57 protein-coding genes and 1 pseudogene (2 of these 58 cut by a window edge) are annotated in these 56,874 nt (G+C 59.5%); 54 read left to right on the top strand and 4 right to left on the bottom strand.

The features are described 5' to 3' along the window. The 20 genes from frr to ispD form a co-directional block, all read left to right on the top strand. Positions 1-52: the 3' end of a ribosome recycling factor gene (gene frr / locus JWU58_RS22050; RefSeq protein WP_007954771.1), read on the top strand. 506 nt of this gene lie to the left of the window's left edge; the window shows 52 of its 558 coding nt (coding positions 507-558); its start codon lies beyond the left edge, outside the window; it ends in the stop codon at positions 50-52. Positions 53-66: 14 nt separating this feature from the next. Next, positions 67-822 carry a polyprenyl diphosphate synthase gene (uppS, locus tag JWU58_RS22045; RefSeq protein ID WP_016771475.1) on the top strand — a complete coding sequence of 252 codons (756 nt, stop codon included), beginning with the start codon at positions 67-69 and terminating at the stop codon, positions 820-822. Beyond that, a complete protein-coding gene (locus JWU58_RS22040) occupies positions 822-1,628 on the top strand; it encodes a phosphatidate cytidylyltransferase (protein WP_016771474.1) in 807 nt (268 codons plus the stop codon). The genes uppS and JWU58_RS22040 overlap by 1 nt, the downstream gene beginning before the upstream one ends. Further along, the gene (ispC, locus tag JWU58_RS22035) at positions 1,625-2,815 is read left to right on the top strand and encodes a 1-deoxy-D-xylulose-5-phosphate reductoisomerase (protein ID WP_206420987.1); all 1,191 of its coding nucleotides are present in this window, start codon (positions 1,625-1,627) and stop codon (positions 2,813-2,815) included. Before JWU58_RS22040 ends, ispC begins: the two co-directional genes overlap by 4 nt. A gap of 55 nt (positions 2,816-2,870) precedes the next feature. Next, positions 2,871-4,223, top strand: a complete 1,353-nt coding sequence (gene rseP / locus JWU58_RS22030) for a sigma E protease regulator RseP (protein WP_110600137.1) — start codon at positions 2,871-2,873, stop codon at positions 4,221-4,223. A gap of 74 nt (positions 4,224-4,297) precedes the next feature. Beyond that, positions 4,298-6,673 (top strand): outer membrane protein assembly factor BamA, encoded by a 2,376-nt coding sequence (gene bamA, locus JWU58_RS22025; protein ID WP_206420986.1) that lies wholly within the window; start codon positions 4,298-4,300, stop codon positions 6,671-6,673. 45 nt (positions 6,674-6,718) lie between these two features. Beyond that, positions 6,719-7,222 (top strand): OmpH/Skp family outer membrane protein, encoded by a 504-nt coding sequence (locus JWU58_RS22020; protein WP_003222140.1) that lies wholly within the window; start codon positions 6,719-6,721, stop codon positions 7,220-7,222. A gap of 3 nt (positions 7,223-7,225) precedes the next feature. Further along, positions 7,226-8,281 carry a UDP-3-O-(3-hydroxymyristoyl)glucosamine N-acyltransferase gene (gene lpxD, locus JWU58_RS22015; protein WP_206420985.1) on the top strand — a complete coding sequence of 352 codons (1,056 nt, stop codon included), beginning with the start codon at positions 7,226-7,228 and terminating at the stop codon, positions 8,279-8,281. A 106-nt stretch (positions 8,282-8,387) separates the two neighbouring features. Next, on the top strand, positions 8,388-8,828 hold the full coding sequence (fabZ, locus tag JWU58_RS22010; RefSeq protein WP_016771469.1) for a 3-hydroxyacyl-ACP dehydratase FabZ: 441 nt from the start codon (positions 8,388-8,390) through the stop codon (positions 8,826-8,828). Beyond that, positions 8,825-9,601: an acyl-ACP--UDP-N-acetylglucosamine O-acyltransferase gene (gene lpxA, locus JWU58_RS22005; RefSeq protein ID WP_073476048.1), complete on the top strand. Its 777-nt coding sequence runs from the start codon at positions 8,825-8,827 to the stop codon at positions 9,599-9,601. The genes fabZ and lpxA overlap by 4 nt, the downstream gene beginning before the upstream one ends. A gap of 2 nt (positions 9,602-9,603) precedes the next feature. After that, the gene (gene lpxB, locus JWU58_RS22000; RefSeq protein WP_243432926.1) at positions 9,604-10,734 is read left to right on the top strand and encodes a lipid-A-disaccharide synthase; all 1,131 of its coding nucleotides are present in this window, start codon (positions 9,604-9,606) and stop codon (positions 10,732-10,734) included. 11 nt (positions 10,735-10,745) lie between these two features. After that, positions 10,746-11,372 carry a ribonuclease HII gene (rnhB, locus tag JWU58_RS21995; protein ID WP_016771466.1) on the top strand — a complete coding sequence of 209 codons (627 nt, stop codon included), beginning with the start codon at positions 10,746-10,748 and terminating at the stop codon, positions 11,370-11,372. Positions 11,373-11,448: 76 nt separating this feature from the next. After that, positions 11,449-14,970 (top strand): DNA polymerase III subunit alpha, encoded by a 3,522-nt coding sequence (dnaE, locus tag JWU58_RS21990; RefSeq protein WP_123443049.1) that lies wholly within the window; start codon positions 11,449-11,451, stop codon positions 14,968-14,970. Positions 14,971-15,109: 139 nt separating this feature from the next. Then, entirely contained in the window at positions 15,110-16,057 is a 948-nt protein-coding gene (locus JWU58_RS21985) for an acetyl-CoA carboxylase carboxyltransferase subunit alpha (protein WP_016771465.1), read from the top strand. Between the two features lie 132 nt (positions 16,058-16,189). Then, positions 16,190-17,518: a tRNA lysidine(34) synthetase TilS gene (gene tilS, locus JWU58_RS21980; protein WP_206420984.1), complete on the top strand. Its 1,329-nt coding sequence runs from the start codon at positions 16,190-16,192 to the stop codon at positions 17,516-17,518. 274 nt (positions 17,519-17,792) lie between these two features. Continuing rightward, complete coding sequence (locus JWU58_RS21975) at positions 17,793-19,424, top strand: CTP synthase (protein WP_016771462.1); 1,632 nt, start codon at positions 17,793-17,795, stop codon at positions 19,422-19,424. A 4-nt stretch (positions 19,425-19,428) separates the two neighbouring features. Continuing rightward, on the top strand, positions 19,429-20,274 hold the full coding sequence (kdsA, locus tag JWU58_RS21970; RefSeq protein WP_016985082.1) for a 3-deoxy-8-phosphooctulonate synthase: 846 nt from the start codon (positions 19,429-19,431) through the stop codon (positions 20,272-20,274). A gap of 155 nt (positions 20,275-20,429) precedes the next feature. Further along, positions 20,430-21,719: a phosphopyruvate hydratase gene (eno, locus tag JWU58_RS21965; protein ID WP_041478121.1), complete on the top strand. Its 1,290-nt coding sequence runs from the start codon at positions 20,430-20,432 to the stop codon at positions 21,717-21,719. Positions 21,720-21,888: 169 nt separating this feature from the next. Continuing rightward, complete coding sequence (gene ftsB, locus JWU58_RS21960; protein ID WP_016771460.1) at positions 21,889-22,167, top strand: cell division protein FtsB; 279 nt, start codon at positions 21,889-21,891, stop codon at positions 22,165-22,167. Continuing rightward, positions 22,164-22,871, top strand: a complete 708-nt coding sequence (gene ispD, locus JWU58_RS21955) for a 2-C-methyl-D-erythritol 4-phosphate cytidylyltransferase (protein ID WP_206420983.1) — start codon at positions 22,164-22,166, stop codon at positions 22,869-22,871. The genes ftsB and ispD overlap by 4 nt, the downstream gene beginning before the upstream one ends. A 132-nt stretch (positions 22,872-23,003) precedes the next feature. Here ispD and JWU58_RS21950 read toward each other — a convergent pair whose 3' ends face one another. After that, entirely contained in the window at positions 23,004-23,900 is an 897-nt protein-coding gene (locus tag JWU58_RS21950; RefSeq protein WP_056783227.1) for a LysR family transcriptional regulator, read from the bottom strand. A gap of 116 nt (positions 23,901-24,016) precedes the next feature. Between JWU58_RS21950 and JWU58_RS21945 the strand changes: the two genes are divergently transcribed. From JWU58_RS21945 to rpoS, 8 genes are all read left to right on the top strand, one after another. Continuing rightward, a complete protein-coding gene (locus JWU58_RS21945) occupies positions 24,017-25,129 on the top strand; it encodes an S-(hydroxymethyl)glutathione dehydrogenase/class III alcohol dehydrogenase (RefSeq protein ID WP_206420982.1) in 1,113 nt (370 codons plus the stop codon). Between the two features lie 96 nt (positions 25,130-25,225). Further along, positions 25,226-26,071 (top strand): S-formylglutathione hydrolase, encoded by an 846-nt coding sequence (gene fghA / locus JWU58_RS21940; RefSeq protein ID WP_206420981.1) that lies wholly within the window; start codon positions 25,226-25,228, stop codon positions 26,069-26,071. A gap of 43 nt (positions 26,072-26,114) precedes the next feature. Next, a complete protein-coding gene (gene ispF / locus JWU58_RS21935; protein WP_110600127.1) occupies positions 26,115-26,588 on the top strand; it encodes a 2-C-methyl-D-erythritol 2,4-cyclodiphosphate synthase in 474 nt (157 codons plus the stop codon). Beyond that, entirely contained in the window at positions 26,585-27,643 is a 1,059-nt protein-coding gene (gene truD, locus JWU58_RS21930; protein ID WP_206420980.1) for a tRNA pseudouridine(13) synthase TruD, read from the top strand. Before ispF ends, truD begins: the two co-directional genes overlap by 4 nt. Further along, a complete protein-coding gene (surE, locus tag JWU58_RS21925; RefSeq protein WP_024011837.1) occupies positions 27,631-28,380 on the top strand; it encodes a 5'/3'-nucleotidase SurE in 750 nt (249 codons plus the stop codon). The genes truD and surE overlap by 13 nt, the downstream gene beginning before the upstream one ends. Before the next feature lie 38 nt (positions 28,381-28,418). Then, positions 28,419-29,054: a protein-L-isoaspartate(D-aspartate) O-methyltransferase gene (locus tag JWU58_RS21920; protein WP_160768345.1), complete on the top strand. Its 636-nt coding sequence runs from the start codon at positions 28,419-28,421 to the stop codon at positions 29,052-29,054. A 210-nt stretch (positions 29,055-29,264) separates the two neighbouring features. After that, positions 29,265-30,134 (top strand): peptidoglycan DD-metalloendopeptidase family protein, encoded by an 870-nt coding sequence (locus JWU58_RS21915; RefSeq protein ID WP_123443041.1) that lies wholly within the window; start codon positions 29,265-29,267, stop codon positions 30,132-30,134. 106 nt (positions 30,135-30,240) lie between these two features. Further along, the gene (gene rpoS, locus JWU58_RS21910) at positions 30,241-31,248 is read left to right on the top strand and encodes an RNA polymerase sigma factor RpoS (protein WP_016771451.1); all 1,008 of its coding nucleotides are present in this window, start codon (positions 30,241-30,243) and stop codon (positions 31,246-31,248) included. Between the two features lie 533 nt (positions 31,249-31,781). Here rpoS and fdxA read toward each other — a convergent pair. After that, the gene (fdxA, locus tag JWU58_RS21905) at positions 31,782-32,105 is read right to left on the bottom strand and encodes a ferredoxin FdxA (RefSeq protein WP_016771449.1); all 324 of its coding nucleotides are present in this window, start codon (positions 32,103-32,105) and stop codon (positions 31,782-31,784) included. A 163-nt stretch (positions 32,106-32,268) separates the two neighbouring features. After that, the gene (gene mutS / locus JWU58_RS21900; RefSeq protein WP_123443040.1) at positions 32,269-34,851 is read right to left on the bottom strand and encodes a DNA mismatch repair protein MutS; all 2,583 of its coding nucleotides are present in this window, start codon (positions 34,849-34,851) and stop codon (positions 32,269-32,271) included. Between the two features lie 202 nt (positions 34,852-35,053). Here mutS and JWU58_RS21895 point away from each other — a divergent pair, with 202 nt between their 5' ends. From JWU58_RS21895 to JWU58_RS21810, 18 genes are all read left to right on the top strand, one after another. Then, entirely contained in the window at positions 35,054-35,797 is a 744-nt protein-coding gene (locus JWU58_RS21895) for a LexA family transcriptional regulator (RefSeq protein WP_123443039.1), read from the top strand. 557 nt (positions 35,798-36,354) lie between these two features. Continuing rightward, the gene (locus JWU58_RS21890; protein ID WP_206420979.1) at positions 36,355-36,777 is read left to right on the top strand and encodes a tail fiber assembly protein; all 423 of its coding nucleotides are present in this window, start codon (positions 36,355-36,357) and stop codon (positions 36,775-36,777) included. 140 nt (positions 36,778-36,917) lie between these two features. After that, entirely contained in the window at positions 36,918-37,256 is a 339-nt protein-coding gene (locus tag JWU58_RS21885) for a phage holin family protein (protein ID WP_024011844.1), read from the top strand. A gap of 70 nt (positions 37,257-37,326) precedes the next feature. Then, positions 37,327-37,848: a hypothetical protein gene (locus JWU58_RS21880; protein WP_206420978.1), complete on the top strand. Its 522-nt coding sequence runs from the start codon at positions 37,327-37,329 to the stop codon at positions 37,846-37,848. Positions 37,849-37,851: 3 nt separating this feature from the next. Further along, entirely contained in the window at positions 37,852-38,460 is a 609-nt protein-coding gene (locus tag JWU58_RS21875; protein WP_206420977.1) for a phage baseplate assembly protein V, read from the top strand. A 14-nt stretch (positions 38,461-38,474) separates the two neighbouring features. Further along, positions 38,475-38,807 carry a phage baseplate protein gene (locus JWU58_RS21870; protein ID WP_016771443.1) on the top strand — a complete coding sequence of 111 codons (333 nt, stop codon included), beginning with the start codon at positions 38,475-38,477 and terminating at the stop codon, positions 38,805-38,807. After that, positions 38,804-39,799 (top strand): baseplate J/gp47 family protein, encoded by a 996-nt coding sequence (locus JWU58_RS21865; protein WP_206420976.1) that lies wholly within the window; start codon positions 38,804-38,806, stop codon positions 39,797-39,799. The genes JWU58_RS21870 and JWU58_RS21865 overlap by 4 nt, the downstream gene beginning before the upstream one ends. After that, on the top strand, positions 39,796-40,431 hold the full coding sequence (locus JWU58_RS21860) for a phage tail protein I (RefSeq protein WP_206420975.1): 636 nt from the start codon (positions 39,796-39,798) through the stop codon (positions 40,429-40,431). The genes JWU58_RS21865 and JWU58_RS21860 overlap by 4 nt, the downstream gene beginning before the upstream one ends. Then, positions 40,432-42,333, top strand: a complete 1,902-nt coding sequence (locus tag JWU58_RS21855) for a phage tail-collar fiber domain-containing protein (protein WP_206420974.1) — start codon at positions 40,432-40,434, stop codon at positions 42,331-42,333. Positions 42,334-42,359: 26 nt separating this feature from the next. Beyond that, complete coding sequence (locus JWU58_RS21850; RefSeq protein WP_206420973.1) at positions 42,360-42,908, top strand: DUF4376 domain-containing protein; 549 nt, start codon at positions 42,360-42,362, stop codon at positions 42,906-42,908. A gap of 98 nt (positions 42,909-43,006) precedes the next feature. Then, positions 43,007-43,192, top strand: coding sequence for a hypothetical protein (locus JWU58_RS21845; RefSeq protein WP_039762525.1), 186 nt, complete (start codon positions 43,007-43,009; stop codon positions 43,190-43,192). Positions 43,193-43,194: 2 nt separating this feature from the next. Further along, positions 43,195-44,361, top strand: coding sequence for a phage tail sheath protein (locus JWU58_RS21840; protein ID WP_110645911.1), 1,167 nt, complete (start codon positions 43,195-43,197; stop codon positions 44,359-44,361). Continuing rightward, positions 44,361-44,867: a phage major tail tube protein gene (locus JWU58_RS21835; protein WP_039762530.1), complete on the top strand. Its 507-nt coding sequence runs from the start codon at positions 44,361-44,363 to the stop codon at positions 44,865-44,867. The genes JWU58_RS21840 and JWU58_RS21835 overlap by 1 nt, the downstream gene beginning before the upstream one ends. Positions 44,868-45,019: 152 nt before the next feature. After that, positions 45,020-45,601, top strand: coding sequence for a phage tail assembly protein (locus tag JWU58_RS21830; protein WP_206420972.1), 582 nt, complete (start codon positions 45,020-45,022; stop codon positions 45,599-45,601). Between the two features lie 128 nt (positions 45,602-45,729). Next, positions 45,730-47,991 carry a phage tail tape measure protein gene (locus JWU58_RS21825; protein WP_206420971.1) on the top strand — a complete coding sequence of 754 codons (2,262 nt, stop codon included), beginning with the start codon at positions 45,730-45,732 and terminating at the stop codon, positions 47,989-47,991. Beyond that, entirely contained in the window at positions 47,991-48,374 is a 384-nt protein-coding gene (locus JWU58_RS21820) for a phage tail protein (protein WP_041478101.1), read from the top strand. The genes JWU58_RS21825 and JWU58_RS21820 overlap by 1 nt, the downstream gene beginning before the upstream one ends. Further along, complete coding sequence (locus JWU58_RS21815; RefSeq protein WP_024011853.1) at positions 48,367-48,579, top strand: tail protein X; 213 nt, start codon at positions 48,367-48,369, stop codon at positions 48,577-48,579. Before JWU58_RS21820 ends, JWU58_RS21815 begins: the two co-directional genes overlap by 8 nt. A gap of 9 nt (positions 48,580-48,588) precedes the next feature. Continuing rightward, positions 48,589-49,617 carry a phage late control D family protein gene (locus tag JWU58_RS21810; RefSeq protein WP_206420970.1) on the top strand — a complete coding sequence of 343 codons (1,029 nt, stop codon included), beginning with the start codon at positions 48,589-48,591 and terminating at the stop codon, positions 49,615-49,617. Between the two features lie 18 nt (positions 49,618-49,635). Here JWU58_RS21810 and JWU58_RS27350 read toward each other — a convergent pair. Beyond that, a pseudogene (locus tag JWU58_RS27350) lies at positions 49,636-49,749 on the bottom strand (metal ABC transporter ATP-binding protein); the annotation flags it as partial. A gap of 41 nt (positions 49,750-49,790) precedes the next feature. Between JWU58_RS27350 and JWU58_RS21805 the strand changes: the two are divergent. From JWU58_RS21805 to JWU58_RS21770, 8 genes are all read left to right on the top strand, one after another. Next, the gene (locus JWU58_RS21805) at positions 49,791-50,375 is read left to right on the top strand and encodes a phage tail terminator protein (RefSeq protein WP_206420969.1); all 585 of its coding nucleotides are present in this window, start codon (positions 49,791-49,793) and stop codon (positions 50,373-50,375) included. Next, positions 50,372-50,554: a DUF2635 domain-containing protein gene (locus JWU58_RS21800; RefSeq protein ID WP_024011856.1), complete on the top strand. Its 183-nt coding sequence runs from the start codon at positions 50,372-50,374 to the stop codon at positions 50,552-50,554. Before JWU58_RS21805 ends, JWU58_RS21800 begins: the two co-directional genes overlap by 4 nt. Continuing rightward, positions 50,554-52,050, top strand: coding sequence for a phage tail sheath subtilisin-like domain-containing protein (locus JWU58_RS21795; protein WP_206420968.1), 1,497 nt, complete (start codon positions 50,554-50,556; stop codon positions 52,048-52,050). Before JWU58_RS21800 ends, JWU58_RS21795 begins: the two co-directional genes overlap by 1 nt. 67 nt (positions 52,051-52,117) lie before the next feature. Continuing rightward, positions 52,118-52,465 carry a phage tail tube protein gene (locus JWU58_RS21790; RefSeq protein ID WP_007908779.1) on the top strand — a complete coding sequence of 116 codons (348 nt, stop codon included), beginning with the start codon at positions 52,118-52,120 and terminating at the stop codon, positions 52,463-52,465. Next, on the top strand, positions 52,462-52,758 hold the full coding sequence (locus JWU58_RS21785) for a phage tail assembly protein (protein ID WP_024011858.1): 297 nt from the start codon (positions 52,462-52,464) through the stop codon (positions 52,756-52,758). Before JWU58_RS21790 ends, JWU58_RS21785 begins: the two co-directional genes overlap by 4 nt. 130 nt (positions 52,759-52,888) lie before the next feature. Continuing rightward, positions 52,889-54,655 carry a phage tail family protein gene (locus JWU58_RS21780; RefSeq protein WP_206420967.1) on the top strand — a complete coding sequence of 589 codons (1,767 nt, stop codon included), beginning with the start codon at positions 52,889-52,891 and terminating at the stop codon, positions 54,653-54,655. Continuing rightward, positions 54,652-55,890, top strand: coding sequence for a DNA circularization protein (locus JWU58_RS21775; RefSeq protein ID WP_123443023.1), 1,239 nt, complete (start codon positions 54,652-54,654; stop codon positions 55,888-55,890). The genes JWU58_RS21780 and JWU58_RS21775 overlap by 4 nt, the downstream gene beginning before the upstream one ends. Positions 55,891-55,893: 3 nt before the next feature. Continuing rightward, a protein-coding gene (locus tag JWU58_RS21770; protein ID WP_123443022.1) for a phage baseplate assembly protein crosses the window boundary here: on the top strand, positions 55,894-56,874 show its 5' portion. It continues 63 nt past the right edge of the window; only the first 981 of its 1,044 coding nucleotides appear in the window; its start codon is at positions 55,894-55,896; its stop codon lies off the right edge, out of view.

Here is a 56,874-nt window from a genome sequence, read left to right as displayed (position 1 = left end):
CCAGATCACCAAGGCCACGGACGAGAAAGAAAAAGACCTGATGGCCGTATAAGGGTCGAGCTTTAAATGGACAAGACCAAGCAGACTGCGCCGTCCGCGGTGCCGCGCCATGTCGCGATCATCATGGATGGCAATAATCGCTGGGCGAAAAAACGCTTTATGCCGGGTGTCGCCGGGCATAAAGCGGGCGTGGATGCTGTGCGGGCAGTGATCGAGGTGTGCGCTGAGGCCAAGGTCGAAGTTTTGACCCTGTTCGCCTTCTCCAGTGAAAACTGGCAGCGCCCGGCCGATGAAGTCAGTGCCTTGATGGACCTGTTCTTCAAGGCCTTGCGTCGTGAGGCCAAGCGCCTCAACGACAACAACATCAGTCTGCGCATCATTGGCGATCGCTCGCGCTTCCACCCTGAGCTTCAGGCGGCGATGCGCGAGGCTGAGGCCATGACGGTCGGTGCCAACCGCTTTGTCTTGCAGATCGCAGCCAATTATGGCGGTCAGTGGGATATCGCCCAGGCTGCGCAACGTCTGGCGCGTGAAGTCCAGGCCGGGCATTTGCGACCAGAGGACATCACCCCGGATCTGCTGCAGACCTGTCTGGCCACCGGCGATCTGCCGTTGCCTGACCTGTGCATTCGCACCGGTGGCGAGCATCGCATCAGCAACTTCCTGCTGTGGCAGCTGGCCTACGCCGAGTTGTACTTCTCCGACCTGTTCTGGCCGGACTTCAAACACGACGCCATGCGCACCGCGCTGGCCGATTTCGCTTCCCGCCAGCGTCGCTTCGGTAAAACGAGCGAACAGGTCGAAGCTGGAGCCCGGGTTTAATGCTTAAACAACGAATCATCACTGCACTGATCCTGCTGCCGATTGCCTTGTGCGGGTTTTTCCTGCTCAAAGGTGCCGGCTTCGCGCTGTTCATTGGCCTGGTGGTGAGCCTCGGTGCCTGGGAATGGGCGCGTCTGGCCGGCTTCACCGCACAGTCGTTCCGCGTCGGCTTTGCCGCTGTGGTCGCCTTGATGCTGTTTGTCATGTACGTGTTGCCGGGCCTTGCGCCTTGGGTGCTCGGTGCATCGGTGATCTGGTGGGCGATTGCGACTTATCTGGTGCTGACGTATCCACGCTCCAGCGCGCACTGGTCCACGGCGGCAACCAAGCTGCTGATCGGCCTGCTGATCCTGCTGCCTGCGTGGCAGGGTCTGGTGCAGATCAAGCAATATCCGCTGGGTAACTGGTTGATCATGGCGGTGATGGTGCTGGTCTGGGGTGCGGACATCGGTGCTTACTTTTCCGGGCGCAAGTTCGGCAAGCGCAAGCTGGCGCCGCAGGTCAGTCCGGGCAAGAGCTGGGAAGGCGTTTACGGTGGTCTGGCGCTGAGTCTGGTGATTACCGCGATCGTCGGGCTGGTGCGCGACTGGACCGTGGCCGAGCTGCTCAAAGGCCTGATCGGCGCGGCAGTGATCGTCTTCATTTCTGTGGTCGGTGACCTTACCGAAAGCATGTTCAAGCGCCAGTCCGGCATCAAGGACAGCAGTAATCTGCTGCCCGGCCATGGTGGCGTGCTGGATCGCATCGACAGCCTGACCGCAGCCATTCCGGTGTTCGCCGTATTGCTCTGGATGGCCGCCCCGTGAGTCGTCCCCAGCAGATTACCGTGTTGGGTGCGACCGGTTCGATCGGTCTGAGCACCCTGGATGTGATTGCCCGTCATCCTGAGCGTTATCGGGTTTTTGCATTGAGTGGTTTCACCCGTCTTAGCGAATTGCTCGCGCTGTGCGTTCGTCATGTACCGCAATTTGCTGTGGTGCCTGAAGGTGCTGCGGCGCGTGGGTTGCAGGATGACTTGCGTGCAGCCGGTTTGCCGACTCGTGTGCTGGTAGGTGAGGAGGGCCTGTGTCAGGTTGCCTCCGCGCCTGAAGTCGACGCGGTCATGGCGGCCATTGTCGGTGCGGCGGGTTTGCGTCCGACACTGGCGGCGGTCGAGTCGGGCAAAAAGATTCTGCTGGCCAATAAAGAAGCGCTGGTGATGTCCGGCGCGCTGTTCATGCAGGCGGTGCGCAAAAGCGGCTCGGTGCTGCTGCCGATCGACAGTGAGCACAACGCGATTTTTCAGTGCATGCCAGCGGATTTCGCCCGCGGCTTGAGCTCGGTTGGTGTGCGGCGGATCTTGCTGACGGCCTCTGGCGGGCCTTTCCGGCAGACGCCGATGTCCGAGCTGGCGCATGTTTCGCCGGAACAGGCTTGCGCGCATCCGAACTGGTCCATGGGGCGCAAGATCTCCGTGGATTCGGCAAGCATGATGAACAAGGGTCTGGAACTGATCGAAGCCTGCTGGTTGTTCGATGCCAAACCGACTCAGGTCGAAGTGGTGATTCATCCGCAAAGCGTGATCCATTCTCTGGTCGACTATGTGGATGGCTCGGTGCTGGCGCAATTGGGCAACCCCGACATGCGCACGCCGATCGCCAACGCCCTGGCCTGGCCTGAGCGTATCGATTCCGGCGTACCGCCACTGGATCTGTTCGCCATTGCGCGACTGGATTTCGAAGCGCCCGATGAAAGCCGCTTCCCCTGCCTGCGATTGGCCCGTCAGGCGGCCGAAGCTGGCGACAGCGCGCCGGCGATGCTCAACGCGGCCAATGAAGTGGCCGTGGCAGCGTTTCTCGACGGACGGGTTCGCTACCTGGAAATCGCGAGTATCATCGAGGAAGTCTTGAATCTGGAGCCGGTGGTGGCGCTGCATGACCTCGACGCCGTGTTTACGGCGGACGCGAAAGCGCGAGTGCTGGCTGAGCAGTGGTTGAGTCGGCACGGCCGATAGTTTTTTGTAACGCAACGGCAACACGCGACACTGAACAGGATTGCGGAGAAAGTAGATGAGCGCGCTCTATATGATTGCCGGCACCCTGATCGCCCTGGGTGTGCTGGTCACCTTCCACGAATTCGGCCACTTCTGGGTCGCGCGTCGCTGTGGCGTCAAGGTTCTGCGGTTTTCCGTGGGCTTTGGCATGCCGTTGCTGCGCTGGCATGACAAGCAAGGCACTGAATTCGTGGTCGCCGCGATTCCCTTGGGCGGCTACGTCAAGATGCTCGACGAGCGCGAAGGCGAAGTGCCGGTCGATCAACTCGATCAGTCGTTCAATCGCAAATCGGTACGTCAGCGTATCGCCATTGTTGCCGCTGGCCCGATTGCCAACTTCCTTTTGGCGCTGGTGTTCTTCTGGGTGCTGGCGATGCTCGGCAGCGAGCAGGTGCGTCCGGTCATTGGCGCGGTCGAGTCTGGCAGCATTGCCGCCAAGGCTGGTCTGAACGCCGGTCAGGAGATCGTTTCGATCGATGGCGAGCCAACGTCAGGTTGGGCTGCGGTCAATCTGCAATTGGTGCGCCGTCTCGGTGAGAGCGGCGCCATTCAATTGCTGGTGCGCGAGCAGGGTTCGACGGCAGAATCGCCGCGCACGCTGGCACTGGATAACTGGCTAAAAGGCGCCGACGAGCCGGATCCGATCCGTTCGCTGGGCATTCGTCCATGGCGTCCGGCCTTGCCGCCGGTGCTTGCCGAGCTGGACCCGAAAGGCCCGGCTCAGGCGGCGGGGCTGAAAACCGGCGATCGATTGCTGGCGCTTGATGGCCAGCCGCTCGATGACTGGCAGCAAGTGGTCGATACCGTTCGTACGCGTCCTGATACCAAAATCATGCTGCGCATCGAGCGCGACAATGCTCAAATCGACGTCCCTGTGACCCTGGCGGCGCGCGGTGAAAGCAAAGCGCCAAGCGGTTATCTGGGCGCTGGCGTCAAAGCCATCGACTGGCCGCCGGAAATGATCCGCGAGGTCAGTTATGGCCCGCTGGCCGCGATTGGCGAGGGTGCCCGTCGCACTTGGACCATGAGCATTCTGACGCTGGATTCACTGAAGAAAATGCTGTTCGGCGAGCTCTCGGTAAAAAACTTGAGTGGACCGATAACCATTGCTAAAGTGGCGGGCGCTTCTGCCCAGTCGGGCGTCGCTGATTTCCTGAATTTCCTTGCTTATCTGAGTATTAGCCTGGGCGTTCTGAATTTGCTGCCCATTCCTGTACTGGATGGGGGGCATTTGTTGTTTTATCTGATCGAGTGGGTGCGTGGTCGCCCCTTGTCGGATAGGGTGCAAGGTTGGGGGATACAGATCGGTATCAGTTTGGTGGTCGGGGTGATGTTGCTTGCTCTGGTCAACGATCTGGGTCGACTGTAACGCTTCGCTGAATTGCGAATCTGCCGCATTTTGCGGCAGTTTGTTTATTGCCAGTTGGAATAAGAAAGGACTTCATGAAACGTCTGCTGCTAACTGCGGTTCTCACCGTATTGATGATCGCCGAAGTTCACGCCGAGTCCTTCACTATCTCTGATATTCGCGTCAATGGCCTCCAGCGGGTCTCCGCGGGTAGCGTCTTTGGTGCCTTGCCGTTGAACGTCGGCGAGCAGGCGGATGATCGTCGCCTGGTGGAATCCACTCGTGCGTTGTTCAAAACCGGTTTCTTTCAAGATATCCAGCTGGGCCGCGAAGGCAACGTTCTGGTCATCACCGTGGTCGAGCGTCCCTCGGTCGCCAGTATCGAAATCGAAGGCAACAAGGCGATTTCCACTGAAGACCTGATGAAGGGCCTCAAGCAATCCGGTCTGGCCGAAGGCGAAATCTTCCAGCGCGCCACCCTCGAGGGTGTGCGTAACGAACTGCAGCGTCAGTACGTTGCCCAAGGTCGTTACTCCGCTACCGTCGACACCGAAGTGGTTTCGCAGCCGCGTAACCGCGTGGGTCTGAAGGTGAAGATCAACGAAGGTACCGTTGCCGCCATCCAGCACATCAACGTGGTAGGTAATACGGTTTTCCCTGAGGAAGACCTGACCGACCTGTTTGAACTGAAAACCACCAACTGGCTGTCGTTCTTCAAGAACGATGACAAATATGCCCGCGAAAAACTTTCCGGTGACCTGGAGCGTCTGCGTTCCTACTATCTGGATCGCGGCTATATCAACATGGACATCGCTTCGACCCAGGTATCGATTACCCCGGACAAGAAGCACGTCTATATCACCGTCAACGTCACCGAAGGCGAGAAGTACACCGTTCGTGACGTCAAGCTCAGCGGCGACCTGAAAGTCCCTGAAGACCAGGTAAAGTCGCTGTTGCTGGTGCAGAAGGGCCAGGTGTTCTCGCGCAAGCTGATGACCACCACCTCCGAGCTGATCACCCGTCGTCTGGGTAACGAGGGCTACACCTTCGCCAACGTCAACGGTATTCCTCAGCCGCATGATGACGACCACACCGTGGACGTCCTCTTCGCTGTCGATCCGGGCAAGCGCGCCTACGTCAATCGCATCAACTTCCGTGGCAACACCAAGTCCGAAGACGAAGTGCTGCGTCGTGAAATGCGTCAGATGGAAGGCGGCTGGGCTTCGACCTACCTGATCGACCAGTCCAAGACCCGTCTGGAACGTCTGGGCTTCTTCAAGGAAGTCAACGTTGAAACCCCGGCCGTGCCAGGTGTCGACGACCAGGTTGATGTGAACTACGCCGTTGAAGAACAGGCTTCCGGTTCGATCACCGCCAGCGTCGGTTTCGCCCAGAGCGCCGGTCTGATCCTCGGTGGTTCGATCACCCAGAACAACTTCCTCGGTACCGGTAACCGCGTCAGCATCGGTCTGACCCGCAGCGAATATCAGAGCCGTTACAACTTCGGTTACGTTGACCCGTACTGGACCGCCGATGGCGTGAGCCTTGGTTACAACGCGTTCTATCGCACCACCGACTACGATGAACTCGATGCCGATATTTCCAGCTATGCGGTAGACAGCCTCGGTGCCGGCGTGAACGTCGGTTACCCGATCAGCGAGACTTCGCGTCTGACCTTCGGTGCTTCCGTTCAACAGGACAAGATCAACACCGGTCGCTACACCGTTGACGAGATTTTCGATTTCGTTAACAAGGAAGGCGATAACTACCTGAACTTCAAGGCTTCGGCCGGTTGGTCGGAATCGACCCTGAACAAAGGCGTACTGCCGACCCGTGGCCGGTCCCAGAGCCTGACTCTGGAAACCACCATCCCCGGCAGCGACCTGTCGTTCTTCAAGCTCGACTATCGTGGCCAGTTATTCCAGCCGATCACCGAAAACTACACCATGCGCCTGCACACCGAACTCGGTTATGGCGACGGTTACGGTTCGACCGACGGCTTGCCGTTCTATGAAAACTACTATGCAGGTGGTTTCAACTCGGTACGTGGCTTCAAGGACAGCACCCTTGGCCCGCGCAGTACGCCGAGCCGTGGTACCAACCCGGGCACTATCGCCGACCCTGACCAGGATCCACTGCCGTTCGGTGGTAACGTCCTGATCCAGGGCGGTGTGGAAGTTCTTTTCCCGCTGCCATTCGTGAAAGATCAGCGTTCCCTGCGGACTTCGGTGTTCTGGGATGTGGGTAACGTATTTGACTCGCAGTGCAAGGACACTACGAACGCCAATGGCTCGTCGTCCAACACCAAGTGCAACGACATCAGCCTGAGCAACATGGCCAGCTCCGTAGGTGTGGGCGTGACCTGGGTCACCGCACTGGGACCGTTGAGCTTCGCGCTGGCGATGCCGGTGAAGAAACCGGATGACGCTGAAACTCAAGTGTTCCAATTCTCCCTCGGCCAGACGTTCTAAGCGTCTGACCCAAGATAACGACAATGGATTTTGTAGGAGTGCATCGTGCGTAAGTTGACTCAATTGGTTCTCCTGGCCTCCGTACTGGTGGCAGGCCCGGCGTTCGCCGACATGAAAATTGCCGTGCTGAACTATCAGATGGCACTGCTGGAATCCGACGCGGCGAAGAAGTACGCCGTGGATGCCGAGAAGAAGTTCGGTCCGCAACTGACCAAGCTGAAAACCCTGGAAAGCAGCGCCAAAGGCATTCAGGACCGTCTGATGGCCGGTGGCGACAAAATGCAGCAGGGCGAGCGTGAGCGTCTGGAGCTGGAATTCAAGCAAAAGGCCCGCGACTTCCAGTTCCAGTCCAAGGAGCTGAACGAAGCCAAAGCCGTTGCCGACCGTGAAATGCTCAAGCAACTGAAGCCGAAACTGGACAGCGCTGTGGAAGAAGTCATCAAGAAGGGTGGTTTTGACCTGGTGTTCGAGCGTGGCGCAGTCATCGATGTCAAACCACAGTACGACATCACGCGCCAGGTTATCGAGCGCATGAATCAGCTGAAGTAACCCATGACCGTGACTATCAGGCTCGGCCAGTTGGCCGAGCACCTCGGCGCCACCCTGCGTGGCGACCCCGAGAGGCAAATTACTGGGCTAGCCACTTTGCAAGAGGCTGGCCCAGCTCAGTTGAGCTTTCTGGCAAATCCCCAATACCGCAAATACCTGGCCGGTTCTCAAGCAGCTGCACTGCTGCTCAAGGCAGCCGACGCTGAGGGTTTTGCCGGTAATGCCCTGGTGGTGCCTGATCCTTATCTGGCCTATGCACGTATCTCGCATCTGTTCGATCCAAAGCCAAAAGCGGCTGGCGGGATTCATCCGACAGCGGTGATCGCGGCGGACGCAGTGGTTGATCCAAGTGCCAGCATCGGTCCGTTCGTGGTGATCGAAGCCGGTGCACGCATCGCTGCAGAGGTGACGCTGGGCGCGCATTGCGTAGTCGGCGCGCGCAGTGAAATCGGTGAAGGCGGCTGGCTCGCTCCGCGCGTTACGCTGTATCACGATGTGCGCATCGGCAAGCGTGTGGTTATTCAGTCCGGCGCAGTGATCGGCGGTGAGGGCTTCGGCTTCGCCAACGAAAAAGGCGTCTGGCAGAAAATCGCCCAGATCGGTGGCGTGACCATCGGCGACGATGTCGAGATCGGCGTGAACACCGCCATCGACCGCGGCGCTCTGGCCGATACCGTGATTGGCAATGGCGTGAAGCTCGACAACCAGATTCAGATCGCGCACAACGTCCAGGTCGGTGATCACACCGCCATGGCCGCGTGCGTCGGCATTTCCGGCAGCACCAAAATCGGCAAGCACTGCATGCTCGCCGGCGGTGTTGGTCTGGTCGGCCACATTGATATTTGCGACAACGTTTTCCTGACCGGGATGACCATGGTGACTCACTCGATTACCGAGCCGGGCGCCTATTCTTCCGGCACAGCCATGCAACCGGCGGCCGAATGGCGCAAAAGCGCGGCCCGCATCCGTCAGCTCGATGACATCGCGCGACGGTTGAAACAGCTGGAAAAGCGCGTTGGGGAAGTGACCCCTGACGGCAATGCTTCATCTGATGGCTGATACCATTTCCATATCAAGTGTGCACAGCCTCTGGACTGCCTCCTTGATTTGCTAGAGGAGTGCGCGTCAGTCGCGCTCCCAATCTTTACATAGGCTTTCCCCTGAAATGATGGACATCAACGAGATTCGCGAATACCTGCCTCACCGTTACCCGTTCCTGCTGGTGGACCGGGTGGTGGAACTGGACACTGAAGGCAAGCGAATTCGCGCCTACAAGAATGTCAGCATCAATGAACCGTTCTTCAATGGTCACTTCCCTGCGCATCCAATCATGCCGGGCGTGCTGATCATCGAAGCGATGGCTCAGGCTGCCGGGATCCTCGGTTTCAAGATGCTCGACGTCAAACCGGCCGACGGCACCCTGTATTACTTCGTCGGTTCCGACAAGCTGCGCTTCCGCCAGCCAGTCAAGCCGGGCGATCAGTTGATCCTTGAAGCGACATTCATCAGCTGCAAGCGCAAGATCTGGAAGTTCGAATGCCAGGCTTCGGTGGACGGCAAGCCGGTCTGCTCGGCAGAAATCATCTGCGCGGAACAGAAAGTATGAGTTTGATTGACCCTCGCGCAATCATCGATCCGTCCGCCGTTCTGGCTGACGGCGTCGAGGTCGGCCCGTGGTCGATCATCGGCGCAGGTGTGGAAATCGGCGAGGGTACCGTGATCGGGCCGCACGTGATCCTCAAGGGGCCGACCCGCATTGGTAAGCACAATCGCATCTACCAGTTTTCTTCGGTAGGCGAAGACACCCCGGATCTGAAGTACAAAGGCGAGGAAACCCGCCTGGTGATCGGCGACCACAACGTCATTCGTGAAGGCGTGACCATTCACCGTGGCACCGTGCAGGACCGTTCGGAAACCACCCTGGGTGATCACAACCTGATCATGGCCTATGCCCACATCGGCCATGACAGCGTCATCGGCAACCACTGCATTCTGGTCAACAACACTGCGTTGGCCGGGCATGTACACGTTGACGACTGGGCGATCCTCTCCGGTTTCACCTTGGTGCATCAGTACTGCCACATCGGCGCCCACAGCTTTTCCGGCATGGGCACGGCGATCGGCAAGGATGTTCCGGCGTTCGTCACCGTGTTCGGCAACCCGGCCGAAGCGCGCAGCATGAACTTCGAAGGCATGCGCCGTCGCGGTTTCAGCGAAGACGCGATTCATGCGCTGCGCCGCGCGTACAAGACTGTCTATCGGCAGGGCCTGACGGTCGAACAGGCGTTGGCCGAACTGGCCGAGTCGTCTGCGCAGTTCCCTGAAGTCGCCGTGTTCCGTGATTCGATCCAGGCGTCGACTCGCGGCATCACCCGCTGATCATGGCCAGTCTGCGTATTGCGCTGGTGGCGGGTGAGGCTTCCGGTGACATTCTCGGCGCCGGCCTCATGCGCGCGCTCAAGGCACAGCACCCGGCAGTCGAGTTCATCGGCGTCGGCGGTCCGTTGATGCAGGCCGAAGGCCTGACCTCCTACTTTCCCATGGAGCGCTTGTCGGTCATGGGGCTGGTGGAGGTTCTCGGTCGGCTGCGTGAATTGCTCAAGCGCCGCAAAGAGCTGATTGCCACACTGATTGCCGCAAAGCCGGACGTGTTCATCGGCATCGATGCGCCGGATTTCAACCTCAATATCGAACTCAAGCTGCGTCAGGCCGGGATCAAGACCGTGCATTACGTCAGCCCGTCGGTTTGGGCATGGCGGCAGAAACGGGTGCTGAAGATCCGCGAAGGCTGCGATCTGATGCTGACCCTGTTGCCGTTCGAAGCGAAATTCTACGAAGAGAAAGGCGTGCCGGTGCGTTTCGTCGGTCACACCTTGGCCGATACCATTCCGCTGCAAGCCGACCGCGCCGCTGCACGCGCCGAGCTGGGTTTGCCCGACGGCCCGCTGGTGGCGTTGATGCCGGGCAGCCGTGGCGGTGAAGTCAGTCGCCTCGGCGCGCTGTTCCTCGACACTGCCGAACGTCTGCGCGCCATGCGTCCGGGCGTGCGCTTTGTCATGCCTTGTGCAAACCCGGAACGCCGGGTGCAACTCGAGGCCTTGCTTGCTGGTCGGGATTTGCCGGTGACATTGCTCGACGGTAAATCCCACTTGGCCCTCGCCGCGTGCAACGCCGTGTTGATCGCTTCCGGCACTGCTACCCTTGAAGCACTGCTGTACAAGCGACCGATGGTGGTGGCCTATCGGTTGGCGCCGCTGACGTTCTGGATTCTCAAACGCATGGTCAAGAGCCCGTACGTGTCGCTGCCCAACTTGCTCGCTCAGCGCTTGCTGGTGCCGGAGTTGTTGCAGGATGATGCGACTGTCGAGGCGTTGGCGCAGACACTCTCGCCATTGATCGATGGCGGAGATGAACAGACCCGAGGCTTCGACGAGATCCACCGCACGCTGCGGCGCGATGCTTCCAATCAGGCGGCGCAAGCCGTCCTTGACCTGATCGGCAAACCACAATGAGCAAGACAAGCATGCAAATGGGCCTGGATTTCACTCTGGTAGCCGAAGTCGAAGAACTGGTCGCCGGTGTTGATGAAGTCGGTCGTGGTCCGTTGTGCGGTGCGGTGGTAACGGCAGCGGTGATTCTCGATCCGAACCGGCCGATCCTCGGCCTCGACGATTCGAAAAAGCTCACCGAAGCCAAGCGCGAAAAGCTCTACGACGAGATCTGCGAGAAAGCCCTGAGCTGGTGTATTGCCCGCGCCGAAGTTGAAGAAATCGACGATCTGAATATCCTCCACGCGACCATGCTGGCCATGCAGCGCGCGGTTGCCGGTCTGCATATTCAGCCGAAGCTGGCGATGATCGACGGTAACCGCTGCCCGCATTTGCCGATGCGTGCCGAGGCGGTGATTCAGGGCGACGGCAAGGTGCCGGCGATCGCGGCGGCGTCGATTCTGGCCAAGGTCAGTCGTGATCGCGAAATGGCGGCGTTCGAATTGATCTACCCGGGCTACGGCATCGGCGGCCATAAAGGCTACCCGACGCCCGTTCATCTGGAAGCACTGGCGCGGCTCGGCCCGACGCCGATTCACCGCCGCTCGTTTGCCCCGGTACGCCTGGCTTACGAGGCGCGGGAAAGCCTGACGCAGGTTTAGGCGCAAGGCTGATGTTTTATTCGAGGCCCGGTACAATCCGGGCCTCGTTGTCTCTATGTAACTGGACAGGATCACTATGCCGGCTTCATTCGTTCATCTACGCCTGCACACTGAATACTCCCTGGTCGACGGGCTGGTGCGGATCAAGCCGCTGGTCAAAGCGCTGACCGCCATGAACATGCCGGCGGTCGCGGTCACCGACCAGAACAACATGTGTTCCCTGGTCAAGTTCTATAAAAACGCCATGGGCGCCGGCATCAAGCCGATCTGCGGCGCCGACCTGTGGCTGGCGAACAAGGACCCGGATGCACCGCTGAGCCGCCTCAGCCTGCTGGTGATGAACGCTCAGGGTTATCGCAATCTCACCGAACTGATCTCGCGTGGCTTCATCGAAGGCCAGCGCAACGGCATGGTCATCGTCGAGCGCGAATGGGTGGCCGAGGCCAACGAAGGTTTGATCATGCTGTCCGCCGCCAAAGAAGGCGAGATCGGCATGGCCATGATCGGCGGCAACCCGGCGGAAGCCGAGGCCTTGGCGCGCGAGTGGATGGCGGTGTTCCCGGATCGTTTCTATCTGGAAATCCAGCGCACCAACCGCCCCAACGATGAAGAGCAACTGCACGGCGCCGTGGCGCTGGCCGACAAGCTTGGCGCGCCGCTGGTGGCGACCAACGATGTGCGCTTCATCAAGCAGGAAGACTTCGCCGCCCACGAAACCCGTGTGTGCATCGGTGAAGGCCGCGCCCTCGATGACCCGCGTCGTTCGAAGAATTACAGCGATCAGCAATACCTGAAAAGCGCCGAGGAAATGCTCGAGCTGTTCAGCGATATTCCCGATGCGATCGAAAATACCGTCGAGATCGCCAAGCGCTGCAACATCGAAGTGAAGCTGGGCACGCACTTCCTGCCCAACTTCCCGATCCCCGATGGCATGACCATCGACGAGTATTTCCGCAAGGTCTCCTTCGAAGGGCTCGAAGAACGCCTGGCGGTGCTGCTGCCCAAGGACACCACCGAAGACTACGAAGCCAGGCGCCAGGTCTACGTCGACCGCTTGAATTTCGAGCTGGATATCATCATCCAGATGGGCTTCCCCGGTTACTTCTTGATCGTGATGGACTTTATCCAGTGGGCCAAGAACAACGGCGTACCGGTAGGTCCGGGCCGTGGGTCGGGTGCCGGATCGCTGGTGGCTTACGTACAGAAGATCACCGACCTCGACCCGCTGGAATATGACCTGCTGTTCGAACGTTTCCTCAACCCGGAACGGGTCTCGATGCCCGACTTCGACGTCGACTTCTGCATGGACGGCCGTGACCGCGTGATCGATTACGTGGCCGAGAAATACGGCCGCAACGCGGTGAGCCAGATCATCACCTTCGGTTCCATGGCCGCCAAGGCTGTGGTCCGTGACGTGGCGCGGGTGCAGGGCAAGTCCTATGGCCTGGCGGATCGTCTGTCGAAGATGATTCCGTTCGAAGTCGGCATGACCCTGGAAAAAGCCTACGAGCAGGAAGAGATCCTGCGCGACTTCATCAAGGTCGATGAAGAAGCGGCGGAAATCTGGGAGATGGCGCGCAAGCTCGAGGGCGTGGTGCGTAACGTCGGCAAACACGCCGGTGGTGTGGTGATCGCGCCGACCAAATTGACCGACTTCTCGCCGATCTATTGCGACGAGGCCGGCGACGGTCTGGTAACCCAGTTCGACAAGGACGACGTTGAGGCCGCCGGTCTGGTGAAGTTCGACTTCCTCGGCCTGCGGACCCTGACGATCATCGACTGGGCGCTGAAAACCATCAACCGCGATCGCGCCAAGGTCAACGAGCCGCCGCTGGATATCGCTTTTATTCCGCTGGACGACAAGCCGACCTACCAGTTGCTGCAAAAAGCCGAAACCACGGCGGTGTTCCAGCTTGAATCCCGAGGCATGAAAGAGCTGATCAAAAAGCTCAAGCCCGACTGCCTGGAAGACTTGATCGCACTGGTGGCACTGTTCCGTCCCGGTCCGCTGCAATCGGGCATGGTGGACGACTTCATCAACCGTAAGCACGGTCGCGCCGAACTGGCCTATCCGCACTCCGACTACCAGTACGACGGGCTCAAGCCGGTATTGGCGCCGACTTACGGCATCATCCTGTATCAGGAACAGGTGATGCAGATTGCTCAGGTCATGGCCGGTTACACCCTCGGCGGTGCGGACATGCTGCGTCGAGCGATGGGTAAGAAAAAGCCTGAAGAAATGGCCAAGCAGCGCGGCGGTTTCATTGAGGGTTGCGCGACCAACGGCATCGACGCGGATCTTGCCGGTAACATTTTCGACCTGGTGGAGAAATTCGCCGGTTACGGCTTCAACAAATCCCACTCCGCCGCTTACGGCCTGGTGTCCTACCAGACCGCTTGGCTGAAAGCCCACTACCCGGCGCCGTTCATGGCCGCGGTACTCTCGGCGGATATGCACAACACCGACAAGGTCGTGACCTTGATCGAAGAAGTGCGGACGATGAAGCTGCGCCTCGACGCGCCGGACGTGAACACTTCGGAGTTCAAGTTCACGGTGAACGACGACGGCCGCATCGTTTACGGCCTCGGCGCGATCAAAGGTGTCGGTGAAGGTCCGGTTGAGGCGATCACCGAAGCGCGTCAGGCCGGTCCGTTCAAGGATCTGTTCGATTTCTGCGCGCGGGTCGACCTCAAGCGCATCAACAAACGAACTCTTGATGGCTTGATTCGCAGCGGCGCGCTGGATCGCCTCGGCCCGTATTTCCACGACGAACAAAAGGCCTATCAGGCCAACATCGACCGTAACCGCGCGGTATTGCTGGCGGCGATGGAAGAGGCGATCAAGGCGGCCGAGCAGACCGCGCGAACCCACGACAGTGGCCACGCCGACCTGTTTGGCGGCTTGTTCGTCGAAGAAGATGCCGACGTCTACGCGTCCCATCGCAAGGCCAAGGAGCTGACCCTCAAGGAACGCCTCAAGGGTGAAAAAGATACCCTGGGCCTGTACCTGACCGGTCACCCGATCGACGAATACGAAGGCGAGATCCGCCGCTTCGCCCGCCAGCGCATCATCGACCTGAAGCCGGCGCGTGACACGCAAACCGTAGCGGGGATGATCATTGCCCTGCGGGTGATGAAGAACAAGAAAGGCGACAAGATGGGCTTCATCACCCTCGACGACCGCTCCGGGCGGATCGAGGCGTCGTTGTTTGCCGATGCGTTCCATTCGGCGCAATCGCTGCTGCAGACCGACGCGATGGTGGTGGTCGAAGGCGAGGTCAGCAATGACGACTTCTCCGGCGGCCTGCGCCTGCGGGTCAAACGGGTGATGAGCATGGAAGATGCGCGGACCAATCTGGCCGAAAGCCTGCGCCTGAAGCTGCACACCCAGGATCTGAAAGGCGATCAGCTACGCTGGTTGGGCGAACTGCTCAAGCGTCATCGCGGCGCGTGCCCGGTGACCATGGAGTACACCAGCCCGGATGCGAAGACCTTGCTGCAGTTCGGCGAGACCTGGCGGATCGACCCGGCGGATACCTTGATTCAAGCCCTGCGTGACCAGTTCGGGCGAGACAACGTCTTCCTCCAATACCGTTGACCGGCAAGTGCCATCATGGCGCTTGCCCGCAATCTGAATTTTTAATCTCGACCTCAGCGCGCCTCTCCCTTAAGGTAGGGCGCGAATAGACAACCGGCCGGCCCAAGCTCACTTGGGACACGACCCAAGACGGACGCCTATGAACCCGAATTTTCTAGATTTCGAACAGCCGATCGCCGACCTGCAAGCCAAGATCGAAGAGTTGCGCTTGGTCGGTAATGACAATTCGCTGAATATCGGCGATGAGATCTCCCGCCTGCAGGACAAGAGCAAGACGCTGACCGAAGACATCTTCGGCAAGCTGACCAGCTGGCAGATCGCACGCCTGGCGCGTCACCCGAAACGCCCTTACACCCTCGATTACATCGAGCACATCTTCACCGAGTTCGACGAACTGCACGGCGACCGTCACTTCTCCGATGACGCTGCCATTGTTGGCGGTATCGCCCGTCTGGAGGACCAGCCGGTGATGATCATCGGCCACCAGAAGGGCCGTGAAGTGCGTGAGAAAGTTCGCCGCAACTTCGGCATGCCGCGTCCGGAAGGCTACCGCAAGGCCTGCCGTCTAATGGAGATGGCCGAGCGCTTCAAGATGCCGATCCTGACGTTCATCGACACCCCGGGTGCCTACCCTGGCATCGACGCTGAAGAGCGCAACCAGAGCGAAGCGATTGCCTGGAACCTGCGTGTGATGGCGCGTCTGAAGACTCCGATCATCGCCACTGTAATTGGTGAGGGTGGTTCCGGCGGCGCACTGGCCATCGGCGTTTGCGATCAACTGAACATGCTGCAATATTCGACCTACGCGGTGATCTCGCCGGAAGGTTGCGCGTCGATCCTGTGGAAAACCGCCGAGAAAGCGCCGGATGCCGCTGAAGCGATGGGCATCACCGCTGAGCGTCTGAAAGGCCTGGGTATCGTCGACAAAGTGATCAGCGAGCCACTGGGCGGCGCCCATCGTGACCCGGCTGCTGCCGCCGCTTCGATCCGCGCCGAGCTGAGCTCGCAACTGGCGATGCTCAAGCAGTTCGATAACGAAGCGCTGCTCAAGCGCCGTTACGATCGCTTGATGAGCTACGGTCTCTAAGTCGAAGCGCGATACCCATGTGGGAGCGAGCCTGCTCGCGAAAGCGGTATAGCACTCGACGAATGTGTTGAATGTTAAACCGCCTTCGCGAGCAGGCTCGCTCCCACATTTGTTTGGGGCAAAGAGAGAGCTATGGGTCAGTCCATGATTGATTTGCCATCCCGTCTTCTGCTGAACCTTGAGCCCTGGCGCCACGTCGCTCACTGGCGCATCGCCTTATCCGGTGGCCTCGATTCCACCGTCCTCCTGCATCTGCTCGCCACCCTGGCGAACACCGAATCCCTCCCTGCGTTAAGCGCCATCCACATCCACCACGGCCTTCAGGCTGCGGCCGATGCGTGGCCGCAACACTGCCAAGACGTTTGCGATGCGCTGGGCGTGCAGTTGCAAGTGGAGCGGGTCACCGTGAAGGGCGGGGCGAGCCTGGAGCGGGCGGCGCGGGATGCGCGTTATGCCGCGTTCAGTTCGCTGACGCAGAGCAATGACGTGCTGTTGACTGGCCAGCACCGCGACGATCAAGCGGAAACCCTGCTGTTTCGGCTGTTGCGCGGTGCCGGTGTCCGCGGGCTCGGCGCGATGCCGCAGCAGCGTCCAGTGGGACAGGGCACGCTGGTTCGACCGTTGCTGGATGTCAGTCGTGCTGAGCTGGAAGGTTATGCACAGGCGCATCAGTTGCGCTGGATCGAAGACCCGTCGAATCAGGATCGCCAGTTTTCCCGTAACTACCTGCGCCAGCAAGTTATGCCGCTGCTGACCGAACGCTGGCCGCAAGCGCAGGCGAGCATGGCGCGAACGGCTGCGCATCTGCGTGAGGCGCAGGGCTTGCTCGATGAGCTGGCGCAGATTGATCTCGCACAAGCCGCAACGCCCCATGAATTCGCTTGGATGGGTGTGCCATCGCTGGAGCTGACACCATTGACGGCGTTGTCTGACGCGCGCCAGCGAAATGCCCTCAGCCACTGGCTCGAACCGTTGACCCGGCTGCCGGATGCTGACCATTGGTCGGGTTGGACAACGCTGTGCAATGCCGGCGCCGACGCTTCACCGATCTGGCGCCTGGCCGACGGAGAGCTGCACCGCAGCGCCGGTCGCGTCTGGTGGCTGAGCGGCAATTGGTTGGGCACGCCAGTGATCGGCGCCGACTGGCAGACCCCGACTTCAGCGCTACGCTTGCCGGATAACGGACGCGTCATGCTCCACGGGCAAGCTCCATCCGGGCCTTTGCGTATTGCCTATCGGCAGGGCGGTGAGGTCATGCAACTGGCCGAGCGCGGCAGGCGGGATCTCAAGCGTCTGCTCAACGAGCGCGCGGTGCCGGCCTTCGTGCGTGGCAGATTGCCGCTGCTGTTTCGTGGTGAAGAATTGCTCGCCGTGGCGAACCTGTCGGGTCTTGCTGGTCAGATGGACGAAGGCTGGACATTGCACTGGCAGCCAACAGACGAAGATCAAGGTTTGAGCTGAAAGGAGCATTCCGGTAGACTACGCTCCCTTCTTGATACAACTTCTGTGGATTCGCCTGAATTGCAGGAGTTGCCGATTACCAAGCAGTCTTTGCTGGGCGATTCCAAAAAATGTGTAGCGAGCAACGTACCGGTGTTTCATCTGCCGGTCTGTCACAACGCGGCGGTTTTTTCGAAAGGTGCACTGTGATTAATGCAGGTGATCGGGGGCTTCGGCCTTCCTTCGCTTTCCCCGGCGGCTCGTTCCGCTTTAACGCAGACTTCTAGGGTTTTTCATGACGCGCTACATATTCGTCACGGGCGGTGTTGTTTCTTCATTGGGGAAAGGCATTGCCTCGGCTTCATTGGCGGCTATCCTGGAGGCGCGGGGGCTTAAGGTCACCATGCTGAAGCTGGATCCGTACATCAACGTCGATCCAGGCACCATGAGTCCGTTCCAGCACGGTGAAGTGTTCGTCACCCATGACGGCGCCGAGACCGACCTGGATCTGGGGCACTACGAGCGGTTCATCCGCACGACCATGACCCAGAACAACAACTTCACCACCGGCCGTGTCTACGAGCACGTGCTGCGCAAAGAGCGCCGTGGCGACTACCTGGGTGCAACCATCCAGGTAATCCCGCATATCACCGACGAAATCAAGCGCCGCATCATCAAGGGTGCCGGTGACGCTGACGTGGCGATGGTCGAAATCGGTGGCACCGTCGGTGACATCGAGTCGCAACCGTTCCTCGAAGCCATCCGCCAGTTGCGTTTCGAAGTCGGCGCCAAGCGCGCGATGCTGATGCACCTGACGCTGGTGCCGTACATCGCCACCGCTGGCGAAACCAAGACCAAACCGACCCAGCACTCCGTCAAGGAACTGCGTTCGATCGGTCTGCAGCCAGACGTGCTGGTATGCCGCTCCGATCACCCGATCGACGTGTCCTCGCGTCGCAAGATCGCGCAATTCACCAACGTTGAAGAGCGTGCGGTAATCGCGCTGGAAGACGCCGATACCATCTACAAGATCCCGGGGATCCTGCACTCGCAGGGTCTGGACGATTTCGTCGTTGAGCGTTTCGGTCTGCAGTGCGGCAGCGCCGACCTGTCCGAGTGGGACGCAGTGGTCGATGCCAAGCTGAACCCGGAACACGAAGTGACCATCGCCATGGTCGGCAAGTACATGGAACTGCTCGACGCCTACAAGTCGCTGATCGAAGCGATGAGCCATGCCGGTATCAGCAACCGCACCAAGGTCAACCTGCGCTACATCGATTCCGAAGACATCGAGAACCAGGGCACTGCGCTGCTCGAAGGTGTCGACGCGATTCTGGTGCCGGGCGGCTTCGGTCTGCGTGGCGTGGAAGGCAAGATCACTGCCGTTCAGTACGCTCGCGAAAACAAGGTTCCGTACCTCGGCATCTGCCTGGGCATGCAAGTGGCGGTCATCGAGTTCGCCCGTAACGTGCTGGGCTGGAAAGACGCCAACTCCACCGAGTTCGATCGTGCCAGCGGCCATCCGGTTGTCGGTCTGATCACCGAGTGGGAAGACGCCACCGGCGCTGTCGAAGTGCGTACCGAAGCGTCCGATCTGGGCGGCACCATGCGTCTCGGCGCACAGGATTGCCTGCTTGAGCCGGGCTCCAAAGTCCATGATTGCTACGGCAAGGACGTGATTGTCGAGCGTCATCGTCACCGTTACGAGGTGAACAACAACCTGCTGCCGCAGATCATCGAAGCCGGCCTGAAAATCTCCGGTCGTTCCGCCGATGCTGCGCTGGTCGAAGTGGTTGAAGCGCCGGATCATCCATGGTTCGTTGCCTGCCAGTTCCACCCTGAATTCACCTCGACCCCACGCGACGGTCATCCGCTGTTCAGCGGTTTCGTCAAAGCCGCGTTGGCTCAACACCAGAAGAAGGCGTAACCCGATGGCACAGAAGATCATCCGCGTCGGCGACATCGAGATTGCCAACGACAAACCCATGGTCCTGTTCGGCGGCATGAACGTGCTGGAAAGCCGTGACATGGCCATGCAGGTTTGCGAAGAGTACGTGAAGGTCACCGAGAAACTCGGTATCCCTTACGTGTTCAAGGCCAGCTTCGACAAGGCCAACCGGTCTTCTGTGACTTCGTATCGTGGTCCTGGCCTGGAAGAGGGCATGCGCATCTTCCAGGACATCAAGCAAGCCTTCGGCGTGCCGATCATCACCGACGTCCACGAGCCGGATCAGGCTGCGGTGGTCGCTGAGGTCTGCGACATCATCCAGCTGCCGGCCTTCCTGTCGCGTCAGACCGATCTGGTCGTCGCGATGGCCAAGACCAATGCCGTGATCAACATCAAGAAAGCCCAGTTCCTCGCACCTCAGGAAATGAAACACATCCTGAACAAGTGCGTAGAAGCCGGTAACGATCAGTTGATCCTCTGCGAGCGCGGTTCGAGCTTCGGCTACAACAACCTCGTGGTCGACATGCTCGGCTTCGGCATCATGAAGCAGTTCGAATACCCGGTATTCTTCGACGTGACCCACGCGCTGCAAATGCCTGGCGGTCGTGCCGACTCCGCCGGCGGTCGCCGTGCCCAGGTTCTGGATCTGGCCAAGGCCGGCATGAGCCAGTCGCTGGCGGGTCTGTTCCTCGAAGCGCATCCGGATCCGGACAACGCCAAATGCGACGGCCCTTGCGCCTTGCGTCTGGACAAACTGGAGCCATTCCTGGCCCAGCTCAAAGCTCTGGACGAACTGGTGAAGAGTTTTCCGACGGTAGAAACCGCGTAACGCTCGATTCTCCGGTAAAGTACCGCACGATTTGTCGCTCATGCCCTCGGGCGTGAGCGTTGTCGTCTGCAAGTCTGCCCGCTGTACTTCGCTTGCCGACGATAAAGATTTCCTCTAGCTGCGTCGTTTTCGTCAACTTTGGAGTGTTTACAACAATGGCAAAAATCGTCGACATCAAAGGTCGTGAAGTTCTCGACTCCCGTGGCAATCCCACCGTGGAAGCGGACGTGCTTCTCGACAACGGCATCATCGGCAGCGCCTGCGCGCCGTCCGGTGCATCCACTGGCTCGCGTGAAGCGCTCGAGCTGCGTGATGGCGACAAGAGCCGTTACCTGGGCAAGGGCGTGCTCAAGGCGGTAGCCAACATCAACGGTCCGATCCGCGATCTGCTGCTGGGCACCGACCCGAGCGACCAGAAAGCCCTCGACCAAGCGATGATCAAGCTCGACGGTACCGAAAACAAAGCGACCCTGGGCGCCAACGCCATCCTCGCCGTGTCCCTGGCTGCGGCCAAGGCAGCTGCGCAGGATCAGGATCTGCCGCTGTACGCACACATCGCCAACCTCAACGGCACCCCGGGTGTGTACTCGATGCCGGTCCCGATGATGAACATCATCAACGGTGGCGAGCACGCCGATAACAACGTCGACATCCAGGAATTCATGGTCCAGCCAGTTGGCGCCAAGTCTTTCTCGGAAGGTCTGCGCATGGGCACCGAGATTTTCCATCACCTGAAAGCCGTGCTGAAGGCTCGTGGTCTGAGCACTGCCGTTGGCGACGAAGGCGGTTTCGCGCCGAACCTGGCGTCCAACGAAGACGCGTTGAAAGTGATCTCCGAAGCCGTGGCCAACGCCGGTTACAAGCTGGGCACCGACGTGACCCTGGCGCTGGACTGCGCCGCGAGCGAGTTCTACGAAGACGGCAAGTACAACCTGTCCGGTGAAGGCCAGGTGTTTACTGCTGAAGGTTTCGCCGACTACCTCAAAGGCCTGACCGAGCGTTACCCGATCATCTCCATCGAAGACGGTCTGGACGAATCCGACTGGGCTGGCTGGAAAATCCTCACCGACAAGATCGGCGAGAAGACCCAGCTGGTGGGCGACGACCTGTTTGTGACCAACACCAAGATCCTCAAAGAGGGCATCGATAAAAAGATCGCCAACTCGATCCTGATCAAGTTCAACCAGATCGGCACCCTGACCGAAACCCTGGAAGCCATCCAGATGGCCAAGGCTGCCGGCTACACCGCCGTGATCTCGCACCGTTCCGGCGAAACCGAAGATTCGACCATTGCCGACCTGGCTGTGGGCACCTCGGCTGGCCAGATCAAGACCGGTTCGCTGTGCCGCTCCGACCGCGTTTCCAAGTACAACCAACTGCTGCGTATCGAAGAGCAGTTGAACGGCAAGGCCAAGTACAACGGCCGTGCCGAGTTCCGCGGTTAAGCGCAACCTGATCAAAGGACACCGGATTGTGTCGGAAAAGTCGTGACAGCGATGGATTTGCCACTAATCTGATGCCTTAAGCACAAGCCTGGATCTTTCCAGGCTTCGTGCTATCAGATGCTGCAACATTATGCGTGGCTGTCTTTTTTCACTGGATACCTGATATTCGATGCGCAGTCCTTACTGGTTGTTTCTTGTTTTGCTCTTGCTGCTGGCCGGTCTGCAGTACCGCCTGTGGGTGGGCAATGGCAGTCTGGCGCAGGTCGCCGAGCTGAAACAGCAGATCGCCGAGCAACATGCCGAGAACGAAGGCCTGCTGGAGCGCAACCGGGTGATGGACGCTGAAGTCAGCGAGCTGAAGAAAGGCATGGAGACCGTTGAAGAGCGGGCTCGTCACGAACTGGGCATGGTCAAGGACGGCGAAACCCTTTACCAGTTGGCCCAATGATCAATTCCCTGCCGGCCTTCTGGGCCGTGATTCCTGCCGCGGGCGTCGGTGCCCGAATGGCCGCGGACCGTCCCAAGCAATATCTGCAACTGGGCGGGCGCACAATTCTCGAACACAGCCTCGGCTGTTTCCTTGATCACCCGAGCCTCAAGGGCCTGGTGGTCAGTCTTGCTGTCGATGATCCCTATTGGCCGAATCTGGCATGCGTCAACGATCCGCGCATTCAGCGGGTTGATGGCGGGGCGGAGCGTTCCGCTTCGGTGCTAAACGCCTTGCTGCATCTGCATGCGCAAGGTGCCGACGATGACGATTGGGTGCTGGTGCATGATGCGGCCCGGCCGAATCTGAGTCGCGATGATCTGGACAAGTTGCTTGCCGAACTCGCGGATGACCCGGTCGGCGGTCTATTGGCAGTGCCCGCTCGCGACACGCTTAAACGCGTCGATTACAACGGGCGTGTGGTTGAAACGGTGGATCGTAGTGTGATCTGGCAGGCGTATACGCCGCAGATGTTTCGCCTCGGAGCGTTGCATCGGGCATTGGCCGATAGCCTGGTTGCTGATGCGGTGATCACCGATGAGGCTTCGGCGATGGAATGGGCCGGTCTGGCACCGCGTCTGATCGAAGGGCGGGCGGATAACCTCAAGGTGACCCGGCCGGAAGACCTGGAGTGGTTGCGCCAGCGATGGGCGAATCGCCGCTGAGGTTTGGGGTCGCCGTGGCATTGCCTTCGCGAGCAGGCTCGCTCCCACAGAGGGAATGCATTCAGCTGTCGAACCCGGTCAATTGTGGGAGCGAGCCTGCTCGCGAAAGCGGTCGCACAGGCAATCAATAACTCAAAGTTTGTACTCCGGCCTTTCAGCCAGTCCCACCTTCAAATAATCCACCAACTTGCGCACCTTCGGCGACAGATGCCGCTGCTGCGGATACAGCGCCCACACCGCCGTATTCGGCGGCTGATGCGCCTCGAGCAAGGAAATCAGCGCGCCGCTGTGCAGGTGCTCGAGCACGTAATAGTCCGGCAACTGACACAACCCGACACCCTGAAGCGCCGCATCCAGCACCGCCTGCCCACTGTTGCAACGCCAGTTGCCCTGCACCCGCTGGGAAAATTCCCGCCCGTTCTGTTCCAGTTGCCAGATATCCGAACTGCCGATCAGGCAATTGTGTCGACTCAATTCCGACAAACTGTGTGGGCGCCCATACCGTTCCAGGTAGGAAGGCGACGCGCACAGGTACATTCTCCGTGGTGCCAGGCGTGTCGCGACCAAGCGCGAATCCTGTAACCGACCCAGGCGGATCGCCAGGTCCAGCCCTTCATGCACCAGATCCAGTTGGCGATTGCTCAGCTCTATATCGATGCGTAGCTGCGGGTACAGCCCCATGAAGCGAGTCACCAGCGGCACGATAAAGCGTTCGCCATAGGCCACCGCGCAGGTCATGCGCAGCATGCCTTTCGGTTCGCTGGTCAGATCGCCTACCGCGCGCAAGGCTTCTTCGCGACCGTCCTGCAGGCGCTGACAATGTTGCAGGAAAGTCTGCCCGGCTTCGGTCAACGTAACTCGCCGGGTGCTGCGGTAGAGCAGGCGCGTCTGCAAACGCTCTTCGAGCCGTACGATTTGTCGACTGATGTGCGAGGAAGAAACCCCAAGACGCTCGGCAGCGGCGGTGAATTGGTTGCATTCGGCGACGGCAACGAACTCATCGATGCCTTCCCAGCGGTTTTCCGACACTTGGATTATCCCTGTATGGCAATAATGTTTTGCTTTCGTCCGGATTATTCCTCAGGACGCGTTGAACTACACTGTCTGTCTGCTTTTTTATTTACTGGATTCATTGGAGAGTCAGCATGATCAAGTCGCGCGCCGCCGTTGCCTTCGAGGCCAAGAAGCCGCTGGAAATCGTAGAAGTCGATGTCGCCATGCCCGAGGCTGGTGAAGTGTTGCTGCGTGTTGTCGCTTCCGGGGTGTGCCACACCGATGCCTACACCTTGTCCGGCGCAGACCCGGAAGGCATCTTCCCGTCGATCCTCGGCCACGAAGGTGGCGCCATCGTTGAAGCGATCGGCGAGGGCGTGACCTCGGTTGCCGTCGGCGACCACGTCATTCCGCTGTACACCCCGGAATGCGGCCAGTGCAAATTCTGCAAGTCGGGCAAGACCAACCTCTGCCAGGCGATTCGCGCCACCCAAGGCAAGGGCCTGATGCCGGACGGCACTTCGCGCTTTTCCTACAAGGGCGAAACGATTTTCCACTACATGGGGACGTCGACGTTTTCGGAATACACCGTGCTCCCGGAAATCTCCGTGGCCAAGATCTCCAAAGACGCGCCGCTGGAAAAGGTCTGCCTGCTCGGTTGCGGCGTGACCACCGGTATCGGCGCCGTGCTCAATACCGCCAAGGTCAAACCGGGTGACACCGTGGCCATCTTCGGTCTCGGCGGTATCGGCTTGTCGGCCGTGATCGGCGCGGTGAAAGCCAAGGCTGCGCGGATCATCGCCATCGACATCAACCCGGCCAAGTTCGAAATCGCCAAACAACTCGGTGCTACCGATTGCGTGAATCCGAAAGACTTTGATCGTCCGATCCAGGAAGTGATCGTGGACATGACCGATGGTGGCGTCGACTTCTCCTTCGAGTGCATCGGCAATGTGCAACTGATGCGCGCCGCGCTTGAGTGCTGCCACAAAGGCTGGGGCGAGTCGGTCATCATCGGTGTCGCCGGTGCCGGTCAGGAAATCGCTACCCGTCCGTTCCAGTTGGTTACCGGTCGCGTCTGGCGCGGTTCGGCGTTCGGCGGCGTGCGTGGCCGTACTGAATTGCCGAGCTACGTCGACATGGCCCAGAGCGGCGAGATCCCGCTGGATACCTTCATCACCCACACCTTGGGCCTGGAAGATATCAACAAGGCGTTCGACCTGATGCACGAAGGCAAGAGCATCCGCACCGTCATTCATTTCTAACAGCAGCCCCGAGCTGCAAGCTTCAAGCTGCAAGTAAAGGCGTTCGTGCTTTTTCTTGCGGCTTGCGGCTTGCAGCTTACAGCTAGGGAGAATCCCTTGAATCTGGAAAACATTTCCTGTCAGAAGAGTTTCGGTGGCTGGCACAAGCGCTATCGCCATCGCTCCGAAGTGCTTGATTGCGACATGGTCTTTGCCGTGTACCTGCCGCCGCAAGCGGAGCAGGGCGGCAAGCTGCCGGTGCTGTACTGGTTGTCCGGGCTGACCTGCACCGATGAGAACTTCATGCAGAAGGCCGGTGCGATGCGCATGGCTGCCGAGCTTGGTTTGATTATCGTTGCCCCGGACACCAGCCCACGCGGTCCGGATGTTCCGGACGATGCAGACAAGGCTTGGGATTTCGGTCTCGGCGCCGGGTTTTATCTGAACGCCACCCAGGAGCCATGGGCGCATCATTATCAGATGCATGACTATGTCGTGAAGGAATTGCCCGCACTGGTTGAAGCGCATTTTCCCGCGTCCGACAAGCGCAGCATCAGCGGCCACTCGATGGGCGGCCACGGTGCTTTGGTCTGTGCCTTGCGCAATCCTGGGCGGTATAAATCGGTTTCGGCCTTTTCGCCGATCACCCATCCGATCGATTGCCCGTGGGGTCAGAAGGCCTTTTCCAACTATTTGGGCGAAGACCGTTCGAAGTGGAAAGAGTGGGACGCCTGTGTGCTGATCGCAGAGGCGACGGAGAAGTTGCCGTTGCTGGTCGATCAAGGTGATCGTGACGATTTCCTCTCCACCCAGCTGAAACCCGAAGCCCTGCAATACGCGGCAAAACAAGCGGGGCATCCGCTGGAGCTGCGCCTGCAACCGGGCTACGACCACAGCTATTTCTTCATCTCAAGCTTCATTGACGACCACTTGCAGCATCACGCACGCGCTCTGCGCGGTTAATGCAGGTAGAATCACGCCCTGACAAAAATCGGGGCGTTTTTTTATGCGTATTGGCCACGGCTACGATGTGCACCGTTTCGCTGAAGGCGATTTCATTACTCTGGGCGGCGTGCGGATTGCACACAGCTTCGGGCTGCTCGCTCATTCCGACGGTGACGTCCTGCTGCACGCCTTGAGCGATGCCTTGCTCGGCGCGGCGGCGCTGGGTGATATCGGTAAACACTTCCCGGACACCGACCCAAAATTCAAGGGCGCCGACAGCCGTGTGCTGTTGCGTCATGTGGTCAGTCTGATCCACGCCAAGGGCTGGAAAATCGGCAACGTCGACAACACCATCGTTGCCCAGGCGCCAAAAATGGCGCCGCATATCGAATCGATGCGCGCGCTGATCGCGGCGGATCTTCAAGTTGAGTTGGATCAAGTGAACGTCAAAGCTACCACCACCGAAAAGCTTGGCTTTGTCGGTCGCGAAGAAGGCATCGCCGTGCACTCCGTTGCCTTGTTGCTGCGCGCATGAATGAACTGCAATTACTCGGCCCACGGGCCTATGGCGAACCCCTCGGCACAGCGGTACTGAAAGCCATTGCCGAAGATTTCCAGGTCGATGAAGTGCTGGATATCCCGTTCAGCGGCGACGGCGAACATCTGTGGATCTGGGTGGAAAAGCGCGGCCTCAATACCGAAGAAGCGGCGCGGCGGATCGCCAAAGCGGCGGGCGTGCCGTTGCGCACCGTCAGCTATGCCGGGCTGAAGGACCGTCAGGCCCTGACCAGACAGTGGTTCAGCGTGCAGTTGCCGGGCAAGGCCGATCCGGATCTGTCCGCGGCGGAAAACGACACGCTGAAGATCCTCAAGACCACGCGCCACAAGCGCAAGCTGCAACGTGGTGCGCATTCGGCTAATGGCTTCACCCTGCGCCTGACTCAATTCAATGGCGACAAAGACGCGATTGAGCAGCGGCTGCAACTGATCGCCAAACAAGGCATTCCCAATTATTTCGGCGCCCAGCGCTTTGGCCATGACGGCGGCAACGTTGTCGATGCCCGGGCGTGGGCGGCGCGCAAGGCTTTGCCGGAACAGCGCAATGTGCGTTCGCGGTTGCTGTCGACGGCGCGCAGCTTTCTGTTCAACCAGGTGCTGGCGGCGCGCGTCGCCGATGGCACCTGGAACACCGCGCTGGTTGGCGATCTGCTGGCCTTCACCGACAGCCGCAGTTTTTTCCCGGCCGGTGAAGCTGAATGCAGCGACCCGCGTCTGGCAATTCTCGACCTGCACCCGACCGGTCCGCAGTGGGGCGAAGGTGACTCGCCGGCTGCTGGTGCTGTCCATGAACTGGAGCAGGAGATCGCCGCCCGCGAAGCGGATCTGCGCGACTGGTTGATCCACGCCGGCATGAGCCATGAACGTCGCATCCTGCGGCTGCCCATTGGCGGGTTGACGTGGCATCATCCCCAACCTGACATTCTGCAACTGGAATTCGTCCTCCCGGCCGGATGCTTTGCCACCGTATTGGTGCGCGAGCTCGTTGATCTGGTGCCGGTGGGGCAGACGGACAGCCCATGCGTATTCTGATTTCTAACGACGATGGGGTAACCGCGCCCGGTCTCGCCGCGCTTTATGCTGCGCTGGCGGATTACACCGAATGCGTGGTTATCGCCCCGGAGCAGGACAAAAGCGGCGCCAGCAGTTCGCTGACGCTCGACCGTCCGCTGCACCCGCAATACCTGGCCAACGGCTTTATCAGCCTCAACGGCACACCGACCGATTGCATTCACCTGGGCCTCAACGGCTTGCTTGAGCGCGAAGCGGACATGGTGGTTTCCGGCATCAACCTGGGCGCCAACCTCGGTGACGACGTGCTGTATTCCGGAACCGTCGCGGCGGCCCTTGAAGGACGATTTCTCGAGCGCCCATCGTTTGCCTTTTCCCTGGTCTCGCGCCAGGTGGATAACCTGCCGACTGCGGCCTACTTTGCGCGCAAACTTGTCGAGGCCCACGCCGGGCTGGATCTGCCGCCGCGCACGGTGCTCAACGTGAACATTCCCAATCTGCCTATCGATCACATCCGTGGCATTCAGTTGACCCGTCTCGGCCATCGCGCCCGCGCGGCGGCGCCGATGAAAGTGGTCGATCCGCGCGGCAAGGCCGGTTACTGGATTGCTGCTGCCGGCGACGCCGAAGATGGCGGCCCGGGCACCGATTTTCATGCCGTGATGCAGGGTTATGTGTCCATCACACCGTTGCAGCTCGATCGCACCTTCAATGATGCCTTCAGAAGTCTTGATGGCTGGCTGGGGGGGCTGAGCTGATGCGTGAACATGACGACCGCCTGCGCAGCGGCATTGGCATGACCTCCCAGCGTACGCGCGAGCGACTGATCCAGCGGCTGTATGAAGAAGGCGTGTCGAACGCCAAAGTCCTGGAAGTGATCCGCCGCACTCCGCGTCACCTGTTTGTCGACGAGGCGCTGGCGCACCGCGCTTACGAAGACACCGCGCTGCCGATCGGCAACAACCAGACCATCTCCCAGCCTTATATGGTGGCGCGCATGAGCGAGCTGCTGCTGGAGGCCGGCCCGCTGGATAAAGTGTTGGAAATAGGCACCGGTTCCGGCTACCAGACAGCGGTGTTGTCGCAACTGGTCGAACGGGTGTTTTCGGTCGAACGCATCAAGGTGCTGCAGGACCGCGCCAAGGAGCGTCTGGTCGAGCTGAACCTGCGCAACGTGGTGTTTCGCTGGGGCGATGGCTGGGAAGGCTGGCCGGCGCTGGCGCCCTACAACGGCATCATCGTCACCGCCGTTGCCACCGATGTACCGCAAGCTTTGCTGGATCAACTGGCCCCCGGTGGGCGCATGGTGATTCCGGTCGGCTCCGGTGAAGTGCAACAACTGATGCTGATCGTGCGCGAAGAACATGGCTTTTCCCGACACGTTTTGGGCGCTGTGCGTTTCGTGCCTTTGCTCAATGGGCCACTGGCCTGAGCATTTGCAACAGGCGCTGAATTCCTTTCAACGGCGCCGGTCTTACACCGGCAGCCAGAGTTTAAACGCAGCGTACTTGCCCCTGGCAAACGTGTGCGCACGGTGATTTCGCTTCATTAAAGGTAAAGCCGTTTCGGCCCGTTATACTTGCGACACCTCATGCCGCAACGCGGCATTCAGAATTTTCAGCCACCACAAAGGGAGCGGCGGGTGAGTCTCACAGTCATTGCGCAGCGTATGGGTAACACGAGCTTTCAGCGCCTGGTGACTGGCCTTGTCTTGAGCACCTTGCTGGTCGGTTGCTCCAGCACCAAATCGAGCAACGTACGGGTTGTCGATCGCAATAATTCGGTCGCACAACGTCCGACCGTTACTACCGGGCAATATGTAGTCCGCGCCGGCGATACCTTGTTTTCGATCGCCTTTCGTTACGGCTGGGACTACAAAACCCTCGCCGCCCGGAACAATATTCCTACGCCGTATACGATCCATCCGGGTCAGACAATTCGCTTCGACGGGCGCAGCGGTTCAACGCCGACAGCGGTGGTGAGCAACTCCAGTTCTTCAGCTTCTTCGTCGAGTAAGACCACGGTAATCCGGCGCCAGGCGAATGGCACCACAACCACTACAACCACCGGTTCCAAAGGGGTTGTACCGTCCGTCGCGAGCAAACCTGCACCCGCTCCACTGCCTCCGGCAGGCCCGGCCCCGACCGGCTGGGGATGGCCATCTAATGGCGTTCTGATTGGAAAATTCTCTTCAAACGGTAGTTTGAATAAAGGAATTGATATCGCCGGAGATTTGGGACAGCCTGTTTTAGCTGCGTCTGATGGGACGGTCGTATACGCCGGGAGTGGCTTAAGGGGCTACGGCGAATTGGTCATCATCAAACACAGCGAAACCTACGTCAGTGCTTACGGACATAACCGCAGGCTGTTGGTTCGGGAGGGGCAGCAGGTCAAGGTCGGACAGACAATTGCCGAAATGGGGTCAACGGGTACAGACCGGGTGAAACTGCATTTTGAGATTCGCCGCCAAGGTAAACCTGTGGATCCGCTGCAGTTCCTGCCAAGACGTTGATTTGTAGGCCAGCCTGTTCCGTCGCGTAGAGGGGACAGGCTCCAGCGTTGCCAAGGATAAAGGCGTCGCTTGAGCTTGGGGTCGAACTCACCAAAGGACTATAACAATGGCTCTCAGTAAAGAAGTGCCGGAGTTTGACATCGACGATGAGGTTCTCCTTATGGAGACCGGCATCGATTCGGATTCGATGTTGAATGATGAAGGGGCTGCTCCACCTTCCGTTCGTTCCAAATCCAGACACTCCGCCACACTCAAACAACATAAATACATCGACTACACTCGGGCACTTGATGCCACGCAGCTGTATCTCAACGAAATCGGCTTTTCCCCTCTGCTCTCCCCGGAAGAAGAAGTTCATTTTGCGCGCTTGTCGCAAAGTGGCGATCCGGCCGGGCGCAAGCGCATGATCGAAAGTAACCTGCGGCTGGTCGTCAAGATCGCCCGGCGTTACGTCAATCGGGGGCTGTCGCTGCTGGATCTGATCGAAGAGGGCAACCTCGGCCTGATCCGTGCGGTGGAAAAGTTCGATCCCGAGCGCGGCTTCCGCTTCTCGACCTACGCGACCTGGTGGATCCGTCAGACCATCGAACGCGCGATCATGAATCAGACCCGGACCATCCGGTTGCCGATTCACGTGGTCAAGGAGCTCAACGTGTACCTGCGGGCTGCGCGGGAGCTGACGCAAAAACTCGATCACGAACCTTCACCCGAAGAAATCGCCAACCTGCTGGAGAAACCGGTGGGCGAGGTCAAGCGCATGCTGGGCCTGAACGAACGGGTTTCTTCGGTCGACGTCTCGCTGGGTCCGGATTCGGATAAAACCCTGCTGGACACCCTCACTGACGATCGTCCGACCGATCCGTGCGAACTGCTGCAGGACGATGACCTGTCGCAGAGCATCGATCAATGGCTGTCGGAGCTGACCGACAAGCAGCGTGAGGTGGTGATTCGCCGCTTCGGCCTGCGCGGTCACGAAAGCAGCACGCTGGAAGATGTCGGCCTGGAGATCGGTCTGACCCGCGAGCGTGTACGGCAGATCCAGGTGGAAGGCCTCAAGCGCCTTCGCGAGATCCTGGAGAAGAATGGCCTGTCGAGCGAGTCGCTGTTTCAATAAGCGCCTGATCGACCGCGCGCAAAAAAAGCCCCGGCTGATTCAATCAGTCGGGGCTTTTTGTTTATGCCTGTCTCGTGCATCGCGTTTGTCGGGCGAGGTGCCAGACGAGCGGTCAGCATTTTCTGAGTTTGTAGTCTCGCGCTGTAAGCCTTTGCTTACTGTGTCGTAAGTGTTCGTTATTTTTACACTTCGGCAGAAGGCGATTGCGATCAATGCTAAGCGGTAACGTGCTGATTTATTTGAATAATTTTCAATTGTTATGTCTTTATGTCAGCGCAGACCTGCGCCTGAACCTGATTGCTCCGCTGCGGAAACTCTCTAATATCAGGGCTGTGTCGACGGACAGACACGCCCTTCACGGAAGAGGGGAACGGACATCGCAGGAGGCGATTCATCAGGACGATGAAAAGGACTAAAGGGAATAGGGAAAAAATGTGGGCGGGTCATACCGCCCCTTTTTTCGTCTGAAGAAAAGTAAAACCTGCAAAAGCAAAAAGGCCCACAAGGGGCCTTTCAGTCGAGCGCGGGGTAGATCAGCGTTCGAGTTGTTCGATCTTGTTTGGCTTGCCATCCCAATCAGCAGAATCCGGAAGCGGATCCTTGCGCTCGGTGATGTTCGGCCAGATATCCGCCAGCTCGGCATTGAGCTCGATGAAGTTTTCCATGCCGCTTGGGATCTCGTCTTCCGAGAAAATCGCCACAGCCGGGCATTCTGGTTCACACAGCGCGCAATCGATGCACTCGTCCGGGTGAATCACCAGGAAGTTCGGGCCTTCGTAAAAGCAGTCCACCGGACAGACTTCTACGCAGTCGGTGTACTTGCACTTGATGCAGTTGTCGGTGACGACGAAGGTCATTTCTAATTTTCTCCTCAGGCGGCGGCAGCGTTGCCCCTTCACGGTTGGGGTCGCCAGGTTCGGGAGCGATATCTGCTGACCAGGCTATGAGCCAGCAGCATCCCGAACCGCGCGAGATTCTAACAGCTTGAAGCGATTTGCGTTATATCCGCTTCTTCAGTGCTTATATCCGGTTCTTCAGTGCATAGAGCATTTCCAGCGCACGGCGTGGCGTCATGTCGTCCAGATCGACCTTGGCCAATTCATCGAGCACCGGATGTGGCAGCGAGGCGAACATATCGCTTTGCTGCGGTGTCGACGGCTTGCCCTTGGCCGCCGGTTTCGGCGCCTCGTGGGGCAGGGCAGTGTCTTCCAGGCGACTCAGATGCTCACGCGCTCGCAGAATCACTTCGCTCGGCACGCCGGCCAGTTGCGCCACCGCCAAGCCATAGCTCTGGCTGGCCGGCCCAGGCAGAACATGGTGCAGGAACACGATGCGTTCGTTGTGCTCGGTGGCATTGAGATGCACGTTAGCGACAAGAGGTTCGGCTTCCGGCAGCACGGTCAGTTCAAAATAGTGCGTAGCAAACAGGGTGTAGGCGCGCAGATGAGCCAAGCGCTCGGCCGCCGCCCACGCCAGCGACAGACCGTCGAAGGTGCTGGTGCCGCGCCCGACTTCGTCCATCAGCACCAGACTGCGCTCGGTCGCGTTATGCAGGATGTTGGCGGTTTCGCTCATCTCGACCATGAAGGTCGAGCGACCGCCGGCCAGATCATCGCTTGAGCCGATACGGGTGAAGATGCGGTCGACCAGCGACAACTCGCAACTGGCGGCCGGCACGAAACTGCCGATATGCGCCAGCAACACGATCAAAGCGGTTTGCCGCATGTAAGTGGATTTACCGCCCATGTTCGGGCCGGTGATGACCAGCATGCGCGTGTTGTCATCCAGGCTCAGATCGTTGGCCACGAACGGCGTGGTCAGCACTTGCTCGACCACCGGGTGACGACCCTGAGTGATGCGCATGCACGGCTCGCTGACGAAACGTGGGCAGTTCAGGTCAAGATTCAGCGCACGCTCGGCAAGGTTGCTCAGCACATCCAGCTCGGCCAAGGCGCCGGCGGTGTCCTGCAACGGCGGCAACTGGCTGATCAAGTCTTCGAGCAGCGCTTCGTAAAGCATTTTTTCCCGAGCCAGCGCGCGACTCTTGGCCGACAGCGCCTTGTCTTCGAATTCTTTCAGCTCGGGCGTGATGAAACGCTCGGCGCCTTTGAGCGTCTGCCGGCGGATGTAGTCGGCCGGCGCCGATTCAGCCTGCTTGCTCGGCAGTTCGATGAAGTAGCCGTGGATACGGTTGTAGCCGACTTTCAGATTGGCCAGACCAGTACGGGCCTTCTCCCGGGCTTCCAGATCGATTAGGAACTGGCCGGCGTTTTCGCTCAGCGATTGCAGTTCATCGAGTTCGCTGTCGTAACCGGTTTTCAGCACGCCGCCGTCACGGATCACCGCAGGCGGGTTATCGATGATGGCTTTGGCCAGCAGCGCCGCCAGTTCTGGATAGGTGCTGGTGGTGGCCGCCAGATGCTGCAGGTGCGGCGCTTCCAGATCGGCCATCGCCACTTGCAGTTCGGGCAGTGCGCCGAGAGCGTCACGCAGACGCGCAAGGTCACGCGGCCGCGCATTGCGCAGACCGATACGCGCCAGAATCCGCTCGATGTCGCCGATTTCCTTGAGCTGCGGTTGCAGCTTTTCGAAGCGGTAGCCGTCGAGCAGGCAGCGGATCGAGGTCTGACGCGCCAGCAACACGGTGAGATCGCGCAACGGCCGGTTCAGCCAACGAGTCAGCAAACGGCTGCCCATGGCGGTCTGGCAACGATCGACTACCGATTGCAGGGTATTGTCGCGGCCACCGGCCAGGTTGGTGTCGAGCTCCAGATTGCGTCGGCTGGCGCCGTCGAGCACCACGGTGTCATCGAGACGTTCGTGACGCAGGCTGCGCAAGTGGGGCAGGGCGGTGCGCTGGGTCTCTTTGGCGTAGGCCAGCAGGCAGCCGGCAGCGCCGATGGCCAGGGTCAGGTTTTCGCAGCCGAAGCCTTTCAGGTCTTGGGTGGAAAACTGCTGGCAGAGACTTTTCAACGCCGAGTCACGCTCAAAGTCCCACGGCGCACGACGACGTACGCCACGGCGTTTCTCCGCCGGCAGGTCTTTTGGCCAGTCATCTGGAATCAACAGTTCCACCGGATTAACCCGCTCCAGCTCCGCCAGCAGATTTTCCCAGCCTTTGATCTCAAGCACGGTGAAGTTACCGCTGGTGATGTCCAGCACGGCCAGACCGAACAGGCGCTCATCGCCCAATACAGCTGCAATCAGGTTATCGCGGCGTTCATCCAGCAGCGCTTCGTCACTGACCGTCCCCGGTGTGATGATCCGCACCACTTGGCGCTCCACCGGGCCTTTGCTGGTGGCCGGGTCGCCGACCTGCTCGCAAATCACCACCGACTCGCCGAGCTTGACCAGTTTCGCCAGGTAACCTTCCGCCGCGTGGTAAGGAATCCCACACATCGGAATCGCCTGTCCCGCCGACTGCCCGCGCGCGGTCAGGGTGATGTCCAGCAACTTGGCGGCTTTCTTCGCATCTTCGTAGAAGATCTCGTAGAAATCGCCCATGCGATAGAACATCAGCTGATCCGGGTGCTGATTCTTCAGGCGCCAGTATTGCTGCATCATCGGAGTGTGGGAGGACAGGTCGGAGACGGCTTTATTCATCGGATTGTCGGGCAACTCGTTAAAAGATGTAGGGCAAAGCGCGGGCAGTGGCCGGGCTTTTCCGCGATGGGCGCAAGGTTACCATGGCCAGTCTGCCCGACGCAGGCACTGCGGTCGGGTGAGCGTTTACTGGCAGGGAAAAGTTGATCTATGCACGATTTATGCAAATCAGCATTTGTCATCGGGAAAAACTTCAAGCACTATGCGCGTTATGCAAAAACGCAACGTTTCCTCCGTCTTAAGAGCACTGCTCGACCAGCACGGGATCTCCCCCACGGAGCTCCACCGTCGCACCGGCGTGCCTCAATCAACGCTCTCGCGGATTCTCAGCGGGAAGATTGTCGATCCTTCGGATAAACACATCTCGAAGATCGCCGAGTATTTCAACGTCAGCACCGATCAGCTGCGCGGGCGTGCGGATGTCACGCCAACGACCGGCAGCACTCGCGCTGACGTGCATGCGGAACTCAAGGACATAAGCCTGTGGGACGACGACACGCCCGTCGATGACGACGAGGTGTCGGTGCCCTTTCTACGTGAGGTTGAATTGGCTGCTGGATCAGGAAGATTCGTCATCGAAGAGAGCGAGCGCTCCAGCCTGCGCTTCGGCAAGCGCAGCCTGCGCCACAATGGTGTGCAGTTCGACCAGGCCAAGTGTGTGACAGTACGCGGCAACAGCATGTTGCCGGTTCTGCGCGATGGCGCCACCGTCGGCGTCAACGCCGGCAAGTGCGGCATCGGCGACATCATTGATGGCGATCTGTATGCGATCAATCACAACGGCCAGCTGCGCGTGAAACAACTCTATCGCCTGCCCACCGGCATCCGTCTGCGCAGCTTCAATCGCGACGAGCATCCGGACGAGGACTATAGCTTCCAGGAAATCCAGGAAGAGCAGATCGTCATCCTCGGTCACGTCTTCTGGTGGGGCATGTACGCCCGTTAACCCATTTCGATTCAACTGAAACCTGCCCCTCGGCAGGTTTTTTTTCGCCTGCAGAAATCTCCCACCCCTCGGCCTGCATGGGTTTCATGCATACGCGCAAATTTAATGCATAAATAAATGCATTTACGCATTGACTGTATATGCATCCATGCATATTCTTGCCACCAAGCCGCTCGACAAAGCGGCTGGCAAGACAAGCTCTTTAGTTCCACAAGAACAGGCAGCGATGAACCGGCCTCAACGGTTCAGAGGGTTGGCAACTGACCCGGGTGTGCAGCGTAAAGCACCAGAAGCAGTTATCCGGCGGGCAGGGACCGCGGTCGGAAAAACAATCTGAATGGACTCGTACCGCGCCAGTAGCGCCGAAAAGTCAGCTTCCTTCTCGAACACAGGATTTGAAGGAAGGCGAAGGAGCGCATTACTGAAAAGCCCGGTGTACAAGCGCCGGGCTTTTTGGAATGCCTGCCTGATTTGCTCCGCTCCAGGCAATCGAGCGGACATTCGGAATTGCAGAACGTAATGGCGTATTTGCCATTAGTTACCAAAAGGAGCAGTAAATGAATCGTTATGCTTATGTTCGAGTTGACTATGCAAAACCTTTTAACAAGGTGATGCAGATTGTCGACGCTGAAGAAACCCCCACATATCTCCCTAATGGTTTCTGGGTCGATATCACTGGAAACATGGCTGTTCAGCTGGGTTGGAAAGCCACAACTGTAAATTATGTTGAATGGGTCTTCAGTGAACCAACCTATGAAGAGCGTGAAAAAGACATTTCTCACGATGTTCTGATGCTGCTGACTGCTGCTGGCCAGTGGCTGTTGGTACACCCGCTCCAATATAAAGACGACATCGGCGTTGCAACGTCGGAGGAGCAAGCACTTTTACTTGCTTACAAGCAGTACTGCGTTGATGTCAGCAATGTGAAGAAACAATCCAACTATCCGTACACGGTCAATTGGCCGGCAGCTCCTTTCTGAGTCAATTACTCGAATCGGGCCCTGCCTGGGACCGCATTACTGAAAAGCCCCGCCCGGCTGGGCTTTTTGGAATGCCTACCTCAAGAATAATCGTTTGAACCCAACACATATCACTCATCAATCACCCACGGAGGCGTGACATGACAAACGAGCAACAAGCGTTGGCGGACATGCCGATCTGGCTGGTCATCCTCCTTGCCGTCGTTGGCGGGGTGTCCGGCGAAATGTGGCGCGCCGACAAGGAGGGCGCCCGCGGCTGGTCACTTGTGCGGCGTCTGGCTCTGCGTTCCGGCGCCTGCATGATCTGCGGGGTTTCGGCAATCATGCTGCTGTACGCCGCCGGCATGTCGATCTGGGCCGCTGGCGCTTTTGGCTGCCTGACGGCGATGGCCGGCGCTGATGTCGCCATAGGCCTTTACGAACGCTGGGCGGCCAAGCGTATCGGCGTCTGCGAAGTCCCGCCGCGCGACCAGCCTTAACCTGAATATTTTTCCGTGCCGCCATGTTGGCGGCAGGGCTGCGCGTGGACGATTGAAAAGGAGGTCATGTATGCCCACACCGATCCAGCAGCCGTCGCAAATGTTCACAGCCATCGCGACGTCACTGCGCAACACCGCCGGCCTCAACCTGAATGTCGGCAGTCGCGCTGACTTCACAGCAGCGGGTGAACAAGCCTGGGCACTGATCGACTTTGACCGGAACGCGTCCGGCGTGCGCGGCGCTGATGGGCGTATCGCTCATGTAATGACGTTGTCACTGCAAGTCATCCCGGCGCTTTCTGCGACCGCTTTTGCTGCGTGCGATCTGATCGCAGTGCTGAAAAACCTGATCACCGACAACCGCTGGGGATTACCCGGCGATCAATGCGATCTGCCCCTGAATATCGATGGCTTGCCATCGTTGCTTATCAGTGCTGATCAACAATACAAAGCCTGGACCCTGACCTTCGAGCAGACACTCTACCTCGGCCCGACCTTGCTCGACGATCCACTGGGCATGCCGAAATTCGCTCGCACCTGGGAAGTCAGCGACATCGACGATCCAGATCAGTACACCGCGCTGGAGGGCTGACCGATGTTCGATGCATTACTGCGTATGCAGCTTGGCCCGATCATTGAGCGTCTGGCGGAAATGGAAGCGGAAATCGAAGACTTGCACCGCCGCGCCGAGAGTTTCTGTCGCATTGGCATCTGTCAGTCAGTTGATGCGGCGAGCAATACCTGCCAGGTCAGCCATGGTGGATTGCTCACCCCAGTGATCAAGTTCTTCAATCCTAGCGCCGGGGCGCAAAGCGAATCGCGCATCCCAACGGTGGGCGAGCAGTGCCTGCTGTTCAACTATGGCAGCGGTGAAGGCGGTGCGCAGAGTGTCGCGTTGTTCGGCTTGAACAGTGACCGTTTCCCCCCGGCCTCGACTGTGCCGACGCTGACCCGTCGGGTACATCAGGACGGCAGCGAAAGCAGTTACGACGACGCCAGCCACGCCTTGCACTGGCTCAACGGACCAACGCAATTCCACGGGTCTCGCGAGTCGCTCGAACTGAGCATCGGCCCGGCACGTCTGGCCATGACGCCACAACTGATCACCCTGCAACTGGGCGCCGTCGGCCTGAGTATTGACGCCTCGGGCGTGCACTTCAGCGGCCCCTTGGTCGATCACCAGGGCCGCGTCATCAGCCCCTGATTCAAGAGCCTCCCATGATCGGAATCGATAGAGACAGCGGGGCCACGGTCGACGACTGGCTGCAATTCGTGCAGCGCGCGACCCGAGCCCTGACCACACCGCTGGGCACCCGGCAGAAACGACCTTTGTACGGTTCGCTGATTCCCACTCTCCTCGGGCAGAACCTCGGTGACGACATTCTGCTTCTGGCACAGAGCCACGCCGCGCAAGCGTTCTACAACTCGCAAAACGGCATCGACGATTTTCAGCCGCAAGTAATTGTCGCCAGTCGTCACGGCGATGGCCTGCTGCTGCGCTTCGCCGGCACCTGGAAAAACCGCCAACAAACCTTCGAGGTGCTGACATGAGCATGCTGATACCTGGCCAGAATCAGCTGGCCGAACCCGCGCTGATCACGGTCGAAGCGTTCGAAGACTTGCTCGCCGAGTTCAAGACTTTCGTCATCGAATACGTGGGGGCTCGCTCGCCGGCCAGCGCCGTGAAACTCAAGGCGAGTCTGGAAAACGAAAGCGAATTGCTGACCCTGGCGCTGGAAGCGTTCTGCGTGCGTCTGCAAACCCATGAGCGCAAATACAACGCACGTATCAAGCAGATGCTGGCGTGGTGGGCGACCGGCAGCAATCTCGATGCGCGGCTGGCGGACATGGGCTTGGAGCGGCAATTGCTCGATCCCGGCGACCCGGCGGCATTCCCGCCGGTGCCGGCGATTTATGAAAGTGATGACGACGCTCGGCTGCGTTATTACCTGGCACCTCATGCACCGGCGGCGGGTTCGCGGATGCAGTATCGCCGCGAGGTGTTCACCCTCGGCGAGCGGCCCATGGTGCAGGTCGAGTCCACTTATTCCGGCGTAGTGAATGTCACTTACACCTTCAACCCGGACGGCCTCGCCGCGCAGGTCAAGGATGGCAATGGGCGGCGCACTGCGCCGGGCGAAGTGCAAGTCACCGTGCTTTCTCGAGACGGCGATGGCACGCCTTCCGAAGCATTGCTCGACGGCGTCCGTCAGCACTTTGCTCGTCCAGACGTGCGCCCGGAAACTGACCTCGTTACCGTCAAGGCTGCCGAGATCCAGCGCTACAAAATTCGCGTGGTCGCCAAGATCAATTCCGGCCCTGATTCGGGCCTGACCAAAGTCGCCGCGCAAGCACAATTGCAGGCTTATGCCGACAGCTGTCATCGCCTGGAAGGTCGGGTCGATCCGAGCTGGATCGACTACACGCTGCACAGCGCCGGCGCCGTACAACTGCAGATTCTCGAACCGCTGGCGCCGATCGTCACCACCGCTTTTCAGGCGCCTTATTGCACCGCGGTCGAAGTCGAGGTGCTGACGCTATGAGTGAAAAAACTCAGCGCCCGACCTTACTGCCAGCCAACAGCTCGGCACTTGAGCGCGGACTGGATCTGGGCTTCGGCGCCTTGCTCGATCGCATCGCACCGCCGTTCCCCGAGCTGATGAACCCCGCAGAAACCCCGGTCGCTTTCCTGCCGTATCTGGCAGCGGATCGCGGCGTCGCCGAATGGAGCAGCGATGCGCCGGAAGCGGAGAAGCGCCTGACCGTCGAACTGGCCTGGCCCACTACACGCCAGGCCGGCACTCGAAAAGCGCTGGAAAACGCCGCCAAGGGGTTGCAACTGCGCCCGGAAATCCACGCTTGGTACGAACAGACACCGCCCGGCGCGCCCTACAGCTTTTCAGTGCGCGCCTTCACTGAACAACCCTACAGCGAAGCCATCGACGCCCGTCTCGACCGACGCCTGGCCGATGCCAAAAGCGAACGGGATGTGCTGACCGTCTCGGTGGGGCTCAGCGCGTTCGGCAGTCACGTTATCGGCGCCGCGACGTTCTGCGGCGAACTGACCACGGTTTATCCGGTGTTCATCGAAGGGCTTGAAACCTCGGGAGAGGCGTTCATAGCGGCCGGTATGTACACCGTCGAAACATCCACTATTTATCCTCAGGGGGCCTGAATGGCTGACTATTACACCCTGCTCACCAACGCAGGGATTGCCTACGAAACGGCGTGCAAGGCCGCGGGCGTGCCGATCAAGTTGACGCATTTTTCTGTCGGCGACGGCAATGACAAGGTCTACAACCCATCGGCCACCGCAACCGCGCTGGCCCGTGAAGTCTGGCGCGGACCGATCAACGCACTGTTCCAAGATGAGAAAAATCCGAGCTGGCTGCTCGCTGAAGTCACCATTCCGCCGGACGTTGGCGGCTGGTATGTGCGTGAAGCGGGACTGTGGACTGACACAGGCATTCTCTACGCCATCGTTAAATATCCGGAGTCTTTCAAACCGGTGCTGGCGACGTCGGGTTCGGGAAAAGAGTTCTACATTCGCTCGATTTTCGAGACCAGCAATGCCTCGCTGGTGACCTTGTTGATCGATGACACGGTGGTCAAGGCCACGCGTGCCTGGGTCATGAGTTATCTGGCCGAAGAACTCGGCAAGCTCGATGGCAAGCAATCGGTGCGCGTCGCTGCGACTGGCAATGTCGTACTGAAAGGCGCCCAGCAGATCGATGGTGTTGCCGTGGTTGCCGGTGACCGCGTGCTGCTGCCGAGCCAGACCCTGGCCAAGGACAACGGCCTGTGGATCGTTGCCAATAGTGATTGGGTGCGGGCGACCGATGCCAACAGCAGCGCCAAGGTTACCCCGGGCCTGACTGTGATGGTGGAGGAGGGCGTAGCGAATGGAGATTCGCTGTGGCACCTGACTACCAACGCACCGATCAACCTCGGCACCACAGCATTGACGTTCAAGATGCTCGCAGGGCGCACCGGGATTGCTGCCGGTACCTACAAGAGCCTGACGGTTGATGAATATGGCCGCGCGACGGCTGGGGCCAATCCGGAAACGCTGGCCGGATTTGGTATCAAGGACTCGTACACCAAAGCTGAAGTTGAAGCGCTGATCGCCAAGGCTTCGGCGTTGCCAGTGGGATCGATTGTGGCGTTTCCGGTTGATGCGCCACCACCCGGATTTTTGGAACTGGATAACAGCGTCAAGAGCAGCGCGACTTACCCGGACTTGAGCGCTTATCTAGGTGGCAAATTCAACAAGGGCGATGAGGGAGTTGGTAATTTCCGACTGCCTGAGGCGCGTGGGGAGTTTTTGCGGGGTTGGGATCATGGGCGGGGTGTTGATAGCGGCCGTGGCCTCGGCAGTTATCAGACTGACACTTTGCAGAACATAACTGGTGTATTTGACGGCTACCTTGATATCACTTCCGCAAGTGGTGCTTTTGAGAAAAGTAACCTGAACACGGCGCCGAATCCTGTTAGCCAGAAGAACGCTTATCACGCCGTCACGTTTGACGCCTCCAGAGTGGCGCGCACCTCTACTGAAACACGTCCACGCAACATCGCGGTCATCTGGTGTATCAAAGCTTGGAACGCTTCGGTCAATCAAGGAAACATCGATATAGCCGCGTTGGCTGTACTGGCGCAGCAAGCGACTGAACTGAATCAAGGCACAGCAAAAGTCGCCACCCAAACCCAGACCGATTCTGGCACTGATGACAAAACAGTCGTCACTCCAAAGAAAATGCGTTGGGGGTTTTCGATTGGGATTTCTGAAAACCTGGGAAGTAGCTACGTTGTATTTCCAACCTGGCTTGGAGGTTTGATCATTCAGTGGGGGATGACGAACGCAATCGCATCCGGCGCTAATTACCTCCAGGCTTTTCCCATAGCGTTCCCGTTGTTCGTACCAGCAGTATTTACCACTTATCCCAATGCTGCGGTGGATGCGCCGACGGGCTCGACTTATATCGGTCAGGTTCGGGCCCAGAGTAAGGCCAACGTGACTATTCGCAACACTGGGCCGACACCGGCACAATTTTATTTCCTGGCGATCGGCCGTTGAGGCGAAGAACTGGTTGAGGATTAACAATGAAGTTCGCAACATTTAGTGAGACCGGTCAATTGACCGGACGTTATGACTCGGCGCTTCACTCCGTCATCCCTGAACAAGCGATCGAACTGAGCGATGAAGTTTTTTTCGCGACGAGAAGCGATCAAACGGGTGAGTGGAGACTAGTGGACGGGCAAGTCGTAAAAGTACCGTTTGCGATAGCGGAGCCAAATTACCCCGAGCTTTTCGCGGCAACGCGGTTCCTACACGAAATACGCGGCATCGCTGTAAAGGGGGTAAGGGTAGAAACAACTCGTGACAGCCAAGCACTCATCTCCAGTACCGGACTGGCAGCGGTTCTAGACCCTGAATATCGTTGCAACTTCAAAACGCTGGATGGATTTATCCAAATCGACGCGACGCAAATCCTGGTCATTGCCAAAGCAGTCCGTGCTCACGTCCAAGCCTGTTTTGATCGGGAGCTAGAGCTTTTGAATGCGTTTGAAGCCGGTATTTACGTGGACGAAATGCTCAAGGATGGCTGGCCCGACTCTTCTGCGGGCACGTCGGTTACAGCGCTTCAATAACCGCCCCCCCGGGGCGTTTTCTAATCCGCTTAAAACTACTTAACACCCGCCCAAGCCCCTCCTCTTGAGGGGCTTTCCCGTTTATGGAGAAACGAAAAATGGCAACCCGCCAAACCTACACCGTGCTCGTTCCATTCCCCACCGGCGGTGGGCACTGGTCGAGCGTTGGTCAAGAACTCGATCTGCTCGATGTCGAGGCCAGTGCCTTGCACTTTGCCGGTCGACTTGAGCCGAAAACCCCTATCACCCAGGCCAAAAAGGCCGCTGCCAAGAAGGCTGACTGAACATGGCTGAGGTTCTGAACTTCGAGCACAACGGCATTACCGTCAATGCCACTGAATCCCCCGAGGCCATGGGTGGCCTGGGTGACAACGTCATCGGTCTGGTCGGCACCGCGCCGAAAGCCGATCCGCTGATTCCGCGAAACGCGCCGTTTCGCATCAACAGCTTCACCACCCATGCGCTGCTCGATCCGACTGGGTCGGAAGAGGGCACGCTGTATCACGCGGTTTACCAGATCCTCAAAGTGGTCAAGGTGCCGGTATACGTGGTCATTGTCGAAGCAGGCGCGACTCCGGCCGACACGGTCAACAATGTGATCGGCGGTGTCGAGCCGGCGACCGGTCGCAAGCTCGGTCTGGCGGCGCTGGGCAGTGTCCCGGAAGACCTGACCATCATCGGCGCGCCGGGCTTTACCGGCAGCAAAGCGGTAGCCGGCGAGTTCGCCGCGTTCGGCAAGCGCATCAAGGCCCGCGTGGTGCTGGACGGCAAGGATGTGTCGGTGGCCGATCAGGTGCTGTACAGCCAGGAACTCGGCGGCGCCGAACTCGGTTTCGACCGTTGCCTGGTGGTGCACAACATGCCCGCCGTGTATTCGAAAGCGGCGAAGAAAAACGTCTTCCTGTCGCCGTCCAGTCTGGCGATTGCCGCGCTGGCCAAGGTCAAGCAGTGGGAGAGCCCGGGCAACCAGGTGACCTTCGCCGAAGATGTTTCGCGGGTCGTCGAGTACAACATCCTCGACACGTCCACCGAAGGCGATCTGCTCAACCGTTACGGCGTCAGCTACTACGCTCGCACCGTGCTTGGCGGCTTCTCGCTGCTGGGTAACCGCTCGATCACCGGCAAGTTCATCAGCTACGTCGGCCTCGAAGATGCGATCAGCCGCAAGCTGGTCAAGGCCGGCCAGAAAGCCATGGCCAAGAACCTCACCAAATCCTTCATGGATCAGGAGGTCAAGCGCATCAACGACTGGCTGCAGACCCTGGTCGCCGACGAAACCATTCCCGGCGGCAGCGTGTATCTGCACCCGGAACTCAACAGCGTCGAGAAGTACAAGAACGGCACCTGGTACGTGGTCATCGACTACGGCCGCTACGCGCCGAACGAACACATGGTTTATCAACTCAACGCCCGCGATGAAATCATCGAGCAGTTCCTGGAGGACGTTCTCTAATGTTTACCAACCGCGTAAGACAGGCCATCGCGGCCACCCTGCAAGGTCTGCCATTGTCGGCGACCGTTGAGGAATTCACCCCGCCGAAAATCGAATTCGACATGGAAGAGATGCGCGGCGGGCGCTTCATCGTCGAAGAAATGGCCAAGGGCGGCAAAGCGCTCGGCGCCAAGCTGACCCTGCAAGGCCTCGGCGCCGAAGTATTGCTGGCGCTGGGCGTGAAGCTCGGCGACGACATCCTGCTGAACGTGCGTGAAGCCGGTCAGGATCAGGACGGCAACACCTGGTTCACCTACCACACCGTCGGCGGCCAGTTGAAATCCCTTGAGGAAACCGCAGTGAAAATGGGCGAGAAGCCCAAGACCAATCTGGAACTGTCCTGCCGCACCTATAACCGCCTGGAAAACGGCGTGCCGGTGATCGACATCGACGTGCGCACGCAGAAGTTCGTGCTCAACGGCGTCGACATCCTTGGTGATGCACGGCGTGCGGTGTTGATGCCGTAAACCTCGGCTTACCGGCAAATCACAAAACCCTGTGGGAGCGAGCTTGCTCGCGAAAGCGGTCTGATGTTCAACAACGATGTTGACTGACCCGACGCCTTCGCGAGCAAGCTCGCTCCCACAGTGGATCTAACGAATCACCAAGGAATTCATACATGCCGTGGATGCCACCCCAACACGAACTGCTGTCGCCGATCACCGGCGACGATGGTTCGCAGATCGAATCGATCCAGCTCAAACCGCTGCTCTACGCCGCACAGAAAGAAGCGCTGGAACGCGCCGGCGATGACGAAGACGATCAGTTCTTCGAGCTGGCGCTGCTCGCCACCGGCCTGTCGGTCAAGGAACTCGATCAGCTCAAACGCCCGGACTACGTGAGCATTGCTCAGTACGTCCATGAGATGTCGACCCGGCCGAGTGCGTACTTTCTCGACCAGATCGAGGACGCGGAGAAATCCGACGATCCCGATCAAGTGCAATTGCTGCAACCGCTCGCCGTGACCGGCCGCACCGTGACTTCGCTGAGCCTGGAAATGCCCGTGCTGCGCGCCACCAAAGTGATGAAGAAACTGAAAACGGCCAAGGAACGCGCCGAATTCATCACTGCCCACTGCACCGGCCTGATGATCCCCGATCTGGCCCAGCTGACCGTCCCCGACTGGACGCAATTGCAGGTGCGCATCGACGATTTTTTAAACCAGCCGGCGGCCTACTTTCGGAACGCGACATCGAAGTAATCCTCGATATCGTCCCGCTCATTTACCCGGTAAGTGAAGCGGAGATTCTGGAATGGGACGCCGAAAAGGCGTTGCGCCGCTACGACATAGCGATCACTCGCCTTGGCGTGAAACAGGAGTAGAGCGGCATGGCAGAGAGCAAATATGCACTCACGTACGCCGGTGAGAGCGGCAATGCAACGGACGGATTTTCGTTGCCCGACAACCTCGGCAAACCGCTGCAGGATTTGAATGTGACGCTAGCGTTGGCAAGCGTGGATATTCGTTTGCTGACCCAGGAACAGATCAAGCTTCGCGAGTTGTTGGCAAGCCAGCAATCGCTATTCAAGGCTGGCGCTGCACCGGTCGCGACGAGCGAACCAAAGTCAAAACTCAACGCCGGGATCGAGCAGCGTCCGCCGCCGAAGCTGATGCAGCCGGCGATGGCCAACGAGACTGCGCTGGTTGAACTCAATCAGTTGCTCAAGATGAGCAACGACCAGCTGCAAACGCATTCACAAAGCACTCTGGAACTCGCCAGCGAGAAACAGGTGGCGGCCAGTGGTGCCACCAACGCTGACCTGTTGCAAGTTCAAGTCGCCGCAGCACGATCCGGTATTGCCGATGGCGCCAAGGGTGACCAACGGGCGAACGAGCTGAAGTGGTTCTCCCGTGATGCCGCGATCAACGCAGCGGCGTTCAGTATGGACGTCAAAACGGCTGGCGAGATGTTGGCGGCCTGGCGTTCATCGCTGAAGCTGGATCGCTATCAGAGCCAGGATCTGGCCGATGCAACGAGCTATCTCGGCAACAGTGGCCTGGATGCCAAAGCCGCCGACATCGGTTCGGTCGTGCAACGTTCCGGCGAGGCTGCAATTACTGCCGGTATGACTCCGGAACAAGCGGCCGCGTTTGCGGCGGCACTGCTCAACAGTGGCGCAGACAAGGAGGGCGCCAGCGCCGCGTTGAAGGGTATTACTTCGCTGCTGGCGAAGGGCGCAGATGCATCGACGGAGCAACGTACGGCTCTGAGCCAGTTAGGGTTGAATCCCGAATCGTTGGCAGGAGAGATGCGCAAGGACGCTCCCGCTGCCATCAACTCGGTGCTTGCGGCACTCAATAAACAACCGCTGCAAGAACGGGCAACATTGACGAAGACGCTGTTTGGCGAAAACGACGTCAGAGTCCTTGAACTGCTGAAGAAACCAGAGGATGTAAAAAACGCATTCTCCCAAGTGGCCGACAAGCGCCAATACGCGACATCGGAACTGGGCGCCGATTCGGGGGCCGCCGCGAAATCCGCCGAAGTATTTGGCAATACGTCGCAAGGGCGCTGGAATGCGCTCGATGCGAGTCTGACCCGGATGACCACCGCATTCGGCACTGCATTGGCGCCGTTGGCCGATGGTGCCGCAGTAGTGCTCACCGCGCTGGCCAATGGCGTGAGTACTGCGGCGGAGGCTTTCCCGGCGCTTACTGCAGGATTGGTTCTGCTTGGTGCCGCTGCTCTTCCTTTTGTTGGAGGGGCGCTGAAAACCGGCGTTGCCTCAGTCCTCGACACCGTTTCCGCGAAGCTGTTACGTCTGGCGACGACGCGATTACCCCCCGATATTGCTGATGCCATCGTCGGTGACGATGTCTCTGATGGCAGGCGGAAAAACAAACGAGCGGGTCGTCGACCGGGTCGACGCTCGCCGGCCAGAACATCGGCGCGCACGACAGTTCCACGCGCCAGTGGGAGCAGTCGTTTGGGGGGGCTCACGGCCAAGGTCGCGCCTCTGTTTGATGACATCAAAATGGGCTTCAAACTGTTCGCCGATGGCTTGGGCAACAGCGAGATGGTATCGCGACTCAAAGGGCCCGTTGCCAAGCTTATGCCCTTGGTCGAAAGCGTTGGCGCCAAGGTCATGCCAAAAATCGCCCAAGCGCTGCCGGCGGTAAAACTGGGAGCGCCGCTGGCCATTGCGCACGCGGCCTATACCGGACTGAAAGGTTGGCGCGAAGGCGATGACCAAGCGGTCAAAGGTGCCGCCGGCGAGCTGGCCGGCACTGCCATTGGCGCCACGATCGGTACTTTCATTGCGCCCGGTATTGGGACATTCCTCGGTGGGACTCTGGGCGGAATGCTCGGTTCTTACGTCGGTGAACAATGGGGCAAGCCTGCCGAGGACAAACTCGCGCCTCCCGCGCAAGTGGCCAAGGACCTGAGCAACGCTCAGACGCAAAACCAGCAGATCACCTATGCGCCGTCGATTCAGATCAGCGGCAGCGAAATCGCCAGCTCGGAAAAAGTTGGCGCGGTGATCTCTCAAGTGATGCAAAACCATTTCAGTACTCAGTTCATGTCGACAATGAGTACCAACCCCCTCGCCACCCGCCGCGACGCAGCCCTGACCGATGGAGTCGCCTGATGAAACAACAAATGGCATTGGGCAGTTTCATCTTCGGCCTGTCGCGCAACTTTGCGTACCACCAGTTGCTGCGCAAGTCTGACGGCGGCTGGACCGAGATACAGATCCTCACCAGCAAACCCAAGTCCAGCCAGACAGGACAGAAACCGGAAACCCTGACCATTACCGGCAAGTCGATGTACGCCGTAGCCATGGATCGGCTCGATGAATTGCGAGCTTTGCAGGCGCTGCGTATCCCGCTGCCGTTGATCGACGGGATTGGTCGAAACTGGGGCCTGTGGCGGATCAGTAGCGTTCAGGAAACCCAGACCCAGATCATCGATGACGGTACGGCGATGGTAGTCGATTGGGTCATCGAATTAGCGGAGTTCAACAATGCGTAAAGCACGAAGCGTGGCCGGTGATTCGGTGAATCTGCTGCTCTACCGCGAAATCGGGCGCAGTGATGACGCTGCCGAAGAAGCGCTGTGGAAGCTCAACCCGACCCTGGCCGAACACGGACCGATTCTGCCCGCCGGCGTCTGGATCGTGCTACCGGAACTGGATGTGAAACCTGCCGTGATCAAGGCGGCGACGGCCTGGGATTAAGGAGGTTGCATGGCACTGGGATTCACGCCGGCAGTGAATATCTACGGGGCCAACGCGGCCCTGCTCAATCAACGCCTGATCAGTTGGGAGCACATCGATGCCGCCGGTTTCGAGTCCGATCAGCTGACGCTGACCATCGATCTCGAGGGCCTTGAAGGGCTGCCGAGTCTGGGTGGAAAAATTGGCCTGCAAGTCGGTTATCGAGAAACCGCAATGGTCGATAAAGGCCAGTTCAAAGTGACGCGTCTGACGCCGACACTTTTTCCGTTTCGCCTGACCGTAGTGGCCACCGCGGCGCCGTTCAGCAAGGATGATGAAACCGGCTTCAAGCAGCGCCGCACCGCCAGTCATGGGCCAACGACGCTGGGTGGATTATTTCGCAAGCTGGTGGAGCTGCACGGCTTTTCGCCACGGGTCGCGCCGGAGATTTCGTTGATCCGCATCGAGCACATCGACCAGTCCAACGAAACTGATATGGGTTTCGTCACGCGGCTGGCGAAAAAATACAATGTCGTCGCCAAGCCGTATGGCGATGTCTATGTGCTGGCGCGGCCCGGGCAGACCAAGTCGTTGTCGGGGCAGATTCTGCCGGACGTGACGCTCTCGGTTACCCACAACAATCGTCCCGGTGATCACGCATTCATCAGCGCCACGCTGGAAGAATCGGCCCGCGAGCAGGCCAAGGGCTGCAAGACCTGTTTCTGGGATGCGGCGGCCGGGGTGTTGCGTTGGGTCGAGACGGGCGTAGCGCCGTTCAAGACGCTGCGCCAGAAGCAGCCCAGCGAAGCGGATGCCATCGCAGTAGCCGAGGGCGAAGTACGCAAGATGTTGCGCCAGAGGTACAAAGTGAAAATCACCTGCCCGGGCGATCCACGCCTGGCGGCCGAAGGTCTGCTGTTGCTTGATGAGAGCTGGCCGGACTTCATGCGCGGACGCTGGTCGATCGACAAGGTCACCGCCAGCGGCAGTCGCGAGAACAGCTATCGCTGCCTGATTGATGCGTCGTGCCTGGATCCGAAGGCCGATTCCAAAGACTGATTCACCTCAATTTCACAGCGGTGAAGATACCTGTGGGAGCGAGCTTGCTCGCGAATGCATTCTGTCATTCAAAACACGATTCGACTGATACACCGCTTTCGCGAGCAAGCTCGCTCCCACAGGTGTTTGCAGTGATCTGCAGACCGCATTTGACTCAACTCTGGAACACCCCCATGAAGATCACCCCGATCCTCACGCAATTGCGTGGGCAATGCCCTGGGCTTGCCAATCACATTTCGGTGGGTGTCGATCTGGCGTTGCTGCAAAGCAACCCGGATCTGCCAACACCTTCGGCCCACGTGCTGCCAATCGCCGATCTGGCCAGCAACAGCACCGCCCAAAACCTCACCACCCAACCAATCCGCGATCGCTTCGAAATCGTCCTGGCCCTTGACGCCACCGACGCTACAAAAGCGCTGGATCTGTTGCACGACCTGCGCGCCGAACTGTGGCGCGCGCTGGTGGGGTTCAAGCCCGATGCCGACTACAGCGCCATCGCCTACGACGGCGGCGAGATGGTCTCGATCAACAGCAGCCGTGCCTTCTATCGGCTGCGTTTTTATGCCGGGTTCCAGCTCGGCCGCAATCTGCCAAGTCAGCCTGCGGAGAGTTGGCACGAGCGCGAACTGGACGCTTTGTCGTCTTTTACCGGGATGACGGTGCGGGTCGATGCGATCGATCCGACCGACCCCAATCTGCACCGCCCGGGCCCGGATGGCCGGGTGGAAATGACTTTCTCTGGAGACGTAACCCCATGAGCAACCGCATCACCGTAGTGCCGGCCGCTGGCCGTGTCGTACCTGACCCGGAGGCCGGCGACCTGTTGCCGGCTGCAGGCCGTGAAGTGCTGGACAGCGCCTGGTGGCGCCGGCGTCTGGCCGACGGCGATATCACACTCAAAACCGCAAAAGCGGCTAAACCACAGGGAGCCAAATAATGGCGATCGGATTCAGCAACATCCCGGCGGACATTCGTGTGCCGCTGTTCTATGCCGAAATGGACAACTCGGCCGCCAACAGCGCGACCTCGGCCATGCGCCGTTTGATCGTCGCGCAGGTCAACGACAATATTGCCCCGACTGAAGTCGGCAAACTGGTGCTGGTTTCCAGCGTGGCGCTGGCGAAAAGCATCGGCGGCCAGGGCTCGATGCTCGCCTCGATGTACGAAACCTTCCGCAAGGCTGACCCGATCGGCGAGATCTGGTGCCTGCCGCTGCACAACACTGAAGGCGCTATCGCCAAAGGTGTGTTGACCCTGACCGGCACCGCAACTCAGGCGGGCATGCTCAACCTGTATGTCGGCGGCGTGCGTGTGCAGGCAACCGTGGTCAACGGCGCCACCGCCGCGCAAGCGGCAACCGCACTGGCGCAGAAAATCAACGCCACTGCCGACCTGCCGGTCAGCGCAGCCGCTGCAGAAGGCGTGGTCACCCTGACCGCCAAATGGACCGGCGACAGCGGCAACGACATCAGCCTGCAATTCAATCGCCTGGGCAAGAGCAACGGCGAAGAAACTCCGGCCGGTCTGACCAGCGCAATCACCGCCATGATCGGCGGCGCCGGTGTGCCGGATCAGATCGCCGCCGTCGCGGCTCTAGGCGATGAGCCATTCGAATTCATCGCCTTGCCGTGGTCCGATCTGGCGACCCTCAATACCTGGCAAGCGGTCATGGATGACAGCACCGGTCGCTGGTCGTGGGCCAAGCAACTGTTCGGTCACGTCTACAGCGCCAAGCGCGGCACCGTTGGCACTCTGGTCGCCGCAGGCCAGGCCCGCAACGATCAGCACATGACCATTCAGGCGCTGGAGCCGGGCGTACCGCAACCGTTCTGGGTGCAGGCCGCCGCGCTGGCTGCGCGCACGGCGGTGTTCATCTCCGCCGACGCCAGCCGTCCGACGCAAAGCGGCAGCCTGCCGGGTGTTGACCCGGCGCCGGCCAGCGAGCGCTTCACCCTGACCGAGCGTCAGTCGCTGCTCAACTACGGCATCGCCACCGCGTACTACGAAGGCGGTTACGTGCGCATCCAGCGCTCGATCACCACCTACCAGAAGAACGCCTACGGCCAGGCCGACAACTCCTATCTGGACAGCGAAACCATGCACCAGTCGGCGTTCATCGTGCGTCGTCTGCAAAGCGTGATCACCAGCAAATACGGCCGCCACAAACTGGCCTCCGACGGCACCCGTTTCGGCGCCGGCCAACCGATCGTCACGCCAGCGACCATTCGCGGTGAGCTGATCGCGCAGTACGCCAAACTCGAACTCGAAGGCCACGTGGAGAACGCCGAGCTGTTCGCCGAGCACCTGATTGTCGAGCGCGACGTGCAGGACCCGAGCCGCGTGAACGTGCTGTTCCCGCCGGATTACATCAACGGCCTGCGCGTGTTCGCACTGCTCAACCAGTTCCGTCTGCAGTACGACGACGCGGCCTGATCCGCGCAGTCGGCGTTAAGCATTCAGCCCACCTCGCGTGGGCTTTTTATTTGAAGGGAGAAACACCATGGGTCAACTGATTGCAGGCACCTGCTACGTCAAGGTCGACGGCGCACAACTGACCATCAATGGCGGCTGCGAAGCGCCGCTGATGGCCGTCAAACGTGAAACCGTCGTGCCCGGTTTCTACAAGGAAACCGACATCGCACCGTCGTTCAAAGTGACCGCGCTGCACACCGCCGACTTCCCGCTGAAGAAGCTGATCGAAGGCACCGATATCACCGTCACCTGCGAATTCAGCAACGGCAAAGTCTACGTGCTGGCCGGCGCCTATCTGGTCGAAGAACCCGTCTCCAAAGGCGATGACGCCACCATCGAGCTGAAATTCGAAGGCATCAAGGGGACCTGGCAATGAGCGCCGCCGTGAAGCTTCAAGTAGCAATCGAAGCCCACGGCGAGCCTCTGACCGAACTCGTTCTGCGCCGTCCGACGGTGCAGGAAGTGCGAGCGATCAAGGCGCTGCCGTACAAGATCGACAAGAGCGAAGAAGTCAGCCTCGACATGGACGTGGCGGCCAAATACATCGCCGTATGCGCCGGCATCCCGCCGTCGTCGGTCAACCAGCTCGATCTGGCTGACCTCAATGCGCTGAGCTGGGCCGTCGCGAGTTTTTTCATGAGTGCGGCGTCGGCGCCATCACCGACCTGATCGCCGTCGCCTATGACCTGGCCTGGTTCTGGAAGGTTGACCCCGAACAGATGATGGCCAGGCCACTGGATGTGCTCCGCGAATCGCTGGAGCACGCGCAACGGATCAATGCGATGCAGCAGGTGCAGTGATGGCAGACGAAGAGAAGAAAACCCCGAAACCGGTGCTGATCACCGGCATCGATGAACTCTCGCCCAAACTGGGCGCCCTGCGCATGAAGGTTGAGAGTTTTAAAAACAATCTCGAGCAGACCGGCCTCGGCAAACTGGACATCAGTGGTCTGTTCAACGGCGGCAGCGTGATCACGCCGTTTGTAGACGGCATCAAATCGGCCGCAGCGTTCCAGGGAAAATTGAGCGAAGTCAGCGACACGGCGAAAACCGTCGACCTGCCCGCCGCGCCGACTGCTGCCACGCAGAACATGAACGTGTTCAGTGCGTCGATGCAGAAGGTTTCGGCGGCGGTGGACGCTGCACTGGTGCCGGCGGTGGGGGCCTTGGTGGTCGGACTGGAGCCGATGCTGACGCAGGTCGGCAGCCTGCTCGCCGACAATCCGAAACTGGTCGAGGGCCTGGCGGCGGGGGCGATTGCCTTCTCCGCCATGCAAACCGCGGTCACCGGTATGACCCAGGTGATGGACGTCATGAGCATGGTGCTCAAGACCAACCCGATCATGCTGATCGCCCTGGGCATTGCCGTGGCGGCCGGTTTGATCGTGGCCAACTGGACACCGATCAGCGCGTTTTTCACAGGGATGTGGGAAGGCGTGAAAAACGCCGGGGCGAGTGCGATGGCGACGTTGCGCTCGGTACTTGACTGGCGACCGCTGGCGGCACTGGCGGCGTTGTGGGAACCGGTCACCGGATTTTTCTCCGGAGTCTGGGACAAGGTGATGGCCGTAACGGCGCCAGTGATCGACTTCTTCAAGTCGGTTTTCGCGTGGTCGCCTGCGGGGATGATCATCGAAAACTGGGGGCCGCTGACCGGCCTGTTCTCGGCGATCTGGGAATTGCTCAAGGCCTTGAGTGTGCCGGTGATGGCGTTTCTCAGAAACCTGTTCGATTTCTCGCCAATGCAGATGATTACCGATGCGTGGGGTGGTGTCGTGACGTTCTTCGAACCGATTTTCACCACGCTGCAATCGGCCGTACAAAGCACCCGGGATATCCTGCGCACGCTGTTCGATTTTTTCCCGATGGAAATGCTCACCAGCGCCTGGGGTGGAGTTGTCGGGTTCTTCGAACCGATCTGGATGGCGCTGCAAACGTCTGTGCAGCGAGTCAGAGGCTTTTTCACCAGCCTGTTCGAGTGGTCACCGCTGGAGCAGATTGCCCAGTATTGGCAGCCGATCGGTGAGGTCTTTTCGGCGCTCTGGGGCGTTGTGTTGGCGCTGTCCGCGCCGGTCGTGGACTTTCTGCACAGCCTGTTCGAATGGAAACCGCTGGATCAGATCATCGAGAGTTGGGGGCCGATCACCGAGTGGTTCGGCGAGTTGTGGCAAAAGCTGCAAACCGTCATCGCGCCGATCAAGGAGTTGTTCGACGGTGGCTTCGCCGGACTGATCGCCAAGGTCACCGGCAAGGTTGAAACTCTCACTGAAGCACAACGCCAAACCAATGCCGAAGGCAAAGGCGAACTGGCGCCGGCGTTCTTCGCTGCCAGTCCGGCGCCTGCTGGCAACGGCACACTGCAAAGCGGTTCGTTGCCACAAACCTCCAGCGCGCTGATCCAGCAGAGCGCCGCCAACAACCGTACGCAGCTCCAAGGCGGGCTGACCGTGCGCTTCGAGAATGCGCCGGCAGGCCTGCGCACCGAACAACCGCAAACCAATCAACCTGGCCTGGCCGTGTCTTCACGCATCGGCTATCGCTCGCTGTCGATGGGAGGTTCCCAATGAACTGGCGTGACCGTTTATTGCCGGCATCCTTTCGCGGTGTCGGTTTCTGGATCGACCAGGCGAAAACCCCGGTCGGTCGCAAAGGGCAGTTGCATGAATACCCGCAACGCGACCTGCCGTTTTTCGAGGACCTCGGCCAGCAGGCCAAGACTCACGATCTGACCGCGTTCATCATCGGCCCCGATTGCCTTGAGCAGCGCGACAAGCTGCTCAAGGCGCTGGAGCAGGGCCGTGGCGAGCTGGTGCATCCGTGGCTTGGACGCCTGCAAGTCAAGGTCGGCGAATGCGACATGACCCACACCCGCCAGGACGGTGGGTTGGTGACGTTCGCCTTGAAGTTCTATCCCGACCAACCCCTGCCGTTTCCGACCGCCACGGTCAGCACGCAGAAAGTGCTGCTGGCCAAGGCCGACGGTCTGCTGGGTTCAGCGGTGGCGCGTTTCGAACAGGCGATGACGCTGATCAAGGCTGCGCGGATCGGCATCACCAACCTGCGCAACAGCCTTACCGGCGTCTATGACGTGATCAAGGAGCAATTGAAACCTTTGATCGAGCAGTACCGGCAGATCACTGAACTGGTCAAAGCCGTGAAGGAACTGCCCAAGGAAGTGGCGGCGGAATTCAAGGGTTTGCTCGGCGATATCAAGGAACTGAAAGCGTTCGCCAAGGAAGGCTACCGGGGCGTGATCGCCGACGTGTCGCAGCAACTCGAAGCGATTCGCAAGGCCGATGCGCCGAAGATCACCACCGGCAAGGACACCAATGCCGCAGCGCAGGCGATGGCCGATCTGGTGCAGGACACGCTGATCGTCAAAGTGGCGCAGTGGGTCGCGTCGATGCCAGTGGCCACCCGAGCGATGCAACTGCCGTCGACGCCCACCGTTGCTCAGCAAGCTCATCAGCAAGTCACCCGCCCGGAAGTCCCGGCCACGGATGATTTGCAGGCGCTGCAAAAGGATTTGGTCGAGGCGCTGCAAGGGGCGAAAAACAAGGCCGATCCTGAGCACTATCAAGCCATCAGTGACGTGCAGGATGCCTTGGTTGCGCACCTCAAGGCCGTGGCATCCTCGGGCGTGCGACTGGTCAGCAAAACCTTTCAGGAAAGCCTTCCGGCACTGGTCATAGCGTACAAACAGTTTGGCGACGCCACGCGAGTCACCGAAGTCGTGCAGCGCAACGGCGTGACCAATCCGTTGTACCTCCCGCAAAGCGATGTGAAAGTCTCCAGGGAGTGAACCATGGACGAGTTGGATAACCACGTCACGCTGACGGTCAACAATATGGAATACGGCGGCTGGAAAAGCGTCGAAATCACCGCTGATCTGGAGCGTCAGTTCCGCACTTTCAAACTCGACATCACCTGGCAATGGCCAGGGCAGGCCGTAGACCAAAGGATCAAACCCGGCGACCCCTGCGAGGTAAAAATCGGCAAGGACCTGGTGCTCACCGGTTACGTGTTCAAAGCACCGATCCGCTATGACGGACGGCAGATCAGCCTGACCATCGAAGGCAGTTCCAAGACCCAGGATCTGGTCGATTGCGCCGCTCGCAACCTGCCCAGCCAATGGCAGCAACAACCCTTGCTGACTATCGTCCGCGATCTGGCGAGCGAATATGGGCTGTCAGTGGTCAACGAGATCAGCGAAACCACACGCCTGGCCAAACACACCATCGTGCCGGGTGAAACGGCATTCCAGTCGATCGACCGATTGCTCTCGCTGCTGCGGGTGTTTTCCACCGACAACGAGCTGGGCCAGTTGGTGCTGGCCAAACCCGGCAGCGGCGGCCGCGCCAGCGATGCGCTGGAGCTGGGCAAGAACATCCTGTCGGCCAGTGCGCCAATGGATTTCAGCCAGGTGTTCTCCGAGTACCGGGTGATCGGCCAGCAAAAAGGCTCGGATGCGAAGAGCGGCGCGGCGGTCAGCGAAGTCGAGTCGACCGCGGCTGACCTGAGTTTCAAACGCCGACGCACCACGGTGATCAATGAAGGCACGCAACTGACCTTTGAGTTGGCGCAGCAGCGTGCTCTATGGGAAAGCGCGACCCGCATGGGCCGCGCGCAGACCACCACCTATCAGGTGCAGGGCTGGCGGCAAAGCAATGGCGATTTGTGGCGCCATAACACGCTGGTCAAGGTCAAGGATCCGGTGCTCGATTTCGATGGTGACATGCTGATTTCCAAGGTCACTTATTCGCTGTCGGCGCAGGGATCGGTGACC

Source organism: Pseudomonas atacamensis (genome assembly GCF_017167965.1).
GTDB lineage: Bacteria > Pseudomonadota > Gammaproteobacteria > Pseudomonadales > Pseudomonadaceae > Aquipseudomonas > Aquipseudomonas atacamensis.
The sequence above is the reverse complement of the archived record's forward strand: the minus strand, read 5'-3'. Positions and strand labels throughout refer to the sequence as shown.

What these genes read in the sequence shown, in the direction of transcription:
- JWU58_RS21800 (WP_024011856.1), top strand. Translation starts at nt 50,372, where the DNA reads ATGAGCAACCGCATCACCGTAGTGCCGGCCGCTGGCCGTGTCGTACCT.
- JWU58_RS21865 (WP_206420976.1), top strand. Translation starts at nt 38,804, where the DNA reads ATGAGCATGCTGATACCTGGCCAGAATCAGCTGGCCGAACCCGCGCTG.
- JWU58_RS21855 (WP_206420974.1), top strand. Translation starts at nt 40,432, where the DNA reads ATGGCTGACTATTACACCCTGCTCACCAACGCAGGGATTGCCTACGAA.
- JWU58_RS21975 (WP_016771462.1), top strand. Translation starts at nt 17,793, where the DNA reads ATGACGCGCTACATATTCGTCACGGGCGGTGTTGTTTCTTCATTGGGG.
- JWU58_RS21775 (WP_123443023.1), top strand. Translation starts at nt 54,652, where the DNA reads ATGAACTGGCGTGACCGTTTATTGCCGGCATCCTTTCGCGGTGTCGGT.
- ispD (WP_206420983.1), top strand. Translation starts at nt 22,164, where the DNA reads ATGATCAATTCCCTGCCGGCCTTCTGGGCCGTGATTCCTGCCGCGGGC.
- JWU58_RS21825 (WP_206420971.1), top strand. Translation starts at nt 45,730, where the DNA reads ATGGCAGAGAGCAAATATGCACTCACGTACGCCGGTGAGAGCGGCAAT.
- bamA (WP_206420986.1), top strand. Translation starts at nt 4,298, where the DNA reads ATGAAACGTCTGCTGCTAACTGCGGTTCTCACCGTATTGATGATCGCC.
- truD (WP_206420980.1), top strand. Translation starts at nt 26,585, where the DNA reads ATGAATGAACTGCAATTACTCGGCCCACGGGCCTATGGCGAACCCCTC.
- JWU58_RS21985 (WP_016771465.1), top strand. Translation starts at nt 15,110, where the DNA reads ATGAACCCGAATTTTCTAGATTTCGAACAGCCGATCGCCGACCTGCAA.
- lpxA (WP_073476048.1), top strand. Translation starts at nt 8,825, where the DNA reads ATGAGTTTGATTGACCCTCGCGCAATCATCGATCCGTCCGCCGTTCTG.
- dnaE (WP_123443049.1), top strand. Translation starts at nt 11,449, where the DNA reads ATGCCGGCTTCATTCGTTCATCTACGCCTGCACACTGAATACTCCCTG.
- JWU58_RS21850 (WP_206420973.1), top strand. Translation starts at nt 42,360, where the DNA reads ATGAAGTTCGCAACATTTAGTGAGACCGGTCAATTGACCGGACGTTAT.
- tilS (WP_206420984.1), top strand. Translation starts at nt 16,190, where the DNA reads ATGGGTCAGTCCATGATTGATTTGCCATCCCGTCTTCTGCTGAACCTT.
- JWU58_RS21795 (WP_206420968.1), top strand. Translation starts at nt 50,554, where the DNA reads ATGGCGATCGGATTCAGCAACATCCCGGCGGACATTCGTGTGCCGCTG.
- surE (WP_024011837.1), top strand. Translation starts at nt 27,631, where the DNA reads ATGCGTATTCTGATTTCTAACGACGATGGGGTAACCGCGCCCGGTCTC.
- fabZ (WP_016771469.1), top strand. Translation starts at nt 8,388, where the DNA reads ATGATGGACATCAACGAGATTCGCGAATACCTGCCTCACCGTTACCCG.
- JWU58_RS21820 (WP_041478101.1), top strand. Translation starts at nt 47,991, where the DNA reads ATGAAACAACAAATGGCATTGGGCAGTTTCATCTTCGGCCTGTCGCGC.
- JWU58_RS21845 (WP_039762525.1), top strand. Translation starts at nt 43,007, where the DNA reads ATGGCAACCCGCCAAACCTACACCGTGCTCGTTCCATTCCCCACCGGC.
- JWU58_RS21880 (WP_206420978.1), top strand. Translation starts at nt 37,327, where the DNA reads ATGCCCACACCGATCCAGCAGCCGTCGCAAATGTTCACAGCCATCGCG.
- JWU58_RS21860 (WP_206420975.1), top strand. Translation starts at nt 39,796, where the DNA reads ATGAGTGAAAAAACTCAGCGCCCGACCTTACTGCCAGCCAACAGCTCG.
- rpoS (WP_016771451.1), top strand. Translation starts at nt 30,241, where the DNA reads ATGGCTCTCAGTAAAGAAGTGCCGGAGTTTGACATCGACGATGAGGTT.
- JWU58_RS21785 (WP_024011858.1), top strand. Translation starts at nt 52,462, where the DNA reads ATGAGCGCCGCCGTGAAGCTTCAAGTAGCAATCGAAGCCCACGGCGAG.
- fdxA (WP_016771449.1), bottom strand. Translation starts at nt 32,105, where the DNA reads ATGACCTTCGTCGTCACCGACAACTGCATCAAGTGCAAGTACACCGAC.
- mutS (WP_123443040.1), bottom strand. Translation starts at nt 34,851, where the DNA reads ATGAATAAAGCCGTCTCCGACCTGTCCTCCCACACTCCGATGATGCAG.
- JWU58_RS21885 (WP_024011844.1), top strand. Translation starts at nt 36,918, where the DNA reads ATGACAAACGAGCAACAAGCGTTGGCGGACATGCCGATCTGGCTGGTC.
- JWU58_RS21890 (WP_206420979.1), top strand. Translation starts at nt 36,355, where the DNA reads ATGAATCGTTATGCTTATGTTCGAGTTGACTATGCAAAACCTTTTAAC.
- JWU58_RS21810 (WP_206420970.1), top strand. Translation starts at nt 48,589, where the DNA reads ATGGCACTGGGATTCACGCCGGCAGTGAATATCTACGGGGCCAACGCG.
- rseP (WP_110600137.1), top strand. Translation starts at nt 2,871, where the DNA reads ATGAGCGCGCTCTATATGATTGCCGGCACCCTGATCGCCCTGGGTGTG.
- JWU58_RS21945 (WP_206420982.1), top strand. Translation starts at nt 24,017, where the DNA reads ATGATCAAGTCGCGCGCCGCCGTTGCCTTCGAGGCCAAGAAGCCGCTG.
- JWU58_RS21805 (WP_206420969.1), top strand. Translation starts at nt 49,791, where the DNA reads ATGAAGATCACCCCGATCCTCACGCAATTGCGTGGGCAATGCCCTGGG.
- JWU58_RS21815 (WP_024011853.1), top strand. Translation starts at nt 48,367, where the DNA reads ATGCGTAAAGCACGAAGCGTGGCCGGTGATTCGGTGAATCTGCTGCTC.
- JWU58_RS21830 (WP_206420972.1), top strand. Translation starts at nt 45,020, where the DNA reads ATGCCGTGGATGCCACCCCAACACGAACTGCTGTCGCCGATCACCGGC.
- JWU58_RS21875 (WP_206420977.1), top strand. Translation starts at nt 37,852, where the DNA reads ATGTTCGATGCATTACTGCGTATGCAGCTTGGCCCGATCATTGAGCGT.
- rnhB (WP_016771466.1), top strand. Translation starts at nt 10,746, where the DNA reads ATGCAAATGGGCCTGGATTTCACTCTGGTAGCCGAAGTCGAAGAACTG.
- eno (WP_041478121.1), top strand. Translation starts at nt 20,430, where the DNA reads ATGGCAAAAATCGTCGACATCAAAGGTCGTGAAGTTCTCGACTCCCGT.
- ispF (WP_110600127.1), top strand. Translation starts at nt 26,115, where the DNA reads ATGCGTATTGGCCACGGCTACGATGTGCACCGTTTCGCTGAAGGCGAT.
- ftsB (WP_016771460.1), top strand. Translation starts at nt 21,889, where the DNA reads ATGCGCAGTCCTTACTGGTTGTTTCTTGTTTTGCTCTTGCTGCTGGCC.
- uppS (WP_016771475.1), top strand. Translation starts at nt 67, where the DNA reads ATGGACAAGACCAAGCAGACTGCGCCGTCCGCGGTGCCGCGCCATGTC.
- JWU58_RS21835 (WP_039762530.1), top strand. Translation starts at nt 44,361, where the DNA reads ATGTTTACCAACCGCGTAAGACAGGCCATCGCGGCCACCCTGCAAGGT.
- JWU58_RS21780 (WP_206420967.1), top strand. Translation starts at nt 52,889, where the DNA reads ATGGCAGACGAAGAGAAGAAAACCCCGAAACCGGTGCTGATCACCGGC.
- JWU58_RS21895 (WP_123443039.1), top strand. Translation starts at nt 35,054, where the DNA reads ATGCGCGTTATGCAAAAACGCAACGTTTCCTCCGTCTTAAGAGCACTG.
- kdsA (WP_016985082.1), top strand. Translation starts at nt 19,429, where the DNA reads ATGGCACAGAAGATCATCCGCGTCGGCGACATCGAGATTGCCAACGAC.
- lpxD (WP_206420985.1), top strand. Translation starts at nt 7,226, where the DNA reads ATGACCGTGACTATCAGGCTCGGCCAGTTGGCCGAGCACCTCGGCGCC.
- JWU58_RS21840 (WP_110645911.1), top strand. Translation starts at nt 43,195, where the DNA reads ATGGCTGAGGTTCTGAACTTCGAGCACAACGGCATTACCGTCAATGCC.
- lpxB (WP_243432926.1), top strand. Translation starts at nt 9,604, where the DNA reads ATGGCCAGTCTGCGTATTGCGCTGGTGGCGGGTGAGGCTTCCGGTGAC.
- JWU58_RS21870 (WP_016771443.1), top strand. Translation starts at nt 38,475, where the DNA reads ATGATCGGAATCGATAGAGACAGCGGGGCCACGGTCGACGACTGGCTG.
- JWU58_RS22040 (WP_016771474.1), top strand. Translation starts at nt 822, where the DNA reads ATGCTTAAACAACGAATCATCACTGCACTGATCCTGCTGCCGATTGCC.
- JWU58_RS21920 (WP_160768345.1), top strand. Translation starts at nt 28,419, where the DNA reads ATGACCTCCCAGCGTACGCGCGAGCGACTGATCCAGCGGCTGTATGAA.
- JWU58_RS21790 (WP_007908779.1), top strand. Translation starts at nt 52,118, where the DNA reads ATGGGTCAACTGATTGCAGGCACCTGCTACGTCAAGGTCGACGGCGCA.